General features: G+C 44.7%; 37 protein-coding genes and 1 pseudogene (1 of these 38 running past the window's edge). 25 read left to right on the top strand and 13 right to left on the bottom strand.

Annotated features, from left to right (window positions below):
• The 6 genes from QME03_RS02800 to QME03_RS02775 all read right to left on the bottom strand — a co-directional run.
• On the bottom strand, positions 1–185 hold the 5' portion of the coding sequence (locus QME03_RS02800) for a hypothetical protein (protein ID WP_025816393.1). Its footprint begins 4 nt before the window's first position; the window shows 185 of its 189 coding nt (coding positions 1–185); its start codon is at positions 183–185; the stop codon falls past the left edge of the window.
• 335 nt (positions 186–520) lie between these two features.
• Positions 521–1093, bottom strand: a complete 573-nt coding sequence (pdxT, locus tag QME03_RS02795; protein ID WP_110370158.1) for a pyridoxal 5'-phosphate synthase glutaminase subunit PdxT — start codon at positions 1091–1093, stop codon at positions 521–523.
• A 4-nt stretch (positions 1094–1097) separates the two neighbouring features.
• A complete protein-coding gene (gene pdxS / locus QME03_RS02790; protein WP_025816395.1) occupies positions 1098–1973 on the bottom strand; it encodes a pyridoxal 5'-phosphate synthase lyase subunit PdxS in 876 nt (291 codons plus the stop codon).
• A 1-nt stretch (position 1974) separates the two neighbouring features.
• A complete protein-coding gene (locus QME03_RS02785; RefSeq protein ID WP_273264146.1) occupies positions 1975–3081 on the bottom strand; it encodes a hydroxymethylpyrimidine/phosphomethylpyrimidine kinase in 1107 nt (368 codons plus the stop codon).
• 1380 nt (positions 3082–4461) lie between these two features.
• Entirely contained in the window at positions 4462–6108 is a 1647-nt protein-coding gene (locus QME03_RS02780; protein WP_274946566.1) for a RagB/SusD family nutrient uptake outer membrane protein, read from the bottom strand.
• 7 nt (positions 6109–6115) lie between these two features.
• The gene (locus QME03_RS02775; RefSeq protein ID WP_281723418.1) at positions 6116–9235 is read right to left on the bottom strand and encodes a SusC/RagA family TonB-linked outer membrane protein; all 3120 of its coding nucleotides are present in this window, start codon (positions 9233–9235) and stop codon (positions 6116–6118) included.
• 685 nt (positions 9236–9920) lie between these two features.
• On the opposite strand from QME03_RS02775, the gene nusB reads away from it, so the two are divergent.
• The 7 genes from nusB to QME03_RS02740 all read left to right on the top strand — a co-directional run bounded on the left by nusB (position 9921) and on the right by QME03_RS02740 (position 15505).
• On the top strand, positions 9921–10997 hold the full coding sequence (nusB, locus tag QME03_RS02770) for a transcription antitermination factor NusB (protein ID WP_281723387.1): 1077 nt from the start codon (positions 9921–9923) through the stop codon (positions 10995–10997).
• A gap of 89 nt (positions 10998–11086) precedes the next feature.
• Complete coding sequence (gene yajC / locus QME03_RS02765; protein ID WP_110370161.1) at positions 11087–11416, top strand: preprotein translocase subunit YajC; 330 nt, start codon at positions 11087–11089, stop codon at positions 11414–11416.
• A 3-nt stretch (positions 11417–11419) separates the two neighbouring features.
• Positions 11420–12406 (top strand): CdaR family protein, encoded by a 987-nt coding sequence (locus tag QME03_RS02760; RefSeq protein WP_281723386.1) that lies wholly within the window; start codon positions 11420–11422, stop codon positions 12404–12406.
• A gap of 8 nt (positions 12407–12414) precedes the next feature.
• Positions 12415–13008, top strand: coding sequence for a dephospho-CoA kinase (gene coaE / locus QME03_RS02755; protein ID WP_273148156.1), 594 nt, complete (start codon positions 12415–12417; stop codon positions 13006–13008).
• A 12-nt stretch (positions 13009–13020) separates the two neighbouring features.
• Complete coding sequence (locus QME03_RS02750; protein WP_025816405.1) at positions 13021–13470, top strand: DUF5606 family protein; 450 nt, start codon at positions 13021–13023, stop codon at positions 13468–13470.
• Between the two features lie 270 nt (positions 13471–13740).
• A complete protein-coding gene (locus QME03_RS02745; protein WP_273113731.1) occupies positions 13741–14721 on the top strand; it encodes a calcium/sodium antiporter in 981 nt (326 codons plus the stop codon).
• Between the two features lie 100 nt (positions 14722–14821).
• Positions 14822–15505: a hypothetical protein gene (locus QME03_RS02740; protein WP_110370162.1), complete on the top strand. Its 684-nt coding sequence runs from the start codon at positions 14822–14824 to the stop codon at positions 15503–15505.
• Between the two features lie 53 nt (positions 15506–15558).
• Here QME03_RS02740 and QME03_RS02735 read toward each other — a convergent pair whose 3' ends face one another.
• The gene (locus tag QME03_RS02735) at positions 15559–15921 is read right to left on the bottom strand and encodes a DUF1304 domain-containing protein (protein WP_281723385.1); all 363 of its coding nucleotides are present in this window, start codon (positions 15919–15921) and stop codon (positions 15559–15561) included.
• Positions 15922–16099: 178 nt separating this feature from the next.
• Entirely contained in the window at positions 16100–17461 is a 1362-nt protein-coding gene (locus QME03_RS02730) for a TrpB-like pyridoxal phosphate-dependent enzyme (RefSeq protein WP_281723384.1), read from the bottom strand.
• Positions 17462–17986: 525 nt separating this feature from the next.
• On the opposite strand from QME03_RS02730, the gene QME03_RS02725 reads away from it, so the two are divergent.
• On the top strand, positions 17987–18463 hold the full coding sequence (locus tag QME03_RS02725) for a hypothetical protein (protein WP_281723383.1): 477 nt from the start codon (positions 17987–17989) through the stop codon (positions 18461–18463).
• 1719 nt (positions 18464–20182) lie between these two features.
• Here the strand turns inward: QME03_RS02725 and QME03_RS02720 are convergent.
• The 5 genes from QME03_RS02720 to QME03_RS02700 are packed head-to-tail and all read right to left on the bottom strand — an operon-like array spanning position 20183 to position 28385.
• Entirely contained in the window at positions 20183–21247 is a 1065-nt protein-coding gene (locus QME03_RS02720) for a BACON domain-containing protein (protein ID WP_281723382.1), read from the bottom strand.
• 8 nt (positions 21248–21255) lie between these two features.
• Positions 21256–22533 carry a DUF4302 domain-containing protein gene (locus QME03_RS02715; protein ID WP_281723381.1) on the bottom strand — a complete coding sequence of 426 codons (1278 nt, stop codon included), beginning with the start codon at positions 22531–22533 and terminating at the stop codon, positions 21256–21258.
• 53 nt (positions 22534–22586) lie between these two features.
• Positions 22587–23474 carry a zinc-binding metallopeptidase gene (locus QME03_RS02710; RefSeq protein WP_273264159.1) on the bottom strand — a complete coding sequence of 296 codons (888 nt, stop codon included), beginning with the start codon at positions 23472–23474 and terminating at the stop codon, positions 22587–22589.
• A gap of 13 nt (positions 23475–23487) precedes the next feature.
• Positions 23488–25065 (bottom strand): RagB/SusD family nutrient uptake outer membrane protein, encoded by a 1578-nt coding sequence (locus tag QME03_RS02705; RefSeq protein ID WP_281723380.1) that lies wholly within the window; start codon positions 25063–25065, stop codon positions 23488–23490.
• 5 nt (positions 25066–25070) lie between these two features.
• Positions 25071–28385: a SusC/RagA family TonB-linked outer membrane protein gene (locus QME03_RS02700; protein WP_281723379.1), complete on the bottom strand. Its 3315-nt coding sequence runs from the start codon at positions 28383–28385 to the stop codon at positions 25071–25073.
• A gap of 1223 nt (positions 28386–29608) precedes the next feature.
• On the opposite strand from QME03_RS02700, the gene QME03_RS02695 reads away from it, so the two are divergent.
• From QME03_RS02695 to QME03_RS02615, 17 genes and pseudogenes are all read left to right on the top strand, one after another.
• On the top strand, positions 29609–32197 hold the full coding sequence (locus tag QME03_RS02695; RefSeq protein ID WP_410521750.1) for a zinc-dependent metalloprotease: 2589 nt from the start codon (positions 29609–29611) through the stop codon (positions 32195–32197).
• 278 nt (positions 32198–32475) lie between these two features.
• Positions 32476–35733, top strand: coding sequence for a SusC/RagA family TonB-linked outer membrane protein (locus tag QME03_RS02690; RefSeq protein WP_281723378.1), 3258 nt, complete (start codon positions 32476–32478; stop codon positions 35731–35733).
• A gap of 104 nt (positions 35734–35837) precedes the next feature.
• A complete protein-coding gene (locus QME03_RS02685) occupies positions 35838–37184 on the top strand; it encodes a RagB/SusD family nutrient uptake outer membrane protein (RefSeq protein ID WP_281723377.1) in 1347 nt (448 codons plus the stop codon).
• 234 nt (positions 37185–37418) lie between these two features.
• Complete coding sequence (locus tag QME03_RS02680) at positions 37419–39077, top strand: T9SS type A sorting domain-containing protein (RefSeq protein WP_281723376.1); 1659 nt, start codon at positions 37419–37421, stop codon at positions 39075–39077.
• 1417 nt (positions 39078–40494) lie between these two features.
• A complete protein-coding gene (locus QME03_RS02675) occupies positions 40495–41310 on the top strand; it encodes a PepSY-associated TM helix domain-containing protein (protein WP_281723375.1) in 816 nt (271 codons plus the stop codon).
• 516 nt (positions 41311–41826) lie between these two features.
• Positions 41827–42003, top strand: coding sequence for a hypothetical protein (locus QME03_RS02670; RefSeq protein WP_232227391.1), 177 nt, complete (start codon positions 41827–41829; stop codon positions 42001–42003).
• 48 nt (positions 42004–42051) lie between these two features.
• Positions 42052–44862, top strand: coding sequence for a fimbrillin family protein (locus QME03_RS02665; protein ID WP_281723374.1), 2811 nt, complete (start codon positions 42052–42054; stop codon positions 44860–44862).
• 560 nt (positions 44863–45422) lie between these two features.
• Positions 45423–48776, top strand: a complete 3354-nt coding sequence (locus QME03_RS02660) for a SusC/RagA family TonB-linked outer membrane protein (RefSeq protein WP_281723373.1) — start codon at positions 45423–45425, stop codon at positions 48774–48776.
• A 19-nt stretch (positions 48777–48795) separates the two neighbouring features.
• Positions 48796–50385, top strand: coding sequence for a SusD family outer membrane lipoprotein NanU (nanU, locus tag QME03_RS02655; RefSeq protein WP_110370167.1), 1590 nt, complete (start codon positions 48796–48798; stop codon positions 50383–50385).
• Positions 50386–50672: 287 nt separating this feature from the next.
• A complete protein-coding gene (locus QME03_RS02650; protein ID WP_410521749.1) occupies positions 50673–52088 on the top strand; it encodes a hypothetical protein in 1416 nt (471 codons plus the stop codon).
• Between the two features lie 184 nt (positions 52089–52272).
• Positions 52273–52779: a YfbM family protein gene (locus QME03_RS02645; protein ID WP_281723372.1), complete on the top strand. Its 507-nt coding sequence runs from the start codon at positions 52273–52275 to the stop codon at positions 52777–52779.
• A 75-nt stretch (positions 52780–52854) separates the two neighbouring features.
• A complete protein-coding gene (locus tag QME03_RS02640) occupies positions 52855–53409 on the top strand; it encodes a hypothetical protein (RefSeq protein WP_281723371.1) in 555 nt (184 codons plus the stop codon).
• 268 nt (positions 53410–53677) lie between these two features.
• A complete protein-coding gene (locus QME03_RS02635; RefSeq protein WP_281723370.1) occupies positions 53678–54127 on the top strand; it encodes a hypothetical protein in 450 nt (149 codons plus the stop codon).
• Positions 54128–54160: 33 nt separating this feature from the next.
• A pseudogene (locus tag QME03_RS02630) lies at positions 54161–54430 on the top strand (N-6 DNA methylase); the annotation flags it as partial.
• 1080 nt (positions 54431–55510) lie between these two features.
• On the top strand, positions 55511–56929 hold the full coding sequence (locus QME03_RS02625) for a DUF2130 domain-containing protein (RefSeq protein WP_281723369.1): 1419 nt from the start codon (positions 55511–55513) through the stop codon (positions 56927–56929).
• Positions 56930–56978: 49 nt separating this feature from the next.
• Positions 56979–57170, top strand: coding sequence for an ASCH domain-containing protein (locus QME03_RS02620; RefSeq protein WP_281723368.1), 192 nt, complete (start codon positions 56979–56981; stop codon positions 57168–57170).
• On the top strand, positions 57163–57603 hold the full coding sequence (locus QME03_RS02615; protein ID WP_281723367.1) for a hypothetical protein: 441 nt from the start codon (positions 57163–57165) through the stop codon (positions 57601–57603). The genes QME03_RS02620 and QME03_RS02615 overlap by 8 nt, the downstream gene beginning before the upstream one ends.
• Positions 57604–57671 lie beyond the last annotated feature (68 nt).

Here is a 57671-nt window from a genome sequence, read left to right as displayed (position 1 = left end):
TTATCGTAATCGTCAATTAGGCCCTCTTTTGCACAACCAGAGTTGCAACATCCTCCGTCTTTGTTACCACCAGAGCCTCCAGGTTTAAAATCTTCATTGTCTCCGTCGCCAGGACTACCTGCTAGCAGTTGAAACTCACTTGCTAAATTTGTGCACGCAATGCGTGGAATAACGTACCTTCTCATTGTTGTTAATTGTTTAATTGTTGTATGATTATAAAATAAAACTCCCATTTTGTCTATTTTTTAACCTCGGCTTACCTAATTCTTACCTTGGTTTGTCTAAATCTCTTTCAGGCTTGTTTAATTACTTGTTGTTAATTAAATATATCCTTGAATACAGCCTTTTTAATTCTCGTGTGCAAAGTTAGGCCGAATATGTTTTGGTTGAAATTATATTAAGGTAAAAAAACAAAATACGTTGCAAAAAAACACTAAACAAAAGATTCTTGAACAATAATTCAAGATGTAAAAATGGCTCTAAAACCCGTTAACAAAGGTTTTAGAGCCATGATTGAATTTTATTTGCTTTCGGCCATCTTCACAAACATGCGATGGATGGAAAGGTCGTCGTTAAGTTCGGGATGGAATGCCGTTACCAGTTGATTACCTTGTTTGGCGGCAACGATGTGCCCGTTAACCTCTGCCAGTATTTCCACTTCGCTGCCCACCTTATCTATATAGGGCGCACGTATAAAGGTCATTGGCACGGCATGGTCTATGCCTTTAAGATTGCTTTCAACAAAGAAGCTGCCCAGTTGACGTCCGTAAGCATTACGACACACGGTGGTGTCCATCGTAGAAATGCGTTGCTTGTCGTCGCCTTCCACATGTTTGGCCAGTAAGATAAGTCCTGCGCAAGTGCCAAATACGGGCAATCCGTCTTCAATGGCTTGCTTGATGGGTTGGAGCAAATCAAGTTCGCGTAACAGTTTGAGCATCGTGGTGCTTTCTCCGCCAGGTATAATCAGCGCATCTTTGGGTAGTTCCCAATCGGCTGCTTGCCTTACTTCGAAACTCTCCACGCCGAGTTGCGCAAGCATCTTTTGATGTTCGATGAATGCGCCTTGCAGTGCTAGAATGGCAATACGCATCTGTTTATTTCCCCCTCTCTGCCATGAGCAGCGCTATTTCTTGCTCGTTGATACCCACCATGGCCTCACCAAGGTCTTCAGATAGTTCGGCAAGCATTTTGGCATCGTTGTAGTTGGTTACAGCTTTCACGATGGCAGCGGCACGTTTTGCGGGGTCGCCCGACTTGAATATGCCCGAACCAACGAACACACCCTCGGCACCCAGTTGCATCATTAGGGCAGCATCGGCAGGTGTAGCCACACCACCAGCGGCGAAGTTCACCACGGGCAGTTTACCGTTTTCGTGTACGTAGCGCACTAGTTCGTAAGGGGCTTGCATGGCTTTAGCAGCTTCGTACAGTTCGTCTTCGCTCATCGAGGTGAGTCTGCGAATTTCGCTTTGCATCATACGCAAGTGGCGCACGGCCTGAATAACGTCGCCCGTTCCGGGTTCGCCCTTTGTGCGAATCATTGTTGCGCCCTCTGCAATACGGCGAAGTGCCTCGTTAAGGTTCTTAGCACCACAAACGAAAGGCACTTCGAACTTGTTTTTGTCGATATGGTAAACGTCGTCGGCGGGTGAAAGCACCTCGCTCTCGTCGATATAGTCTATTTCGATGGCTTGCAAAATTTGTGCTTCGGCAAAGTGGCCGATGCGGCATTTGGCCATAACGGGGATTGAAACAGCCTCTTGGATACCCTTAATCATCTTGGGGTCGCTCATGCGCGACACGCCACCAGCGGCGCGAATGTCGGCAGGAATGCGTTCCAATGCCATAACGGCACATGCACCTGCAGCTTCGGCAATGCGAGCTTGTTCGGGAGTTGTTACGTCCATGATAACACCGCCTTTAAGCATTTGTGCCAAGTTGCGGTTAAGTTCTTGTCTGTTCTCTTTCATTTTATTGTTTATTTAAATGTATTTCTTTTCTATATTCGCTGGGTGCAAGCCCATTGATGTTCTTAAAAAATTTGGCCAAGTGTGCCTGCGAGCGAAAGCCGTAGGCATAGGCAATCTCTTGAACTGTTTTTTGTGTGAAAGCCAACTGCTGTTCTATTTCGCGCGTAATATATTCGTCGATGATGGCTTTAGGTGCCTTTCCTGTTATTCGGCGTGTCACTTGGGCCAGGTATCTTGCGCTAACATTCAGTTTGTCGGCATAAAATTTCACGTCGCTATTGGTGCGATGGTGTTGGGTTATGTCGTGGCTGAACTCGTTAAACAATTCGCCACTTCGCCCAATTATGCCCGTATGCTGTGGTTGAAGTTGGGCTATATAGTTGCGTGCATTAACCACGGCTTCGAAAAGTGTATTGCCTCCGTTTACGAATTTGGCAATGGCGGCCGACATACTGCCACTAAGTCCGTGGCGGGTGTTGCCTTCGCCTTCGCCGAAAAGCGAGGGGAGAAATGTGGGTTCGCCATCGTTGGCCGTGGCAAACACGTCGGCCACATTTTGCGGTGGCGTATGACTGCCTTGCAATAGCACTGCTTTACAGCCTTCGGCAAGCACACTTTTCACAGCTCTATTTAAGTCGGCAGCCGTGTTGATGGCTGTATGGGTGAGCAGTTCGGCATCAGCGCGCTTCATGAGAACGAGCGAACAAAGGGGCAGCAGGCTGTGTCTAACCTCGTCGACCACCTCTTGTGCCATGAGCATTTCGCCTTGCGACGACACGATAACGGGGTCGTAGATGATGTGTTTGGGCTTGTGTTGCTTTAGCAATCGGGCTATTTGCGCCACGGTGTCGGCCCTTCTTATCATGCCCACTTTTACCACAGCGGGTTGCATGTCGTTGACAATGGCCTCAATTTGACCTTCAACAGTGGTGGCGGGTAGGTCGAAAAACTCTTGAATGCCCAATGTGTTTTGGGCGGTTATTGAGGTTATGGCCGAAAGTACACGACCTCCTAAGGCCGAAATCGTTTTGATGTCTGCCTGTATGCCAGCCCCGCCAGTGCCGTCGGACCCGTTGATGGTGAGTATGGGTGTGACCTGCTGTTCCAATGTCTGGGTTGTTGTCTGCTCCTTTCTGTGGTTTAAAGTCTTTAGTTCTCGGTATGCAAAGTAAACAAAAAAATAGGAACTAAAGAAATATAGTTCCTTTTTTTATAACGATTGTGTCGAAATGTATAAGCACGAGGGCCTCTTTGGTAGTGTTGAGGTATTGTGTGGCTTGTATTTGTGGGCTAAGGGATTGGTTTTTGGTGTTTGTTGTTTAGTTCTTGCTTGTTAATTGGTGGGCAATGTGTTCGTTTTGAATTGTCCTTCTACTGGTTTTTCATTATGCTATTGTTGTGTTAGCACATAAATAAGGTATTATATCATACCTAATTTTGGGGTTACTGCTCATATGTGATGGGGCTTTTCTGTTTAACCACTCCAACAGGTTGCCCGGTAGAAGCCTACCAAGGTTTGTTGGAATGTAAAATATTTGTACTAAATCTTAACATTGTGAGTGGCCTCTTTGCAAAATTTCTGGGCGTTGGTTGCATTTTCTTTGGTATTTTTAAAGTTTGTAATTGTCTGATATTCTGGTATTTACGATAAAAATAAACTTAAAACGTGCTATTTAGCACGAAATTGGAGACTTTAATGACCCAACTTCATGGCCTTAGGTAGCCAAGCAAAGTTTTCTTCAAAAATGATCTAAATACTAATAAAGATGGTTTAAAACATCACTTTTTCGACTTTCTGCTGCGTTTTGCTGCATTTAGTCTCGCGTTTTGCACCACTTTGCATTGCGTTTTGCTACAGATAGCACTGTGTTTTGCTGCATATTGCGAGGCGTTTTGCTGCATATTGCGTGGCGTTTTGCTGCAAAAAGCGTTTCAAATCCTTGCTGTTATAGTATGTTTCCTTGACATTTTACAGGTTAAAAATGGGAGTGCTTTTATCAAAAGAGAAATGCAAAACCATAGTAATTGGCAAATAAAGGTGGCCAAAAGTGCGTAGCCGTTTTTCAAATTTCGTCGTTTTGGTGCATTTTATACCCTTTTTGGGTGGTGATTTTCACTAGAATGATTTGTTTAATAAGGTGTAGTTTGTAAAATATATTTACTTAAATTACCATGTCGCTCTTGCTCGTTTGGTACGATGTGTAGTCGATACGAAGTTTTTTTGTGGCTAAAGGCGATAAGGTTAAGCATAGGGTGCAATGATGTGAACTGTATAAGATGCTAAGGCTAGCCCATTGCGGTGAGAACCCTGTCTCCGGGCTATTAGGTGTAATATATATATATGGTGGATAGGCACACAAGTGACAATGGTAGCAATGTGGCTGTGCGTTTACAAGGCAAAGAAAGAAAATCGATGTGTTGCTTTAGGCTTAATAACCTATGGCAACACACCGACTATCTTGTGATAACGCTTTGCGCGGGTTAGTGATTACTCTTCGCGCAGGTTGGGATTAATGTTTTGTTCGCTTAGTGGTATGGGCCACGTATAGTCTTGTGGGTTTCTAAAGTCGCGTCTTCCCACATACCATCGGCAATGCCCCGTGGGGTCTATTTGCTTCGTTGTTTGTGCGTAGCCAGCCGAGTTAGGGTAGGGTGCGCCCCAAATAGGCCCGGTAAGCACTTCATGGGCAATTCTCCATCTCAGCAAATCCCAATAGCGAATGCCCTCGTAAGCCAGTTCAATGCGGCGTTCGTGGCGCAGAATTTCGCGTAGTTTGTCAACATTGGTTTCTGTAATGGGTGGCATGTTTACATCACCTCGCCCTCTGATGGCATTGATGGTTTGGTCTAAAAGTGCTTGTGTGATGGGCTGTCCGCTTTCCAATTGGCATTCCAAATAGCTCAGTAGCACTTCGGCATATCTAATGATAGGTGTCACGGCACTATAACTAGTGATGTCTTCTATGCGTTCTTCGTTGAAGTATTTGCGCCATAGAAATCCCGTTTTAGATGCTTCGGTGGCATAATCCAGTCGTTGCTTTTTAGCCGCCGACGAGTCGGGCGAGATGATATAAGTGGTTCCTTTGAATGTTGCACCATTATAATAAATGGTGTAATCCAGTCGTGGGTCGCGGTTTTCGCCAAGGTTATTGGGGTTGTAACGTGGGTCGTCGTAGCTAAACGGCGTACCATCAGTAAACTCATAAGCTTCGAACAAGCCTCCCGAGGCGTTAGAACTACTCCATCCGTTGTCTTTGGCCGACATGAGATGTTGTGGCATTCCGCATCCAAAATAGTTGGCCATGTAGGCGATGTAGAAGATATTCTCCTTATTATCAGTACCAGTTTTGGGCCAGAACAGTTCGCGGTAGTGGGGATGTATGGCGTTTTCGCCCAGGTTGATAATTTGTTTATAAGTGTCGGCGCCATTAGTCCACTGTTGCATAAGCATGTAAGTGCGTCCCAAGAAGGCCAGGGCGGCTTGTTTGCAGGCCCTTCCCTTGTCGCTTGCGCTCATGTTTCCGAACGTAGGAAGGTCGTTTGCTGCAGCCTTGAACTCATCGGCGCAAAACTTCAGAATGTCGGCTTGTGTCGTTTTCTTCACGTTGTTCGATTGCTCGTTGGTAAGCACCGTTGTTACTAGGGGCACATCTTTGAAGTAGCTAGCCAAGTAATGATATTGCGTAGCCCTAAGAAACCTAGCCTCGGCCGTCATGCGTTTCACCTCGTCTGTTTGATTAGCAGAAGCGATGTCTTTAAGAAAGCGGTTGCAGTTTTCGATGCGGTGGTAAGCAGCTCGCCAATAAATTCTAATCATATTATTGTTGTTGAGGAGCTTTCCGCTTGAAATTTGGAAGTAGGGTGCATTTTCTCCGCGGCGGTCGAAGCCATTATCGCTAATGTGTTCGGTGTATAAGAAGCCACCATACGACCAGAAATCGCTAGGCGAAAACTCCACGCCGTTGGTTATTTCTCCACGATAAAGTGCGGTAAGAGCCATCGAAGCTCTATTGGGATTGTTCCAAAACTCGTTGTCGGCGATGTTAGACAGCGGCGTTCTTTCTAGACTGCACGCCCCCATGAACGATGCAAATAAAGAGGCGGCGATGATATATTGAAATTTAAAAAGTTTCATAATGTGGTTATAGGCTAAGTGTTAAACCAAAAGAATAGGTGGCCATAGTGGGGTAATAGTATCCGCTAGAGTTGGTGGTTTCGGGGTCCCATCCTTTATAATAATGGTGAAGGGTGAGGGGATTATCGAGCGACACAAACATGCGAAGGGCTGCGATGCCGATGTTCTTGGCTGTGTTTTTAGGCAAGGTGTAGCCCAATTGCACGTTGCGCACTTTGAGATACGAGGCATCGAGCAACCAATAGTCGGATGTGAGGGTGTTCTTGCCACCAGCGTTGCTTGTGGTTTCCAAGCGTGGATATTTGGCATAACGGTTGTGTTTCTGCACGTTCCATGTTTCTTCCATCTGCCATTTTTGTATGTTTCCCTCTTGGTTGAAGGCCCATCCTGCATATCTGCTAAGCAAGCCCTTAACTTTGGCTACGCCCTGCAGCAGCATAGAGAAGTCGAACTGCTTGTAATTGCAAGCCAAGTTAAGCCCAAAGGTGTATTTAGGAATGCGCGAACCTAGATAAACACGGTCGTCGGGCGTAACCTTATTGTCGCCCGTTACGTCTAGATAGCGAATATCTCCCGCCTTCGAACCGCTGGCAATAGCTTTTTGGTCTACCCAAGAGCTCACCTCGCTGTCGTCTAGGAACAGGCCATCTGTTTTATACCCGTAGAACATTTCCATGGGATAGCCAATGAAAAGGTCTGAACCATTTCCCACCATTCCGTTTCTTTGTTGCACGTTTCCAAGTCCCAGTGTAAGCACCTTGTTGTTGATGATAGAGAAATTACCATTGATGCGATAATTGAAGTCGCCTAGATGGTTGGCATATCCCACTTCAAATTCCCAGCCTTTGTTTTCAAGTGCGCCTGTGTTCACCTTCGAAAGTTTCAGTCCAAAGATGTCAGATACACTTGCAGCAGGAGTGTAAAGCACGTCGGTGGTTTTGCGATAGAAGTAGGTTGCGTTAAAGGTGAGACTGTTGTTAAAGAATGCAGCCTCGAAACCCACGTCAGAAGTGCGGGTGCGTTCCCATTTAAGATTGGGGTCGGTGTAAGTGGTGATGGCCGCACCTTGAGTGTAAGTGCCACCGAACACATAATTGTGTTTTGAACTTAGTTCGTAAACCGTTTGGTAGGGATAGTTACCAATGTTGTTGTTACCCAGTACGCCGTAGCTTGCTTTGAACTTAAGGTTGGTTACGAAGTCAAGTGCAGGCGTGTCTTTCCAAAACTTCTCTTCGGTGATGCGCCATCCAGCCGACACCGAAGGGAACAAAGCATACTTGCTATTTGTGGGGAAGCGCGACGAGCCATCGTATCTCATGTTTAGTTCGAAAAGATAACGCTGGGCGTAATTGTAGCTAAGACGTCCGATAACCGATTGCAAAGCCCAGTCGTATCCGTCGCCACTGTTGGTTTGTCCGTTGGCATCGCCCATGCTTAAGAAGGGTTTATCGTCTGAAGCAACCTTGTTGCGCGAGCCGCTAACAAAGCGTTGGCTTTCGTCTTCCCAGGTGTATCCAGCTAGCAACGACACATCATGTTGTTTGATTTTGAGGTTGTAGTTGGCTATAAATTGGAATGTTTTGTAGGCATTCCAATACATCATGTTGGTAAGTCGCGATGGTCCAACAATTTTTCCATCCGTGAGTTGCAGTTCGTTGCGATAGTGTTTCTCCTCGGTTAGGCCAAAATTGTATCCGCCAATGGCTCTAAGCGATAGCCCTTTTAGTGGCGAGAACGTTAGTTCGGCATTGGCTTTAATACTTTTTTCGCCCTCGTTGAAAAACGAAGAACTGTTTGCCCATGCCACGGGAGTACCTTGTTGCTTTGGTCCCATGCCCAGTTGGCCATTTTGAAGATAAGTGGGCGTAAGGCCAGGGAAGCGCAAAGCCTGCTGAATGATGCTTTGCACGCCATCGAAATCGAGCGGACCAGGGGTAGAAGGCTCATTGCGGTCTTTCACCGCACCAGCCAATCGCACATCAAGTTTTAGTTTATCATTAAATGTCAACCCAATGTTAGCCCTACCCGTGTATTTGTCCATGTAGTTGTTTCTCAGCAACCCATTTTGTCTTAGGTAGCCAGCCGACAATGCATAAGTGATGTTTTGGTTTCCACCATTAACACTAAGTTCGTGTTTAGTTTGGAAAGCGTGTCCGCCAAGCAACTCTTCAATCATGTTTTCATCAGCATAGTTGTCGGGGTCCGAACCATCCCGATATTTTTTGATGGCCTCTTGCGAGAAGTTTTCTTTACCAATGGCCATGTTTAAAAACTCAGCATACTCGTAAGAATGAGCCATTTGTGGCAGTGCAACAGCCTTGCTAAATCCCACGGCACCATTGTATGTAACCCTTGTTTGTCCTGCTTTACCTTTTTTAGTGGTGATAAGCACCACGCCATTGGCCGCTCTCGAACCATAGATGGCCGCCGAAGAAGCGTCTTTAAGCACCGATATGCTCTCGATGTCGGCAGGCATTAGTTCGTAAAAATTGCCAGGCATGCCGTCGATAAGCACCAGTGGGTCGGGTGAAGCACCAAAGGAGCCAACACCGCGCACACGAATTTTACCTGCATCTTGCCCTGGGTTGCCACTGTTTTGCGTGATGGTAACACCCGACATTTGGCCCGTGAGCATGTTAGACACGTCTGCTGCGCCTCGGCTTTCTAGCGATTTGCTGTCGATAGAAGCGATAGAACCAATTACATTCACTTTCTTTTGTGTGCCATAACCCACAACCACCACCTCGTCTAGCTTCTCTATATTGCTTTTTAGAGTGATGTTCAAGTTGGTAGAAGCAGTCACCGTTTGCTCGGCAAAGCCGATATACGACACCACAAGCACACTACCAGGGGGAACGTTAAGCGAAAAATTTCCGTCTAAGTCGGTGATAGTAGCATTTTTCGTGCCTTTTTGCACAACGCTAGCCCCCACAATGGGTTCACCATCTTGGTCGGTAATCCTTCCTTTAGCTAAAAGGTTTCGCCCATCTTGCTTGTTAGCAGCAGTCGAGGCATGCCCATTGGGCAATAGTTTTGCTGTTGATGCGGAAGAAAAAGCACCTGTAGGCTTGCTCGCCACAGTTGTGGCAGCCGTCAAGTTCAGGTTTCCAAGCAGTGCAACAGTCACAGTCAAAAGTTTTGTTTGTTCATTGCTAAGGTTTGTTAAGTTAGGGTATCATGTTTATTTTAAAAAGCAAATTAGGTTTAGCGCATTGTGTGGCAATTGTTGTAGCCTTTAAGCGCGGATATAGGATTCTGGGAGCAGCACATGAAGGCGTGATAAGCCGTTGTTTGCTGTTTTGGGCCAAGTTCTACACTTCATAATGATAGCGGGTTATGGCAGGTTTATGCGTCAATAGGTGATAGGTGGCTGTCTTCTTTGGTAGCAAAAAAGCCTAGGCTTATGGGGTTGCCGCCACTGGTTGTCAAATCAATCAATAAATGTCGTGGGCAAAGTTAATGATAATCGTTGTAAAAACATGCAGAAATGTAAAAATATTTATTCTATATTGGAGAGTAAGAGCACCCCCGTAGCATGGAATTTGTAACATAAGTGGTAAACACTTGAAGAGAAAGATGCTGGATAAGTCCAGATTTGTAACACTTGTTGTAAAACATGTTTTGCATAAAACAACCCCTTTAGACACCCTTTTGCATCGATGAAGCATTTGATATTCAGAGGTTAACAAAATTGTTCTACTTCTCGTATTGTTACTTTTGTAGTTATTAAAAAAAGTAGAAAAAACCCTTTAGGCTTGCATATTCGTGGGAAAGTTCCTAATTTTGCATATCAATAAACGAAAAACAGAACGATGATAAATAGGGAATTAATACGTATAAAGATTGTCCAGTTAACCTATGCATACTACCAGAATGGTAATAGAAATATGGATAATGCAGAGAAAGAGGTGCTTTTCAGTCTTTCTAAAGCATACGACCTATACAATTACCTGCTGGCGTTGATAGTGGCAATCACGCGTGAAGAGAGGCATCGTGTAGATATCGCGACACAACAAGCGCAGCGCGAAGGCACAGAGGTGCCCTCGCAGAAGTTCGCGTTCAATAAGTTTGCTACGCAATTAGAAGAGAACAAACAGCTGAACGACTTCATGGAAACGCTTAAACAGCGCTGGGAAGACGATATCGAAGCGGTGAGGAAGCTGTGCAACCAAATAGAACAGTCGGAAACTTATCGCGAATACATGGCGAGTGGCGACAGTTCGTATGAAGACGACCGTGAATTGTGGCGTAAATTGTATAGACAATTGGTGCAGAACAATGTAGACTTGGATGCACTGCTAGAAGAAAAAAGCTTATATTGGAACGACGATAAGGAAATTGTTGATACCTTTGTACTCAAAACAATTAAGCGATTTGATCCCGAAAATAAGGCAAAACAAGATTTATTGCCCGAATATAAGGACGAAGAAGATAAGGATTTTGCGCGCAAATTGTTTAGGGCCACCATCCTGAATGGCGACCAATATCAGCGTTATATGAGTGAAAACTCGAGAAACTGGGACTTCTCGCGACTCGCTTACATGGATGTGGTTATCATGCAGATTGCTATTGCCGAGATGCTTACGTTCCCCAATATCCCCGTTAGCGTAACCATCAACGAGTATGTTGAACTGGCTAAGCTCTATAGCACGCATCGAAGTGGTGGATACATCAACGGTATGCTCGACACTATCGCCCGCGGACTTATCACGCACGGCCTTATGATGAAGGCAATGCCCGAACCAAGACCAAAGAAACAACCTGATAATGGCCGTAACGGCGAAGAGAAAAAGCATAGCCAACAGCCCGAACAGCAGGTGAACGATAGCGAGAAAGAACACTTAGGCCAAGAAAACGTAGCCACAGACAATGTTGCTAACGATGCCTAAGAACAACCCAAGGACGCTGAAAACAATGGAGGAGAGGTCTAAAACATAAGCTCTCCTTCATCTAAAACCAACAACTCAACAATTAAGATATGATTTCAACAACAGTATTGGCTGCGCAAGCAGCAGGCGGTAACTCTGCCGCGCCCATCTTGATGATGGTGGCAATCTTTGCTATCATGTACTTTTTCATGATTAGACCACAACAAAAGAAGCAGAAAGCCATTCGCAACTTCCAAAATTCTTTGCAAGAAGGAGCGCGCGTGGTAACTAGTGGTGGTGTTTATGGCGAGGTTAAGCGCATCAATTTGGAAAAAAATACACTCGAACTAGAAGTGGCTCGCGGTGTGATTATTACCGTTGACCGCAACTATGTATTTGCCGACCCTGCCTCTTTGCAGTCAGTGAGCAACAATAACTAGGCGATGAGACAGCTTCGCCTCTTAAAGATTTATTCAATAGTCAGGAACTTCGTGTTCAGTGCTGTGAACAAGGAGTTTCTGATTTTTTTGTTTTTTCTCGCACTAAGTGGGGGATTTTGGCTGCTTGCCGCCCTTAACGAGACCTACGAGAAAGAATTTATCGTGCCCGTTCATCTAACAAATTTGCCGAAGAATGTGGTGATAACCTCAAACGACGACGACGTTGTGCGGGTTACTTTAAGAGACAAAGGCTTTATCATCATGGGCTATCTCCGAACCGAGAGATTAAGACCCGTGGTGCTTAACTTCGCCAATTATGCCAATAAGTCGCGCGGAAAGGGTGTTATCCCTGCTGCCGATATCCAGAAACAACTCTATTCTTACCTCTCGGGTTCTACTAAAATCGTGTCGGTTAAGCCCGATAAACTGGAGTTTTTCTTCAATTATGGTGAGAGCAAACGTGTGCCTGTGCGCATCTCGGGCAATGTTCAGCCTGGCGATCAACGATATTTGGCCGGCTATAAATTCTTCCCGGCATACGTTACTGTGTATGCCAACAGCAAAGCATTAGACACAATCAAGATGGTACAGACCGAAGAATTGAACATCGTTAACTTCTCAGATACCATCGTTAAGGTTGTTGACTTACGCCGAATACCTGGTGTTAAGGTGGTGCCTTCTACGGTTAAGCTCGCTCTTTACCCTGATGTGCTCACCGAAGAGAGTATCGAAGTGCCTATAACGGCCGAGAATTTGCCTGCCGATAAGGTGTTGCGCACCTTCCCCTCTAAGGTTAAAGTACACTTCATTACTGGCGTTAGTAATGTGCGAGGCATAAAACCAGACGCCTTTAAGGTAGTGATAAACTTCGCCGAATTGGCCGAAAAGCCAGGCGAGAAGTCTTCGCTCTACCTACAAAAGATACCTGCTGGGGTGAGAAACGCTCGCTTAGAATTTAATCAAGTGGATTATCTTATCGAGCAAAAATAAGTAACGGCATGCATGTTCAGTCCCTTTTGCCCTCTTTGCGTGTTGCCTTAACCGGCGGCATAGGCAGTGGTAAGTCGTTCGTTGCGCAGTTGTTGCGCGCTCGTGGCATCGAAGTGTTCGACTGCGACGCATCGGCCAAACGCCTTTTGCGCAGTTCTGAACCTCTTCAGTACGATTTACAGCAGCTAGTGGGCCATCATCTTTATGTCAATGGGCAGCTGCAAAAGCAAGTATTATCTGCTTTTCTGCTCGCATCTCACACCAACAAGGAGCGTCTTAACGCCTTAATTCATCCGGCCGTGGCTCAAGATTTCGAACGCTCGGGCTGTAGTTGGCTAGAGAGCGCCATCTTCTTTGATAGCGGTTTCGATGCGCGCGTAAAGGTTGATAGGGTGGTGTGCGTAACTGCTCCGCTTGAAGTGCGACTTCAAAGGGTGATGCAACGCGATGCACTTTCTCGCTCTAAGGCAATGGAGTGGATTGAATGCCAATGGCCACAAGAACGTGTACGTGCGCTAAGCGATTATGAAATTCAAAACGATGGCACGCAAGACGTTGGGCAACAATTAAACGAATTATTAACACAACTAATAAAAGCATAACAGTAAAACAACATGTTACAGACTATTCTTTCTATCTCCGGAAAACCCGGATTATACAAACTCGTTTCTAGTGGTAAGGCTTCGCTCATCGTTGAGGCTATCGACGAAACTCATAAGCGTATGCCTGCTTTCGCCACCGACCGCGTTACAAGCCTAGCCGACATTGCTATGTACACCGATTCAGAGGATGTACCCTTGTGGCAAGTGCTTAAAAACTTGGGCGAAAAAGAACAACTCAAACCCTGCTCGCTAAACTATAAGAAGGCTTCGAGTAACGAGTTGCGCGACTATTTTGGTGAGGTGCTACCCGCATTCGACCGCGACCGTGTGCACGATAGCGACATCCGTAAGCTTATTCAATGGTACGACATCCTGGTGAAGAATGGCATTACGGATTTTGAAGCTGTGCTGAAGTCGCCAAATGCTGAAGAAGCAGAAACCGAAACGACTGCTGCTGAATAATTAAGTTATTAATAAATCAACTTTATAACGAACTTTGTTTATGGGTTCTTGGGCTTCAAGGTGTGTTCCTACAGGCTCAAGAACTCATAAACCATTAACGCAAGCATCCGTATTTATTTCTTTGGGCAGACTTTAACCCGCTTTTCCCCCTATGTGTCTGCTCGTTAGTGTGTTTTATATTTATCATCCCTCATGTTCTGTTGTCAAAAGACTTGCGTAATGATTGCCCAACCACACACATCCACCACTTATTATTAATTCCATCGCATCATGTTTCATGTTTTTTGTGCCGCTATGGGCGGTTTTTCGGATAACATTTGGCTCAACGTTTTCTTTGTCTTAGCAGGCGTAGTACTTGTTTTATGGGGAGCCGATCGCCTAACAGAAGGTGCCGTTTCGCTGGCCGAGCGAATGAAAGTGTCGCAAATGGTTATCGGATTAACGATCGTGGCCATGGGCACCTCTATGCCTGAGTTTTGTGTTAGCTTAGTTTCGGCCCTCAAAGGAACACCCGATTTAGCTGTTGGAAACGTTGTTGGTAGCAATATTTTCAACACATTGCTCATTGTAGGAGTGGCTGCTCTAGTGTTGCCCATCACCATTTTGAAAACCACAGTGCGCAAAGACATTCCCTTTGCAGTGCTCGCATCGGCCGCCCTTTTTCTGCTTTGCCTCGATGGCAACATCAGTAGGGTGGATGCAGGCTTTCTTCTCATTCTGTTTTTCTTTTTTATGGGCTACACGCTATTTACCGCTAAGTCGGGTGATGTACCAACAGCCGAGGAGAAAAAGCCCATGAAGCCCCTCGTTGCTGCCATGTGGCTGCTGGTGGGGTTGCTCTGTTTGGTGTTTGGAAGCAACCTCTTTGTTGATGGTGCAACCACTGTTGCCAAGACCATGGGTGTGAGCGATGCCATTATTGGCCTAACTATTGTTGCCGGTGGAACATCACTTCCCGAACTCGCCACTAGCGTTGTGGCAGCTCGTAAAGGCAATAGTGGCATCGCTATTGGCAATGTTCTTGGTTCTAACGTGTTTAACATCTTGTTTATTTTGGGCGTTACTGGCGTTATCTCACCCATGAACATTCAGGGTATTGGCACGGTAGACCTCACTGTTTTGTTTGGTTCGATGGTGTTGATGTGGCTCCTATCCTTCACCAAGTACACCATTTCTCGAATCGAAGGTACGTTAATGGCATCGTGTTATATGGCCTATATGACCTACCTTATCATACAAGTGATGAAATAATACCAAAAAAAAAGTATTTTGTACTTCTTTTTTCTTTACTTTTGATTATCTTTGTGGCGTTAATAACTATCTGTTTAATCTTTTAAAGACAATCAAACGTATGAGAAAAAGTTTATTACTTTCATTACTAATCGTGTTATTGTGTGCCCTCACTGCTTCGGCAAAGAAGGCGAGCACCATTAAATGCGAACTAATTTTAAACGATGGCAAGAAGGTTGAAGGCTGGTTGGTAAAAGACAAGAGCGAAACTTATGGGCCATACATGGTTAAGAATGTAACCGATTTTGTTGTCGCTACTTCGCCTCAAAGCAAAGAAGGAACCAGCTACAATGCCGATGACGTTAAAGAAATTAAGCTTACCAACGAGGTAAGTGGTGAAAGCCTGGAGTATAAGTCGCTTTATGCCGTGAAGTCTTTCACTATGCCCAAGAGCATGACACCCTCGCCTAAGCGCTATTTCTGGTTGGTTGTATACAAGGGAAAGAAGGTTACGGGTTATATCTCTACCGCTTCAAATCGTGTGGTAACGGGTGTTATGAGTAGTTATACCGAACGTTCGTTGCCTTTTAGCTACTCGGTAGATGGCGATGATATTGCCGTTACCTACCATGTTCCGATGGATGGAACGGTGATAGGTAAGCAAGCCGACTTGAAACGTATGTTCGAGCGCTTCCCACAGATGTGTGAATACATCGATAGCAAAGATTTTAGCTTGAAGGCTTTTAAGAAAAATCCACTTATTTTGCTCGAAAAACTCGACGAAATTGTTACATCTGGTAAATAATATAAAAACAAACGCTTGGCTTGGACAGCTAATTTTCCAAGCCAAGCGTTTGTTTATATAAACAGCAGCGTGGCAACACCTGCCAATAAAGCCGGCAAAGCTTGGAAAAAGAAAATCTTACGCGATGCCGTAAGAGCGCCATAGAGACCTGCAACAAACACGCAGGATAAGAAAAACAGTCGCACATTGCAGCTCCATGTGTCATCGTTGATAAAGTAGCTCCACACAAGTCCTGCACTTAAAAAGCCGTTATACAATCCTTGGTTGGCTGCCATGCCCTTTGTTGGGCCAAATAAATGCTCGGGTAGCGATTTAAAGAAACCTTTTCCGCGTGTTTCCCATGCAAACATCTCCATATATAATATATACAAATGTTCGATAGCCACTAGTGCTGTGAGAATATTACTAAGCATCATGTATTTTTGTTTTATGGTTGTTTTTACTTTGTCGCTAAGCCCATTTTAGGTTGTTAGTTAACAGGTCACTTTGTTAACGCGTACATTTATAAAAAGAGAGACTTGTTAAACAAGTAAGTCACGTGGCCCTATTAACAAGGTGGGTGGCTCAATGTTCACAAGTCTCTTATAAGATAGATTAAATCTCGGGCACCACCTTTAGGCTTTGCGCGATGTCTTCTTGCGAAAGTGCGTAGTTATGCAAGTCGCCATTGAGATACTGGTCGTATGCAGTCATGTCCATTAATCCATGTCCCGACAGAGCGAACAGTATAACACGCTTCTCACCGCTTTCCTTACAGCGTTTTGCTTCGCGTATAACGGCAGCGATGGCGTGGTTGCTTTCAGGTGCGGGGATAATACCTTCGGTGCGAGCAAAGAGTGTTCCCGCCTCAAAAGTCTCCAGTTGGGGAATATCTTCGCCACGCATCAGTCCGTCTTTAATGAGTTGCGACACGATAACGCCAGCGCCATGATAGCGCAAACCACCCGCGTGGATGTTCGCTGGTTTAAAATCGTGGCCCAGTGTAAACATCGGTAACAATGGAGTATAGCCAGCTTCGTCGCCAAAGTCGTATCTAAACTCGCCTCGAGTTAGTTTAGGGCAGCTGTCGGGTTCGGCAGCAACAAACTGTGTTTTTCTTCCCTCCAAGATATTATGGCGCATAAAGGGGAAAGCCAAACCACCAAAGTTGCTACCGCCTCCAAAACATCCAATCACCACATCGGGATATTCTTCGGCCAAGGCCATTTGCTTTTCGGCCTCCAATCCTATCACTGTTTGGTGCAGTGTAACATGATTTAGCACCGACCCTAGCGTGTATTTGCAGTTTGGTGTGGTGGTTGCCAGTTCCACAGCCTCACTAATGGCCGTGCCAAGCGAACCTTGGTGCATGGGGTCTCGTGTGATAATGTTTTTACCAGCCCTAGTAGACATCGACGGCGAGCCAGTAACTGCAGCGCCAAACGTGCGCATCACCAACGAACGATAAGGCTTTTGTTGCATCGAAATCTTCACTTGATACACTGCTGCAGATAATCCGTAAACGCTAGCAGCATAACTAAGCGCTGCACCCCATTGGCCTGCGCCCGTCTCAGTGGTGACATTGGTTACGCCTTCTTGCTTGCAATAGTAGCATTGGGGTAAGGCCGAGTTTACTTTATGCGAGCCAAGTGGGTTCACACTCTCATTTTTAAAATATATGTGTGCAGGAGTTTGCAGCGCCTCTTCCAAGGCATAAGCTCTTACAAGCGGTGTAGAACGATAGTATTTGTACTTCTCTTGCACCTCTTCGGGGATGTCTATCCATGCATTCTGGGTGTCAAGTTCTTGTTCAGCACATGCTTTGGCAAAGATGTGAGCAAGGTCGTCTACGCTAACCGGCTTTTTTGTGGCAGGATTTAGTGGAGGCAATGGTTTGTTGGGCATATCTGCCAGAATGTTGTACCATTGCTTGGGCAAGTCGTTTTCTTGCAATATATATCTTTTTTGTTTGCTCATAATTCTATTATCTAGTTGTTGTGGCATCTCACTATCTCTGCCATGAGCGTGTTTACGCTGGCTTTGCCTAGCTTCCGTTGGTCTTTTGTTCTTTTTTATAAGTGCTATGCTGTTCTCTGTGTTGGGCAAAGCGGTATAGCCTAATTTCCTTTTTTGCATTCTGCGGCATCTTTATTCTTAGCCAGATAGTGGCATGATGCCTTGTTTTATTTTGTATCACGCTGAAATTTAACAGTGTAAATACCAAAATGCGTAGCGCTAATGCTTGGCAAACATTCTCTTTAAAGTTGCAAACTTATGAAATATCTTTGAAAACTCCAAAGTGTCAGCACGTTTTTTTATTTCTTTCGCATCACTTAATACCTCCCTTAAATATACATCCAATTGACATTAAAAGGACTCGTTATTCATTATTTTGCAAGATTTACAAACGTTAAAGAATGATAGATTAGCTTATATTTGCTACCATTTTGCTACGAAAACCCTTAGTTTTACTTACCTTTGCATGCAAAAATAATAAATAGGATGATGAAGAATTTCAAATTATTCTCTTTGCTGGCCGTAATGGTTGTTGCATTTAGTGCAATGTTTGTGGCTTGCAGCAGCAAAAACAGTGACGACGAAAACCAACAGCTCAATACAATAACCAATACTTCGGGTACGTTTGAGATTAATAATGCTTTCTTTTCAGATGCTGGTGATAGCTATAAAATAAGCCTTTACACCAATTCTGGAAACAACAACGTTACTTTTGTCTATCCCAAGAGCAAAGTGGGTCAATCTCTTGCTGCATCTGAACTAGGTGCATGGAGTTTCAAAAGCAACGATCTCAGCGTTGATGGCAAATTACAAACCTTGGCTACAGGCAGCTATATCACTGTAAATAGTCTTGCCGATGGCCAAATTAGTTTGGTGTATAATCTGTATCAGACTCGTAAGAGTGGTGATGTACATGTTTATGGAAACTATACAGGAGCGATTAAACAGCTCCCCTTAATATAGATTTCTAAAATATTCCTGCCTTGTCTAAGGTTGTAAGTGTAGGCAGTTGCTAATAGTGTCGTGGCTTTTCTTTTTTCGACTAATGCAATGAGCCTTACTGCAATCAAACCACTAAAACGTGGTGTGACAATGGCGGGAACATAAAGGGGAAAACCCTTATGTTAAACTGCTAATTTATCTTCAAATCTCAACTTTTTCAAACTGCATGAACCTTCATTGATGGCCTTATCCCCTTAAGGATTTGGTTTTGTGATGGTTCTTAACTTTATGTTTAAATAACCATTGGTGTCTGTTGCATCGTGAAGATGCGAGGAATGCCAATGGTTGTTTGTTTTTCCCCCTTGGTAGAGAAGTGCACTAGCTTTAATCTCTTTTGGTTGTTATACCGCTTCTCACCTGTTTTTTATTGTTTTCCTTGCTTCCATTCGCTCTTTCGTTTGTTGGTCGGCCTCTTGCACCTCTTATTCTTGAAGGCCTGTGTACTACGTCTTCAAGTGAAACACAGCCCAGTGCACAACAATCCATAAAAACAAAACGCCACTAACCACGGATTTGGGCTTAATCTTCCTTGTTTGCTGCTTAGCAATGGTTTTAAGCCGATAGCACAGCTTTGTGTTTCACTTTCGTTTGCTTGTTTACCCCTGTTTGTTTCTCCACGGGTTGTTTGAGATTTAATTTGTACTGTATCTGTTTTGTGTAAAATATTTGGTACGAATTTTAACATTGTGAGTGCTTTTTTCTTCAGCAACTTCCCACTCGTTGCCAAATATTCAATTCTCGTGGAAGCTTCTCGCCATCAAAATTGCAGCACTCTTGAATGCTGATGAAATGTATTTTCTTGCAATAAATTGCTGTTTCTACGCTAAAAAGGGGTAATTTGCAGCAAATAGCCTTGCGTTTTGCTGCAAAACGCAGGGTTAACTGCTGCAAAACGCAAGACTAACTGCTGCAAAACGCGGGGCTAACTGCTGCAAAACGCAGTTCAAAACATAGCAAAATACAGGACTGAATGCATCTTTTTGCATGCTAAGTTTGTATATACAGTCTGCCAAGAACCATCAAATTAGGCTTCTTACAGGTGAAAACAAGCTTAAAAAACTAGTTTTTAGCTACTAAATGCAGGTTTTGGGGCAGTGAAAAATTGGGCGAATTTCTCCATCTAGAAACACAAAACGTTGCTAAATGCTGAAATGCGGTCGAAAAATGAAGCGGAAATAAATTGAGAAAGCTGAAAAAGGGGGCAAAATATATGTTTTAGAGCATCTGTTTTTGCTAGAAGGTGAGGTGAGGATGTGTGTGTTTTGTAAAATAATAATACCAAAATTAACAAAACGAGTGCTCAATTGCGTTTCTAAAACAAATGCAAAGACCAAATCACTTGTTAGAGCTGTTTTGATTTTATGTATTGTTGTGCATCTTGCCTGTGTTTTCTTGAAAACGTAATGGGCTATACCGTGAGAATAATACAAGCTAGATACCTATAAACCAATTAGCGATGTACAGGAAAAATGCAAACAATAAACAACATGACATAAACGCTATAACAACCAATTGAGGTTATAAAAACATCCGTCGCCCTCCCCGTGAGCATGTAGCATGCCCCCCTCGACCGATAACGGCACAATAAAAGGCGCGCAAGACAAGTGGCTATATAAACCAGAAACTTGCCATGCGCGCCAACAAAGTTAGGTAGCTGCCAGTGAAAAAGCTAAACAGCCACTAAGGTTTGCGAGTAAGTTTGGGTTGTACAAACACCTCGCCAATGCCACGAAAAGCACCCAAAACAGGTTTCGTGTCCGAGTAACGGTTCCATCCATACGAAGAGAACGTTTGTTCAGAAGCAATTTTCTGCGCCTCTTTAAACACCAGTTCGCCCTTGTCGTTGATGGCCAGTAACACACTTTCTTGTGTTCCGTTAATAGCCGTTTCGTGTCCCTTTCTAAAGTCGTCGGCCACAATCACCGTGATGAGATATTCGAAAACGCCAGTCTGAACCTCATTTTTGCCAACAATCTTACCGTTTTTCATGTCAAAACCTTTGCCAGGCGTGAACGTAACGGGCCAAACATATTGGTTGTCTACGATGAAGTTAGCTGTGGTTTTGCTAGTAGCCACGATTCGCACATCAGAGGTTCTCTCCTCTAAGTTTCTATCGGGCTTTCTCATCATGGCCGTTTGTAGATATTCGCCTTCAACATCAGCCAGCGACGCTTGCACCACTTTGAGTGAGTCGGTAAGGCCAACTGCCTTTGCTATCACCCATCCCACACGTGGTTTACCCGTATTGTTTTCGGCAACTTTAACGGTAATAACCTCGCCTTTTTGTTCAACAGTAATCCAATTACCAGTGGTGCTGTAGTCAACAGCTACATTAGATAAGGCAATGAGCTTTTTCTCGATAGGTTCGTCGCCCGTATAGATATCCTCTCCAGTGGGCAAACCAAAGGAGATGCCCTCTTGTTGCACGTTGATAAGTATGGAGTCGCCTTGTTGATTTTTCACCACCAGCAGGGTGTTTCTTGATTGAGGGTTGGTGTTGGTCTCGGCAGTGAGCAAGATGGTTTCGGCCTTAGTTGTTACTTTAAGCCATGCATCTTGCGCATAAGCCATAGCCGGCTGAGAGGCCATGATTACCTCTTGTGTGCCACCCACCACGCCAAAGGCCGTTTGAGCCCTAACCACATCAAGTCCGCTAGCATATTGGGGCAATTCTTTATCGCTGCTACAAGCCGCAGCAAGGATGATGGCAGTCACCATCATTATCATAGATATGCACTTGTTCATAGTTGTTATCATTTCGTTTTCGTCATGTATTGAATTTTAGGGAGCGTAAAGGCAAAGACATATCCGCCTTCAGCGTTAAGGATGGGTTGCAAGTCTTCGCCGTAAGCAACGCCAAAGAACGAGTCAACGGCGTGTCCCGAAATCTGTCCGCTGTCTTCAGCATCGGCGCGTTCGGTGTCTTCGTTCCAGGTAAAATACATGCTTCCCTTGCCCTCACCAAAGAGTTTGTTCTCTTGTTGCGATGCAGGTATGAGTACAATACCAGCAGGATACTTGTAGGTTGGGTCGATAACGGGCTGTCCGGGCAGTTCAATGCGTCCAGTGGCAGGGTCGTAAGTAAGCTGTAACTCGTAGGTAACGTTGTTTATATGCAGCTTACCATTGAGTGTGTTTTGCGCCGAGCCCTGTTCCAGCGTGAGCGTTATGCGTCTTCTAATGCTCGTTTTGAGTGTCCATTCGCCCACCCAGAAGTCTAGTGATTTATGGCTCTTAGGCACAAATTGCACTAATTTGAGGTTGTTATCGGTAAGCGATTTTTCGTTTTCGTCCCATACAAAGTTACTGTATTGCTTGTTGCCGATGGTGATGGGTTGGCCCAAAACGATGCCTGTGGCAGTGGTGCAATAGGGAACATCCCATGTGGTTTGTCCCAGTTTTAGGGTAAGTCGCCTAATTGAAGGGTCGAAAGAGGCTTGTGTAAGGGTGTCGTTTCCTTGTATCACGTTGTAGGTTGTAACCTCCATACCAGCCTTAACATTGATAATTCCCAACATATATTCCTCCCAACTAGCCTCTTTAGGCATGGGCGTAAGCACCATTTTGTTTTTCCATTTGCGGCCTTGCAGCACCACACTATCGGCGTTAGCGCTAAGAATAGAAAACTCGTAGTCGCCTTGAACGCCGTCGGGATTTCCCAACCAAGGTTCAGCAAGAGGGTGAATAACTTTGTTGTAGACGTTGAACGAGAGCATCGGTCCTTGGTCTTTTACCACGGCATATTCAGATGTTGCTTGTTCTTCGGGGTCTAAAACGTCGCCCATTGCAGTTACATGTCCGTTTTTAAACTTTAACAACAGCGTGTATCCGCCATAGCTATAGTTTTTACCTGCATAGTATTGCAGCACCCATCCGTTGTCGGCCGACTCAAGAATTTGGGTGTAATCCTCAACACTTTTGTCTATTCGTTGTGCAGCAGGCAAGTCGAAAGTGGTGTCGTTGTCGTGCAAACACGATTGCATGGCCAGCGCCATCACCACAGCGAAGAATAGGAAATATGCTTTTTTCATTTGCTTATTCATTTACTTCATTAATGTTGTTAATGTGCATCAGTGCGCGTTTGTTATTCAAAGCTCTCAAGGTTGAGTGTTTCGATTTTGCCTCCCCTTCGTAGAATGTCGTTGCGTAGCAAGTCGATATCGGCATCCCAGGCCGTTTTCATGTAATCGCGCACCATTTTGAGCTTTCTGTTGATGATGCTTTTTCCCTTTGTTCCAGCAACGGTAAGGATGTCGTTCCATTCTTGTGGCGTTCTCGTAACATACTTGGCGTACATTTCGGCAAAGTCTTCGGCAGGGTTTTCCATTGAATATGCCGAAACGAATCCCTGCTTTTGCGCCTGCCTATCAGACCAGCTGGTCCAGTTACCGCTGAGATAATCTGCACGCGAAATATTGTCGTACGACTCGTCGTAGGGTTTCTTTTGGTTCAAGATGTGCATAAACTCGTGGTGCATGGTGTGAAAATAGAAGGTGGTCATGCTGCTATAATCTTTCAGCACATCGGCAGTAAGAGCGTTAACCTTGGTAAGTGTCACCTTATATCCACCTTCGGCACTACCCAGCACCTCGCTATTATGTCGGGTATAACCCGGAATGCCCACGGTGATAATGATGCGTGGAGCATTTTCTTTAATAAAGTCGAGGCCAACGATTTGGGCATAGGGGTCGAACCACATAAACTTGGTGATGATAGCCAGCTTAGCAGCCTTAGCCGAATCGGCAGGAACGAAGTTATACGATTTATCGGTCTCTTCAGTTTTGAGGCGATATTGAAAGTCGACATTGTATGGCATGGTGTAGTTTTTGTACAGCCATTGGTCGAAAGGATTTCGTTTTTGCTCCTTTGTAGTAAATATGGAGTCGCCGGTTAGTTTGTCATCGTTGCACGAAGACACGAGTGCGCCACTGCAAGCAAGGGCGATAACGGCCAGATATAAATACTTTTTCATGAGTTTATGCTGTTTATTTGTTACGTGGATTGGGCGTTACTCCAGCCGATATAACGTCTTGAGGCAGTTGTATGGCCAATCGTGGGTCGCCAGTTTTCATCGAGTCGGTAACGGCAGTAACATTCGATTGCACGTCTACCTGTCTGCGATACATGGTAATGCCATATCGTTTCACGTCTTGCAATCGAAAACCTTCGTGCATAGTAAGCAGTCGACGCAGCTGCAAGATGCATTGCAATAGCGGTTCTTGCGTGGTTTTTTCGATAGTGAAGAGCGGGTTTAGCGCTTTTTTAGGCGTGGGTTTTGTGGGTGTGTAATAAGCCAGTGACCCATAGAAGTCAACAATTTCGTCGCGTGTTAATTGCGTTTTTTTCTTGGTAAACACCGACAGTTCGGCATTGATGTCGTTCACGGCCTTATCGTATTGGCCAGAAAGGGCGTAGGCTTCGGCACGTTCAAGCAGCGTGGCATCGGTGTTAAACACAGCAAACTCGCTGTAAGGGATGCCAATACCAGCCGACACATCTAGCACACGTGGCACATAAGGAATTTTGCGCAGCGCGTATTTAGACACGCCGTTGTTGTAAGTAACACTATAAAGCATTTCGTTTCCGCTGTCGCCCCAGGGGCCAGCAGCCTGCAAAGTTTCTGTTTTGCTAAGCAGTTGTCCGTGTGCATACTTACTACCCATAAGTGTGGGTATGCTAATTACGCCCCATTCGGAGGGTACGGGCAGTAACAGGATGTTGGCATTGTTGCTAGCCATTACAAAAGCATTGGGCTGAACGTTTCCGCTTGGGCCAAGACGGTTCCATTCGGTCCAGTTTCTTAGCACGTCGGTGGGTTGTTCGCCCAGCACCAAGTCGGCGTATTTCACCGCCTTATCATATTGTTGTGCATAGAGATAGAAGCGTGTTGCGAAGGCATAGGCAGCCTGTTTGGTGAAATGGAACTTAGGTCGAGCGTACTTAGTGCCAACCAATTCGAGCCCTTGCAGCAAGTCTTTTTCGATGTTGTTGTAGAGTTGTGCCAGGGTGCCACGTTCAATGAGTCGTCCCACCACCTTCTCGGGTTCAGTGGGGTAGGCCAGTCCCAAGTTGTTTTGTGCTGTAGTTTTGTCGTAGGCTTGGCAAAAAACGGTAGACAATTGGAACATGGCGAAGGCCCTACAAAGGAGAGCTTCGCCCAGTTGAGCGTCGTAATCGTGCGCGTTGTTCACGCTATTGATGTGCGCGATAGCCTCGTTGGCGGTAGCCACCGCCGTGTAATGTGCCTCCCATAGTTGGTAAGGCGTTTCGGCATTGCGCACCTCGTCGATGTCTTTCCATTGATAAGCCTGCTCCTGAAACCTGTCGAACGCGCTCCAAGTGCTGTGCATTTGTTCGTCGGTGTTGTCAGAATACATCTCGGTTAGGTAAGCAGGGTGTGCCGCGGGATAAGCGCTAACCAGTAATTGGCTAACCTCAGAAGAGGTTTTTAGGTCCATGCGACTATCAGGATACTTGTTTAAGAAGTCGTTGCACGAAGCCAAAGCAAGCGAAGCCACAGCCAGTGGCAGGGCAGCTATATATTTATTGCGAATTATATTCATAGCTTTTAAAGTCCGAGTTTAACTGTAAGTGTGAATTGTTTGGGCATAGGCGAGGCCACACCACCAACGTTATAAAATTCGGGGTCTTGGCCATTAAGTCGCTTATCGGCATAAAGCAAGAAGAGATTGGTGGCTTGCAGCTTGAGCGACATGTTTTTTACTACGGCCTTTTGGAACCATTTAGCGGGCATATCATAGCCCAACGACACCTCTTTAAGGCGTACGAAGTCGCCTTTAGCTATACGCAGGCTGGTGTAGTTGTAGGCGTTATAGCCCAGTCTGAGGCTAGTGTTGGCCATATATTGTGCCTTTGAGAGTATGCCAGGGACGTTCGTTTGGGTTTCTTCTCCGGCTTTTGTCCATCTATTTTTAAAGGTGTTGGTCATCGAAACCAGGTCGTTATAGCGTGCACGGAACTTAGGATCGAGGCGTACAACATTGCCGAAGGCGTAAGTAACAAACACATTGAGTCTGAAACCGCGGTAAGTGAATACGTTACCGATAGAGCCTGTGTGGAGAGGATCGGTTGAACCTTCGTATTTTAGGAAGTCGGTGAGCGTTCTTTCTTGGAAATTGATGTCGTCGGAGGTTATCATTCCCTTTTCGTTGAGCACCATGGGTATTCCCTCGTTGTTGATTCCAATAAAGGGGATAGAGAACAACGAGCGAGCGGGATAGCCCTTTTTGGCAAATCCACTGCCGCTAACCAGACTCATAACATTGCCTTGATTGAAGAGTTTTGTAATATTGGTGTTGGCGTAGGCATAGATAAAGTTTGTTGTCCACGAAAAGTTTTTGGTTTTCGTATTTACCGAGGAGATGCTCAATTCCACACCATTCGAGTTCATTTCGGCCACGTTGGCAGCGCGTATGATTTGTCCGCCCAGTCCAGGAGACACCATCGGACCAATCTCATCGAAGTTTCTACGGGTGTAATAATCGAAGGTAATGCCCAGTCGGTTGTTCCAAAGCGATGCATCGAAGCCCAAGTTCAGTTCGTTTTTCTTTTCGTAGGTGAGGTTGGCATTAGCCAATTCGTAGATTTCGAGTTGGGGCTCTTGGTCTTCGGCAAACAGTCTGAAGGGGTTAGACGCCTTGATGATGGCCGTGGAATTGGCGTAAGACGCATCGGGAGGCGTACCCGTAAGGCTGTACGAAGCGCGCAAGGTGAGCCGTGAAAGAGGCGAAAGGCGGTTGAACCATTCCTCTTCGTGCATGTTCCAAGCGCCCGATACGTTCCATGTGGGCATCCAACGGGCGTTAGAGTCGCGCCCCATCTGGTTAGAACCTTCATATCTCAGCGTGCCATTAAAAACGTAACGGCCCTTATAACTATAAGTGGCGTTGCCGTAGAAGGCCACACTTCTAGAGTTGGTAGGCGTAATCATATAATAGGTGTTGCCTGCTTCTACCGCTTGTTTAAAATATTGGTAGATGTAGAAAGGCACTTGTCCGGCATCGTAACGCAGTCCTGTGCCCTCGAAAGTGTTGCGCTGACGTTCGATACTCTTAATTTCCATACCTGCAAAGAGGTTCATGATGTGCTTCTCTGCAAAGGTATGATTATAGTTTGCTGTGGTGCGGATGTCGAAATCAGTCATCCTATTATCGCCTTTATGGTACAATCCGCCATAGGGAAGCACCGGCATGGGTAGCACATAGGGATTAGAGGGGTCGGTATAAAGGTACTTATTGGCTTCGCGAATGATGCCGTTAGACATGGCACGATAGGCAAGAGCTTGATTAGAATTGTCCTTTACATTGTGCTCTTGCGTAGAAGTCATGTACTTAAATGCACCCAAAGCCGATAGTTCCAGTCCCTTTATGGGTTTGTATTTCAGTTCTAATTGAAACTTAGCATCAATTACATTCAAGTCGATATAGTTGTTGTTTAATTCGTTGAAGATGTTAAACGGGGCGAAGTTTGCCAAGTAATATTCGTTGGGATCGAGCACTCTAGAAGTGTTACTTGCATAAGAATAGGGGTTGATGTCGAAGTCGCGCTTCACCTCTCCGCCCACAACGTCAACGTCTTGACCTAGCGTTCCGGGTGCGCGCTGCTTGCGATAGGCTGCGCCACCAATAAGGTTAAGCGAGAGATTATCGGTTAGATGCTGTGTTAGGTTTAGGTTAATGGTGTAGCGGTTAACGTTACTTTGTTTGTACCACCCTGGATCAATCATCGCACTTAGCGAGGCATAGTAATTAGAAGTTTGTGTTCCGCCGCTCAAACTAATAGAGTGGTTTTGCATGATGTTCGACGAAAACAGTTGGTCGAACCAGTTAGTATTTCTAAATTCGGCGGCTTGCAAGTAGCGGTTTTTAGCTTCAGTGGTGTTGTCTAGTGCAAACCTACCGGTGGTTTTGTTGTACTTATTAAGTAGTTCGTACATTTTTCCGTACACACCATATTCGCTTCCGTTAAGCACTTCCGAGAAGTTGAGCCAACCTTTATCGGCCAATTCCCTGTAAATACCCATTTGTTCTTTAGAGTCAAGGATGTCGAAGTTGCTGTAAGAAGGCACCAAGCGAGAGGTGAACTCCCCCGTATAGCTTAGGTGTGCTTGTCCTTGCTTACCTTTTTTGGTAGTAACCACGATAACGCCAGCCATAGCTCGCGCGCCATATATAGAGGTGGCCGAACCATCTTTCAGTATTTGGAAACTCTCGATGTCGTCGGCATTAAGTCCGGCGATGGCCGATGAGATGAGCGTTTCAGGGTTTCCCGAAGCCAAATCGTCGGCACCCACGTTGGCAGCATCTTCCATAATCACACCATCTACCACCCAAAGAGGTTTGCTACTACCGTAAATGGAGGTAGCTCCACGAACGCGAATTTTGGGAGCAGTACCAAATGTGCCGCTAACATTTTGTACCGACACGCCCGCAGCTTGCCCTTCGAGCGACCTACTGATGTCGGCCACACCGCTAAGTCGGGCTTTCTCGGCATCCACCTTGTCGGTAGCACCAGTAAAAAGGCGTCGGTCTGTTCGTGTAAGACCCGTTACCACCACTTCGTTAAGAACCTGCGCATTGGCCTTGAGTTCCACTTTCATGTTGGTAGAAGCCTTTAAAGTTTGGGTCACCATACCAATATAACTCACCGTAATTTGCGGATTGTGTACGTCGGTGGTAAGAGAGAAGTGTCCGTCAATGTCGGTAACGGTTGCCGTCTTAGTGCCCACCACTGTGATAGTAGCACCAATAACGGGTTCGTTGTCGCCAAACGACACCACCGTTCCCGTGATTCTGGTTTGCGCCACAGCCACACTTACGCACAGCAAGAGTGTGAGCAAACACATAAGTAGTTTTTTGTTCATAAGCATTACATCGAAATTGATTTTATCTATTTAAAGGGTTGCAATAGTTTTCAGTAAAACGCTGTTGTGTTAAGGCGTCTTTCTGCTTGTTTTATATTTATGTATTAAACGCCAAGGCTTTATTGTTTCAGCGCAATGGCGAATGTTTCAATTGTCGTAGAGCCATAATCGGCGGTTGGCAAGCCGTGTTCTGTAGGCGCATCGTATAGTTTGTGCATCGCTGAGGCGCATCTTTTAGGGAGTTATTACAATGTGTGTGGCAAGTTTTTATTGGGCACACGCATTTTGTTTGTTAGAAGTCTCGTTTACTTGTTTCGCAGTTAACTCAGTTATTCGTAATAGACGCTGTTAATATGTTTGCTTGTCTACTTGTCAGGTCGTTGTTTGTTCACTCGTTCACTTATAGCTCGTTCACTTGTTCACTGGTAACTCGTCTTCTCTTTCTTCCTATTTGGTCAATTTTTTCAGATAATTTACTATCTTGGATTAGTAATGAGCAAATGTAGTTATTTTGTATCTATATTAAAAGAAGCTTGCTCTGAAGCATTGATTATTTAACAATAATTGTCTGTTATGGTTGGTTTATTATACCTTGTGTAAGGTGTTTTCTTGTTTAAATTTAATTAAGATGTAAAATAAAGGAGATTATGTGTGATACGTTTTTCATGATTTTTATTTAACTTTGCCGAGTGTGCAATTCTCACTAAAAAGCATTGGGATAGTTGTTGCAGTGAGTTGGTAGGGTAAAGTTGATAATTTGACTGAGCTTTTCTAGCTAATGTGGTCAAGATTTGCTGTAAGCACCATCTTCCATGCTAGTGTATACATGCTTCAATGCATGTTGACCTGTGTAGCGTGAGGCTCATGTGTGGCTCAATCCATTAGAATCAAGGCAGTGCGAGTTAGATAAAGTTTCGCCAATAGTCAGCTTTTAAGGTGTTGTTTGCTTCACCTGTTTCTGTTTTCGGTTCGCTTTTTGTCTATAATTGCATACAGCAACCGGCGTGTGCTGTTGTCGTACTAGCCTTTACAAAAACAAATAGCTAGTTCTTAATGCGCATTTGTGTTACTAGAAGTTACAAAATTTCGGCTAAAACCTTACTTTTGCGAGGTTTGTTGTTATTTTTTGCTAACTTTTTATTACTTTTGCACCTTATGAATTAACGTTTCTGCCAGTTTGTTTGGCAGCTATCGTAAGAACAGCAATAACTGTTATTATAAAAATGAAGAATAAAGTAGCGCTTTTATTTGCATTTATGGCAGTAGGCTTTTCCTTTCCAGCCTTGTCGAGCACGTTCAATTTATACGAACAATCGTGGTTTTCGCGCAAGAAAAAGAAAGAAGTTCCGCCTCCTTCTGCTTATCAACAGCTCACCCAACGCGACACCCTAGCATTGTGTGGGGTGATGAACGTTTTGAAAAAAGACAAAGATTATTACCTCGAAATACCCAAACAACTGTTGGGTAGACAAGTGTTGGTATCTAATAAGCTGTTGCAAGTTCCTGCAGAACTCAATGAAGCTGGTGTAAATAAAGGCATAAATTACGAGAATAAGACCATCGTGTTTGAGTGGGAACGCCAACTTGGGCGTATCCTCATTCGCGAACAACGCGCCACTCCCGAAGTGTTAGCTGGTCATGCCATGGCACTTTCGGTGCAAGAAAACTACATCAATCCCCTTATTGCCAGTCTAAAAGTAGAGGCAGTGAGTAAAGATTCGGCATCGGTGGTGGTAAAAGTAACCGACCTTTTCAATGGTCGAGACAATAGTTTGAATGATGTTTTCAACCTCATTAATCTCGGAACGAGCGCCAATAGCGAACTCTCGCGCATCCTCGAGATGAGATCTTACGATGGAAATGTGGCCGCAACGTCCGAGCTAACCACCGTGGTGCACGAGGGAAAAAGTAAAACCAACATCACCGTTGTGGTGAGTTCGTCGCTTATTTTGCTACCCGAAAAGGCCATGCCTGGTAGAGTTGAGAGCCAACGAGTGGGATATTTCACCACGCCTCGCCTGCAATATGGCGACTATCAGCCCGAAGTGACAACACGAAACTACATTACGCGCTGGCGATTAGAACCCAAAGACACCGCCGCTTATATGCGTGGCCAATTGGTTGAGCCGATAAAACCTATCACTTTTTATATAGACCGCACCGTTCCGCGTAATCTACGACCCTATATCGAACGAGGAATACTAGATTGGAACAAGGCTTTCGAACGGGCTGGATTTAAGAATGCCGTTCGTGTTGAGACCTATACCGACAGCATGGCAGCCGAAGGCGACGATGCAAAGTATTCGGTTGTTACCTACGATGCATCCGAAAAAGCCAACGCAATGGGCCCTTCGGTTATCGACCCACGCACAGGAGAAATCCTTAAAGCCGATGTAATATGGTGGCATAATGTGCGTTCGCTGCTCAAAGAGTGGCTAATGGTGCAGACTTCGGCCTACGATGCTGCAGCCCGTCAGCCCGTTATGCCCGATAGTCTTATTGGTGCTGCTGCACGTTTTGTGGCTTGTCACGAAGTGGGACACTCGCTCGGACTGCGCCATAACATGCGCGCTTCAGACGCTTATCCAACCGACTCGCTGCGTTCGCCACATTTCACCAGTAGGATGGGGGGCACTTCGGCTTCTATAATGGACTATGCCCGCTTTAATTATGTGGCTCAACCAGGTGATGGTGTAAGGGTTACCACGCCAGCCATTGGTCCTTACGACCTTATGGCTGTCGAATGGGGCTATCGCTGGTTCCCCAATGAACGACAAGCAGAACAACAACTCTTCGACTTTTTACAGAAACATCAAGGCAAAGAGTATTGTTATAGCGAGGCACAAAACCAACGCACAGCCATCGATCCTCGTGCTTTGAGCGAGGATTTGGGCGACGATGCCATGAAATCGGCTAGCTATGGCATCGCCAACTTAAAGAGAATTGTACCCAATATCGTGAAATGGACCACCACAGGCCAACCAGGACAAACCTACGAAGATGCTTCGCGCTTTTATGCTGGTATCATTTTTCAATGGAGTCTTTACGCTTATCACGTGTTGGCCAATGTAGGTGGCATGTATTTGGAGAACACTTTCGTGGGCGATGGCAAACGAACATTCAGCTTTGTGCCACGCGAACGCCAACAACGAGCCGTGCAATTTTTGCTCGACGAGGTGTTAAGTCCGCAACCTTGGCTTTTCTCCACGCCCCTTACACAATACACTTATATCAATCGTCGCACACCAGTGGGCGTGCAAGAGATGTCGCCCACCTATTCGCTCACCAACCAGCAAAGCTACGTTCTTTGGGATTTGCTAGACAACGAACGACTGGTGCGAATGCTCGAAAACGAGAAACAAAACGGCTCTACACGCACATTCACTGCTATCGACCTGATTGATAAACTGCACAACCACATCTTTAGTACCACCATTGCTGGGCGTAACCCCGATATTGCCGAACGAAGCTTGCAGAAAAACTTTGTAGACGCACTGATAACGGCTGCTGCCGAGCAAGAAGGAGTGAAGATTAATAAGAAACTTAACAACCGCACACAACGCTATATCAATGCCACAAGCGAGACTTGCTCAATGGGGTGCCCACAACATCTAAGTAGTGCACCGCGCATTATCGAGTTAACAGGCAGTCAGGCCACACGTGTGAGCGATGCCATCAGTGTTAAACGTGGCGAATTGTTGCGTATTCTTAAGTTGATGAAAGCACGAATGGGTTCGGCCAATACTGCTGCTCGCCTGCATTACGAAGATGTTGCGTTGCGCATACAAACAGCATTGGGCCTATCTAAATAAACCACGAGGGAAGTGGGCTGCGCGTGTAAAACTAAGCAAATACAATGTTTCATTGTGGGTTATGCCCAGCCTTTAGCGCATTAGAGTGCAGCTTAAGTGGGTATGGGCCCTTGGTTTAACTCCCAAAACGAATTTTTAGTTCGTGCAAAAGCATCATTTGGTTTCCATGCATTCATCGTATTGGCTACAATGCCATGCAGAATGCCATCCCAAAGCGTGCTAAGCAAGGGATTATTTCTCCATCCTAACACCTTATATAAATAAATTTCATAAACGATATGAGACAACTAATCATCCTTCTGCTTCTTGTTCTTGCGCCTTGCGCTTGGGCACAGCGCGTCATAACGGGCGTGGTGGTAGAAGCCGATTCGAATAACGACCCACTGCCTGGTGCAACTGTGTCTGTGTCTGTGCCTGGTTCGAAGGCACAAGCAGGAGCAGTAACCGACTATGAAGGGCGTTTCAAACTGGAAGTGGGTGCTAAAGTCACCAGTTTTACCGTGCGTTATCTGGGTTATCAAACCGAGGAAGTGCGCCTGGTTGATGGACAAACCCATTATAACATACAACTAAAACCCAATGCTCGAACGGTAAACGAGGTGGTGGTGACGGGTTATCAGAAGATAGACCGCCGCAAACTCACTGCCGCTGTTACCAAGGTAGACATCTCAACCGAGAAGGTTGGTGCCGTGAAAAGCATCGACCAAGCTTTATCGGGACAGATTGCCGGACTCGCAGCAGTGGCTTCTTCGGGCGCACCTGGTGCTCCGGTGAAGATTAGAATCCGTGGAACGGCTTCGCTAAACGGTTCGCAAGAACCTCTTTGGGTGCTCGATGGCATGCCTCTTGAAGGCACTGACATACCCAGTATGGACGACCTAAAAGACATCGATAATATTTATCAAACCTCAATTGCGGGCATCAACCCTGCCGACATCGACAATATCACAGTGCTCAAAGATGCCGCTGCAACGGCTATCTATGGCGCTCGCGCAGCTAATGGTGTGATTGTTATCACCACTAAGCGCGGACGAGAAGGACAACCTGCCGTTACCTATTCGGCTAAACTCACTTATTCGCCTCGCACCAACCTGTCTAGACTCAATATGTTAACGGCAGACGAAAAGGTAAACCTTGAACTCGAACTGTTGAAAGGCAACTATACTTATCGCGAAGGAAAGGGTGGGGTGGCACAAATTCTCAATGCTTTGGGCGAAACTGCTGCATACAAAGCTGGCGGATTTAGCGCACTTAGCGCTGATGCTCAAAACCAAATCAACGCCCTTCGCAACATCAATACCAATTGGAACGAAATTCTTTTCCGACCCGTTATCAATCAAGAGCACAACATTAGCCTAGCTGGTGGTAGCGAACGCGCCGACTATTACACCTCGTTGGGCTACTACGACGAGATGGGAACGGTGCGCGGAGTGAACAACTCTAGATTTAACGTTACGCTTAAAACCAACTATCGCGTAAACAAAATGCTCAAACTGGGAGCCTCGATGTTTGCCAATCGTCGCAAACAACGTAGCTATCTCACCGATACCAACGGATTTACCAACCCCGTTTACTACTCGCGCCTAGCCAATCCCTATTTCGAACCCTTCGCCACTGATGGTAGCTATCGTTACGACACCAATATTCAAGGACGCGAAGACTCGTCGCTCGACTTCAATATCTTTGAAGAACGAGCCAACACTTCTAACAACCGCACCGACCATTCGTTGATGCTCATCCTCGATGCCGAACTAAAACTCAGCAGCAGTCTTAAGCTTACCACACAGTTTGGCTACCAACAAGACGGCTATTCGCTCGACCGTTATGCTGGCGAAAACACCTACGCCATGCGCAAAGAAAAACTCTTTGCCACCTATACTTATCCTGATGGCAAGCGAACATTCTTGCCTACGGGAGGTATGCACAAACAAACCGAGGCGCACAGCAGTCAATGGACCTGGAAGGCAATGGCCGAATACGCACACCGTTTTAATAAAGTGCACGACCTTGAGGTGATGGCAGGAACCGAAGTACGCCGACTTAAAAGCTCTTCGCTTTACTCTGCGGCCTATGGTTACGATGCTAGAACACTCACCACTCAACCAGTTCTTTTCCCCACCGAAGACCTCGGACGCCAATATCCCTTACATCGCGAAACCTTCCAAGAAAATGCTTACGTGTCTTGGTTTGCCACTGGGTCGTACACTTTGATGGCTCGCTACACCCTAGGTGCCAGTGTTCGTTGGGATGGTTCGGATGTTTTTGGTGTTGCAAAGAAGTATCGCTTCTTGCCTCTCTACTCTGTAAGTGGGCTCTGGCGTGTGTCTAACGAACCATTCTTGCGCAATTCTAGTGCAGCTAAATGGATGGACAACCTTGCATTGCGCCTCTCTTATGGCTTGCAGGGTAATATTGATAAGAACACTTCGCCTTATCTCATCGGCACTTTTAATCGCACCACCGTGCTACCTGGCAATGTTGAGACCGTTATTACGGCCGAAACAGCCCCCAATCCTAACTTGCGTTGGGAGAAAACCAGCAATGTGAACCTTGGTCTCGACTTGAGTTTGCTAGACAATGCCATTAATGTCTCGGCCGATTACTACTATCGCAAGAGCACCGACCTCATCGGCACACGCATGCTTCCACTTGAAACGGGCTTCTCTTCAACCATTATCAACTGGGCCAGCATGCAGAACGAGGGTCTTGAAGTGGCACTTACTACACGCAACATCCGCACCAAACATTTCACTTGGCATACAAACCTGAACTTAGGTTTCAACTCTAACCGCGTGTTGCGCGAGACAGTGGCCGAAAATTCCACCTATCCCGGACGCGAAGGCTATCCCGTTGGCGCTATCTTTGCTTACCGCACGGCTGGTCTCGACAGCGATGGATACCCGCTTTTCCTTACCAACGACGGACAAAAGGTTACCGCCCAACAATTGCTCAAACTCAATTCGCACGGCGCTAGCACGCTAACCGCCGAACAACAACGTGCACAATATCAGTATATGGGCACCATCGACCCCAAAGTGTCGGGTGGATTTATTAACACCTTCGACTATAAAGATTGGCAACTTGGTGTTAACTTCATTTTCAATCTGGGCATGAAGGTGCGTGTACAACCCAGCTATTCGCCAGCCAACTACGACCGCGGACTGAACACCAATCGCGACATTCTGCAACGATGGACCACCAGCAACACCAGTGGAGCTTTCGCAACGCTGATGACAAGCGGAACAAGAGCACCCGAATATATTCGTTATTCGGAGTTCAACCTCTACAGCATGCTCGATACCTGGGTGCGCAACAACAGCTATTGCCGCCTGCAAAGCCTACGCCTGGCCTACAAGTTGCCTAAAACGTGGCTTTCAAAGGTGGGCATTCGCACCGCATCGCTATCGGCCGAAGCGCGCAATCTCTTTGTTGTGGCTAGCAATTACGACAATTATCTGGACCCAGAGACAATGGGAAACCCCTTTGCGCAGCCTTTGGCAAAGAGCTTTGTCTTTGGTTTGAACGTGCAGTTCTAGCTCGTCTTACAGTTTGATAGTTCTCTGTCAACGCTCATCATGGTGCGCTAAAAGAAAGTTATCAAGCCCCAAAACATTCAAAATCGACAATTATCAAATAAAATATGAAAGATATCCGATTAGCCCTTCTCCTTTGTCTGGTGGCTGTTTTCACCTCGTGCGACAAATTTCTCGACATCCGTCCCACGGGCAAAGTAATTGCCGAAACAGGCGATGAGTATCGGGCATTGCTCACTTCAGAGTATAAAAACTTTCCCGAAGACCGCGGGTTGGCAAGCTTTCGCAGCGACGAAATCACTTTTGATGCCTCTACCACGAGCAGCGAAGACTACGACTCGTTCTTTGATATCTGGACATGGAACGATCAATCGCCCCAGGCCACAACTGCTTCGTTGGGCTGGCGACGTTATTATCATGCCATTTATATTGCCAATACCATCATTGCCAATCGCAATAGCATCACCGAAATATCTACAGCCGACCGCAATCAGCTTGTGGGCGAGGCTTATATGATGCGTGCTTACTGCCATTTTTTATTGGCTAATCTCTACGCAAAACCCTACACCACAGTGCAACCCGACACCACAAGGGCTGTGCCTTTGATGCTAACGGCCGATGTAAACCTCGTGCCTCAAAGCAAATCTTTGGCTGCTGTCTATGCTCAAGTTGAAAACGATGTGGACAGTGCTGCATTGTTGATGAACAAAACCACCTGGGATAAGGGCTTCAATTATCGCTTTAACACCACCTCGGCCTATGCGCTCAAGTCGCGTTTGGCGCTTTATAAGGGAGATTGGGCTGCTGCTTTGGCTGCTGCCAAGCAGGTTATTGCGGCACATCCCGCATTGGAAGACCTCACCTCTTCGTCGGCTGTGCTGCCCAATAGTTATAAGTCGGCCGAAAACATCGTTGCCTTGGAACAGGTGATGACGCCAACCTACGCCCGAGCAGGCCGAGTCTCGGATGAGTTGTTGGCCTTGTATAAGTCGGGCGACAAGCGCAAAGCGCACTATTTCAACGAAATATCGTCTACCACAACACTTATTAGCAAAGGCGGTGGTGGCGACTTGCGTTGCTCTTTCCGTTCGGCCGAGTTCTATCTCATCGCGGCAGAGTCTGCTGCCGAGTTGGGCAACGTGGCCGAAGCGCTAACTTATCTCAAGGCATTAATGGCTAAACGCTATTCCACAGCGTTCTATAATTTTCATGCAGCAAACGTAGACACTCTGTCGCAAGCCGAACTTATCAGCTATATCTATGACGAACGCGCGCGCGAACTGGCTTTCGAGGGCCATCGTTGGTTCGACCTTCGTCGCACCGCACGGCCTCAGTTGCAGAAAACCTACGACAGCAATACCTACACATTGCAGCAAAACGACTCGCGTTACACGCTTCGTTTCCCCTTGGAGGCTGTAGAAGCCAACCCAGGAATTGAAAAAATGGAACGCTAACAACACCTCTTTCAGGGTTCGTAAACCGTGGCACATGCTGCTAGATATGCTCAATGTGTGCTGATAACGCTGCAACAATGCCTGCCAGCTTAAACTTAAGACACTAGCTCCAGGCTCTTTACCAGCTTTCGAACCCTGAAACACCCCTCGTATATCCCTCGTTGCACGACTGCACACCAGCCCTGCAGCACATCATAATATTAAGAAAATATTTAATTTTAGGAGGAACAGTTTATGAAGAAAATCTTACTCACTGTAAGTCTTGCCTTAACGGCATACACCATGCAAGCCACTTCGTTTGGAACAACCAAATGGACGCAAAATATTGATGCGTTCTCTTTGCCCGATAAGGCAGTACGCGTAGCCCCTATGGCGGTGGCAAGCGATGGCACCACTTATGTTGCAGGTGCCTATAACACCGATGTGGTAATCGGAACAAGCATGTTCCAGAACACCGCCACCAGTGCATTCGTAGCTAAGTACGATACTAACGGCGATGTTTCTTGGGCGGTTGCCCTCAAAGGAGCGGCTCGCGTAACGTCAATAACCACCGACAACAGCGGAAATGTATATGTAGTAGGTACGTTTGCTAAAGCCGTTGAGCTAATTGACCCAACAGGTAACACCGTTGAAACCATCAACGGTAAGGCAAACGACGACAGCCGCAGTTCGTTTTTTATTCTGAAATACGATAATAATGGAACGTTGAAAGCACACAAAACAGTGATACCCGCTGTGAAAAGTGATGTGGCTAGCTCAGGAATGTACATTGATGAGGCCGACGCCACTTATTTTCAGTCTAACAAAGTGATGTGGGCAAACAATCGTCTTTACTTCTCGGCCACTTACACAGGCGTTAGCACGTTGGATGGTAAAACGCTTTCGGGCAACTATTTCTTGTATGCAGGCTTTATGTATGTAAACATTGCACGCATGGGTGTTTACTCTGTCGACCCCTCCAACCTGGGAAATCTAAAAGAAGAGGTGGCGCTTACCTTCGACAATGATGGTGCAGAAAACCAAACACGCCCCGAAAGTGTTAACTTCACTGTGGCAGATGGCAAGGTATATGCAGCCTTTGTGGCAACAGGAAAGGTGAAACTAAGCACGCCAAACAAAACCGAAACTTTCAACTTTACAGAAGGTGGCGGTAAACGCGAACATGGTTTTATTCTCTCAGAAGTTAGCGCTAGCACCACCAACAATGTTACTTATCGTTCGGATGTTACGGATGTAGAAACCAACTACAACCTGTTGGAGGCTATGACATTCGACAACAACAACTTGTATGTAGCAGGAACGTTTAACCAACCTGCTGTGTTTGGCGTGGAAAAAACGTTTAAAGGTGGTTCGGATGCATTTGTTGCAGCCATCAATCGCAGCAACCGCAGAGTTAGTTGGGTGGCAACCAGTGGATACAACGAAGGCGAAGCCAAACAAAAACGCGAAGTGGTTACAGGTTTGGTAGTGGTAGATGGCAAAATACTTCTTGCCTCTTATGCCGAAGAAATTAAAGACCGCAAGCCCGTTGAAGCTTTGGTTTATGGCGTGAAGAGCAATGGAACGATGAATAAGGGCAACGACTCTTACGTTTACGGTGTGGCTAACAACAGCAATCAAATCGTTACTTCTACGGTAGATGGCGTGTCGATTACCTACACAGCTTACCAAGTTGACGAAACCACCGATGTACGTTCGCTTTCTGCTCAGCCCTCTATTGTGCGCAATGGCGATGTGTTTAGCTTTGCCAATGTGCAGGATGTGCAGGTTTACAATTTGCAAGGCGCCTTGTTGCTCAATGCAAAAGCAGTTCGCAGCATTTCGGTTGCCTCGCTTCCTAAAGGCGTTTATATGCTAAAAGCTGGCTTGGCTAAGCAGAAATTTGTGAAGTAATCATCTCCGAAGATACACCCTCTGGTGTATGCCTCATGATTTTAAAGCGGTGTGTTCCTTGCTTTATGCAGGGTCACACCGCTTTTGTTTTTGCTAGAGCCTTAATGGGTCGGTTGATAAGCATATAAAACCGCGTTTTGCTACTTGTTGTAAGGTGAAATGTGCTCTGAAAAACACAGGCATTAATGCCCTTTGAACGCAGACTATGCACATGAAACAACATCAAGCGTATAGGCGTGTTAACAGAAATGTAGCCCTTCTTTCCTTACTTTGTAAAAATAAACGTTAGGATTTTAACAAAAAAACAGCCCCTTTTGGTCACCACGCCTTGGTAAGTGCCCAAATATCGCCGTATTTTTAAAGTTTGTAAAGTGTTGATACATAGGTGTTTGTTGCGTTTTAGGGCTAAAATTACCCTTGGTAAGCATGTTTTAGCGTTATCTTTGCATAAAAATACTATTAGAAACGAATAAAAGTTAGTGAATCATGCGTTGTTGTTAAACAGATCAAAATAAAAGGTAAAACCACCATTTTTTGCCTTATTATCATGCTATTTGGTGCTAAATACATGGCTAACTCCAGCATTTTACCTTGTAAAACGCAACAAATAGCCGTGCTATCTCTAGCATTTAGCAAGGTAAACTCATGCATATTGCAAGGCAAATTCATACGTTTTGCACCCATTTAGGAGTGTTTTTCTAGCTGAATTATTATTAAAAATAGGTGGAATTGTGTCATTTCACGGAGTTAAATTTTTGAGTTTTTCGAGCATCTAGCACGCCAAAATGTATATAGTTTGCTCAAAGCAGTAGTATTTTTGGTTCGCTTCACCTCAATTTGTATCCCCAAAAGGGGACAAAATAGTGCTTTTTAGCCTTGCATCCGCGCTAGATTGGTTGCCCGTGCGATGTGCATTTGTAAAAAAAAGATTACAAAATTAACATTTATGGTTAACTCAAAGGGTGGGGCTAAACTTCGATATTAGGTGCAACAAGCATGGCCTATGCTCACCAAAGCATCAGCAGTGTAAGGTTGGAAAGCAGGTAAGAGGGCTATGTAACCAGGTAAATGCAGGCCTATGTGTGGGTGGTTTGATGTGGGTATTGTCCCGAATGAATACCCGCAAAAGCATAAAGAAAATGCAAAACATTTCTAGGGCAATTAAACTTTTTGGGATTAAGCGAGTCTTATGTTATTGAAGTGTTGTCAATACGCTTGGTGCTAAAAATCTATAGCGCATCATGAAACCATTTTTTGTGCGCCAATAGCAAGCTAAGAGTAGGGAGGCTATATCGAGTAATCAGTAAACCAGTGAGGAAGATACCTAGAACGCCTCGCTAATCTAGCAACGCGCTTGCACAACACAAAGCAGAAACGCATATAAATAAAGTAAGTAACACGATAAACCAACAAAGAAATGAAAAAAAATTGTTTAAAACTGCATAAGTGGTTGGCCTTACCTTTAGGCGCTTTTATGGCCATACTGTGTTTCACAGGGTTTCTTTTGCTTGTGATTAAAGATATTTCTCCCCTTTTGGGATTAGATACTCAAGAGATGCCATTTTATACTTGGGTGAAGCAATTGCACCGTTGGCTGTTTATGGTGCCCGAAAACCCACGTGGTGGATTATCTGTTGGAAGAGTTATCATGGCCCTTTCGTCTATGTGCATGGTGCTGGTGCTGCTCACAGGTGTGGTGATTTGGTGGCCCAAGAGCAAAAAGATGCTTAAAAGCCGACTAAAGGTGAGTACGGATAAAGGCTTTCGAAGGTTTGTTTACGACACCCATGTGTCGCTCGGTATCTATGCTTTTGTATTTCTTTTCCTCATGGCCTTAACGGGGCCGGTGTTTTCTTTTGGCTGGTATAGACAGGCCATGTCTAAATTGTTTGGACAAAAAATGCCCCCTAAAGAAATGAAGGCAACAGCCCAGAAGGGCGAAGCGCAACATCCCACAAAAACAAATGCTTTTGATAAGGCCAATAACAGCCAAGCTAAAGCGGATGAACCAGCACACAGCGGCGCACCAAAAGACATGAAGGCAGGCCTCGATGGAAAGAAAAAGGGTGGCCCAAAACTCTTTAAACAATTGCATACAGGCACTTGGGGTGGCTGGTTTACACGCGTGCTTTATGCTCTTGCAGCCTTGATTGGAGGTTTCTTGCCCCTCAGTGGATATTATCTGTGGTGGCAAAAGCGCCAAGCAAAGAAGCTACATAAAGCAAAAGGTTAAGGCAAGGCTTTGTATCTAGATGGGTGCTAACCATCAGTTGCAATAGAATATGCGCTCAACGTCCAGCAAAGTGAAACAAAAGCTGCTTTGCCGTGCGTTGGGCGCATTGCTTTTAGATGAAAATACGAAGGGTGAGGGTAGAAGCAGGGTAAAAAATACAGCTTTGAGCGGTTGTTTTTTACATAAAGTCAGTAGTGTGAAAATTGCTTTTGATTGTTAACTATCTTTCTAAAACTCCGATGTTTTCTAGGTTTCTATCTTGATTTATCTCAAAAATATAAATTATAAACTTGTTAAAACGAACAAATTATTTGCGATATTAGCAAATTTTACATTATCTTTGCAAAATAAAAAATCAGGTTAATAGAGATTGAAATTACCCCTGCGATAGGGGCATGTGACAATTGGAGGTGTGAATAAACACTCAAGTAATGCACTTAATTTTATCTTTTAAACCCCACTCGCCTTGCGGATGGAGCTAGAGACGATTATGTATAAAGGATTATTACAAAAGTTATGGATAGAAAACAAATTTATTTTAAGCCAGTAATCTCAGTGCTTAGTTTTATGGAAGAAAACGCACTTATGGCAGCAAGTCCAGGTGTTAGACCCGGAAAAGGAGGTCAAGGCAATATCAAAGTTATCGAATTGATAAATGATGTTGACGAAGAAAACGATTATCTTGAAGGATAAAAGCGAGTAGACAACTAGGAAAACGAGTTAACATAGAAGAAAGATATAATGAAGAAACAGATTTTTTATCATGCGCTGTCGGCCTTGTTTGTCGGTGGCTTTGCGCTTTCGGCCCTGTCGTGTGCCGAAGACACAATGGATAATAGCACAAGCGATGGCGACAAAGAAGCCATTGTGAGGTTTGATGTGAGCGATGCACAGGATGAAGCGCTCAGCAATGCGCCTGCCTTAACACGTGGTTTGCTTACATCGGGACTTACCGATGCCGACCTTGCCGACAGGGTGTTGCCTATAGAGAGCAACGATAACCTAGACGCTTGTGTGGTGGAATCGACCATCGAGGGTGTTAACCCCACCAAAGCAGATGCAGCAACGCGTGCCAACATCATTAATATCCAATCGCTTGGCGAATTTTCGTCGGCTGGTATGCGCGGTGAGTCTGATGATAAGATTCAAGAATCGTGGTTTAGCAACGAGCTTACCAAGAGCGATGGCCAATTGGTGAAGAGAATACCTTGGTCGTGGGAAAAGCGTCATGGTATTTTCTACGCCGTATATCCTAAAGTAGACGACCATAAGCAGAACATAAAAATAACGGCTCCAACCAGTAATACCGCACCCACTGTTGATTTTACGGTTTACCAAGACGTAAAGAAGCAAGTTGACTTGATGACGGCTTGCACGGGTAAAGTGCTTTATGCCACACGCCATCAGGCCCCTTCAACCAGCTTGAATTTCCGTCATGCCCTTACAGCCATTCGCTTTGCTGTGGGCCCCAACCTTTCGTTTAACAAGTCCATCAGGTATATTTCAATTCACAAAGCACTACTTCGTGGTACCTATAAGATGTCTAACGACCTTAACGGTGAGGGTACTTGGGTTGCTGGTAGCCTAAAAGAGCCAGGCACTGTAACGCTTAGTGGTTTGAATTATAGCACCACCGAGTATCCCAACAGTATTATTAGAGATACCCAACTGGATAACGATAAGTACAAGAACGAGACGGACGTGAAAAAGATTGAAGACAACTACACGTTCTATATGATTCCGCAAGAGCTAGACAATAAGGATGTTGAGCTCGAAGTTGCTTTCACCGACAATACTTATATTAAAGTAAAACTTGCTGGAAAATGGAAAGCAGGAACAACCCGTACATACAAAATTAGTCAGAAGCAATCTAACTGGGATTATAAACTAGATTGTACACCAAGCGTAGAAGTGCCTTATAATGGCACAGAAGCCACCATTCGCGTAAAGAGTTATCGCAAAGTGGCTAACAATCCCTCGCAGTCTGTGGCATGGAAAGTGGTGGGTTACGACGCCAATGGCGACGGAACATACACGATGACCGAGAAACCAGCATGGCTTAAAGGTTTTACCAAAGACAACGGAACAGGTGGCGAGGCTGACGAAGTGATTAAAGCCAACCTTGCAACAGATGTTGTAGACTATCTTGCAGAACGTAATAGAGGTTTGCAAAACGCTACACCTGTAGGTTCGTCAGCACAACCCTACAACCTCTCTAATAGCAACGGTGCTGCTAATGTAGAAAATACAGCCAACTGCTATGTAATCTCTGGTCCTGGTTATTACATGATACCATTGGTTTATGGTAATGCAATTAAGAATGGAGCAACAAATGAGGATGCGTATAAGAGTAAGGCACCTTCTTATTCTCCAACTTTTGGAAGCCCGGCCCGAGCAACGGATATCGTTCTTCGTGAAATGAGAGATCACGCTGGAAATGTAATTAACTCACCTTGGATTGAGGAAACAGGCAATAGAAAGAACAATGGCGTGAATGGTGCCCAAGTAGTTTGGGCAGACGAGTCTAACCTTGTTAAGCAGGGTTCGTTGAGTATTGTACGTTTTGGCGGTAAAGCTTACGTAAAGTTTGAAGTAACAAGAGCCGACATAAAGAGCGGAAACGCAGTGGTTGCTGTTAAGAAAGGCAACACAATAGTGTGGTCGTGGCATCTGTGGTTTGCTCCAAAAAATGTGCTAGACAAAATAACTGTTACCAACAACCAAGGCAAACAATACCATTTTACCAACGAAACCTTGGGATGGAAGCCCACTAAATGGATGGCAACACCTTATGAAGATCAACGTACGGTGAAGGTGAAGGTGGAGCAAACTGTTGGAAACAATGGTGTGAAGCAGGCAAGTATTATCGAAATCAAGCAGAATGCTTATATCGAAAGAGCTGGTATTGCTACCATGTATCAATGGGGACGTACTGAAGCTATGCCTGGAACGGATGCCATTCGCGAAGGAAGTTTCAATAAAAACGGTAACGACCAAATACATATTGCCAACAAGATACAGTTCCCTAATGTTTTCTTTAGAACCTTCCTAGATAATAGAGGAATGATTAAGCAGGGTGATGGATTGACGAAATATCATTATTTCTATAACCTCTGGTCAATACATAACAATTTGAGAGGCGACGAGAATGCACCGAATACAGTGCCTGTTACGAAGAGTGTTTATGATCCATGTCCTGTAGGATTCAGCGTTCCAACCAACGGAGCCTTTAGTGGATTCACCGCAAATGGTAGGAATAGAGGAACAATGAATGTAAAGGGAACGAACAATGCGGCAACATTCAATGCCAATATGGGTCATTTGTTCTGGACAAACAGTGCTAAAAATGCCACGATTTATTTCCCTGCACTGGGTTATAGAAGTTCGCTTAATGGCAATATCGAGCATGCTGCAATGTACGGCGATTATTGGTCGGCCGACCCAAAGGATTGGAATAATGCTTGTTGTATGGGCTTTGATGTAAACGACGTTTATCCGTTGTATGTAAATATGCGTACTTACGCTTATCCTGTTCGACCAGTTTCTGAGTAATTATATCTAAACGCTCCATTATGGGGGCTGTTTTAAGAAGAACGTTTGTTGCAAATAAGATGGCACAACACAGTGCCAACCATTGCAACAACAAAGAAGCACACCGCGTGTGTGTAGGCGTTCGACTTGAAGCAGCCCCTGTTTTGTACCCTCATTTTTATATTTAAACACTAACCTATAACGAGCATGCTAAGCTTAATAACACACCATGCCCTTGCCCAAAGACTGCCAAACTATTAGTTTTTGCCAACATATTGTTCGCGATTGTTGTTTGTTAATCGTAAATGAACGCTTTTATCATAAAATATTTTAATAAGTTGTGCTGTTTAAGAAAATAATCATACTTTTGCCATAGACTATCTAAACAGAGTGTAATATACGTTATCAAGGAGGCCAATAAAGACAACAAGCCCTCTTTTACTTAACTAAGCAACAACAGTGTGAATTAAATAAGCATTTCAGTAAATAAATTTAGCCCCTCAACGCAAGCATACAGCACCCTTTGTTGTGCATTTGCGAAGAAACTAAACAATCTCAATTTATTAAATAGTAAGACATTTATGACTTTACGCATCAAGCCAATTGGCATTACGTTATGTGTGGGTGTATCTTTCTTCATGCCAACGCAAGCATTGGCAGCTCCCGAGCTGTTGGTACAAAACGTTCAGCAAGCAGGAAAATGCACAGGTGTTATCGTAGATGAACATGGAGAGCCCGTTGTTGGCGCCACCATTCTGGTGAAAGGAGTGGGGAATGGCGGTACAACCGACTTAGATGGGCGATTCAATTTGCCCAACATCAAACCGGGAAGTGTTCTTGTTATCTCTTATATCGGTATGGATACAAAGGAGGTAAAGTGGGACGGACAAGAACTAAAGGTTGTGATGAAAGAAGAGCAACATGCCCTAAACGAAGTGGTGGTGACGGGTTATGGTGGTCAACAAAAACGTGCAACTCTTACAACGGCCATCTCTAAGATGGATAACAAGGTGCTAGATGCTGCCGCTTTTGCCAATGTGGGTAATGCATTGCAGGGAAGTGTAACTGGACTTCAGGTGGTTAGTAGTTCAGGACAACCTGGTGCTGCGCCTTCAATCACTTTGCGTGGTGGTGCTTCAATCACAGGAAGTGCCCCCACTTTGATTATTGTCGATGGTGTGGAGCGTGCCCTTTCAGAGGTTAACCCCTCGGACATCGAGTCGATGGAAGTGCTCAAAGATGCCGCCTCTACAGCCATTTATGGTGCTAGAGCCAACGGCGGTGTAATCCTTATCACCACCAAACGCGCCAAAACAGGCACATCGAGCATCAATTATCGCGCTAAGTTGGGTGTGAACTTTAGGCGCAACGACTACGATTTTATGAATGCTCGCGATTACATTTACTACAACCGTATGGGCTTTAAGCGTTACACCGATGCGATGGAAGGCCACGGTAGAGCAGCAAATGTGGATGCTCAGAATGGTTATTCGGGTAGAGGATACACCGATTATTCGCCTCGCACCGATGTGATGTATTACGACGACACCAATGCAGAGCATAAAAGACTACTCGCAGAAGAAGGTTGGCAAATCATGGACGACCCCTATTACGGGACTACTAATGGTGCTCGACTCATATTCAAAGACTATGGTAGAACGCTCGAGGATGCCATTTACCACAACCAGACGCTCACACAAGACCACTATGTGAGCTTCAGTGGCGGTAACAACATGGGTTCGTTTGTGGCTTCTTTGGGTTATTACAACGAGAATGGTGTGGTGCGTAACACCGCTTATAAGCGTTTTACAGGAAGTGTAAAGGGCGATTATCAAATTAAACCATGGCTTAAGGCTCGCGCTGGGGCACAATACTCATGGCATACCACGCCTAGCACCTATCTAGATTCGTGGTATCAGTTGTTTTATCGCACACGTTCGCAACGCCCCACATGGAATCCTTACCTCGAAGATGGCTCGCCTGCACCAGGATGGAGCAACTCTGATGGTAACTATCAGTATTGGAGCGATAAGCTTACATCAAGCAACAGCTCGCGTTCAGAAACCTTTAACGCAGGATTAGATTTTACATTGATACCCAAGCATCTTATTTTGAAAACCAATGCTTCGGTTTATCATGTGCTTAATCAAAACGAAAGCTTTAATAAGGCCTTCTATACACAAAGTAATCCTACCAGCATTAACACCACCAGACGTGCTTACGGCTACTTGTTTAAGGATACTCAAATTCAGCTTAACGCCACATTGAACTACTTCAACACGTTTAACGAACACCACAATGTGGACCTTATGCTCGGTGCCGAATACTACGACTATAACTATTACTCTCTAAAAGCGTCGACAAAAAATTCGCCAACCGATGATATTCCAACCCTTAACGCCGGAGCCGACAAGGATAGCAATCCCGAATCGCTGAAATCGCGCAACCGCATTGAGTCGCTTTTCGGACGTTTCAACTACGATTACAAGCAAAAATACTTGCTAACGTTTACCTTCCGTTACGATGGCAACTCTAAACTCAAAGATAATCGTTGGGGCTTCTTCCCTGGGGTGTCGTTTGGATGGAACATGATGGAAGAGAATTTCTGGAAAAACTCTTCGCTATCTAAGGTTGTGAGCAACATCAAACCACGTATTAGCTATGGTAGCAATGGTAATGTGAGCGGTATTGGCGACTTCTATATCTATGGTATCTACGACCAACAAACCAATTATCGCGGTAACACGGCCTTCTACGACCGCTCGCTGGTGAATACAGCCTTGAAATGGGAACAGAGTCATACGTTTGAAGCGGGTCTTGATTTGGGCTTCTTCAAAAATAGATTGTCGTTCATTCTCGATTATTATGTGCGCAACACCAGCAACTTGCTGCAAAGCGTCAACCTTCCCTCTTATTTGGGATTCTCTTCTATACAAACCAACTTGGGTAAACTGCGCAACCAAGGTTTTGAAATGGAAGTGAAAGCCACTCCCGTACACCTTAGAAATGGTTTCCGTTGGGACCTTTCGCTCAACCTTTCAACGGTTAAAAACACCATTATTAAGCTGCCAAAGAGCGACCGTCCATTTAATCAGCTCGAAGGTGTTGAGGTGGCAGCAGGTAAAGTGGATGCAAATGGCAAAACGCCCACGAAGTGGATTGGCGGTTATCGCGAGGGTGGAACCCTTGACGACCTATATGGATACAGCCAAAACCATATCTTTAAAGACTGGGACGACGTGAAAGCTCATGCCAATATGCGTATAGATAACGTGGCAAAACTTTACGGACCAGGATTGGCCGACCAAGTAAACCCCGAAACAGGTGTGCTTTATAAAAACTCAACAGGCTGGAAAGCCATTGAGCCAGGCGACGTTTGTTGGGAGGATATAAACGAAGACGGTATCATTAATACACTCGACCGCAAAGTGCTTGGTAATGCCCGACCCACTGTAACAGGTGGATGGACCACGACACTAAGCTATCAGAATCTTTCGCTTTATGCGCGTTTTGACTACGCTTTGGGTCATACCATCTACAACGACCTTAAAGCTCGCTCGATGGGTCAGTTCCAAGGACAGTTTAATCTCATTGAAAACGTAAAGGATATGTGGACCGAAAACAATCCTAACGCAGCCTATCCAGCATTTAGTTACGCCGACCAACTGAACAAACACAACATCTGGCGCGTGGGTTCTAAGTTCTTTGAGAAGGCCAGCTACATGGCTTTACGCGAAATAACACTTAGCTATAACTTGCCTAAGAAGTGGATTAACGCACTGAAAATGGCCAATGCTAGTGTTTATCTAACGGGACAAAATCTTTTCTACCTCACGTCGTATGATGGCGCTTCGCCCGAACCAGCAGGTGGATATGATTATGGTCGTTATCCCACTCCTCGCACTCTTATCTTTGGATTAAACGTTTCATTTTAACTAATCAATTTTCAGAGCAATGAAAAAGTTAGTATCATATATTGCAGCTGGTATCTTTGGCTTGTCGCTAACGGGCTGTATGGACTTAGAACCAACAAGTACCATTACCGATGCAAACTATTGGAAAAATGCTGATCAGGTGCAAGCCTTCAACCAAGGTCTTAATTCTTGGATGAGAAGTTATGCCGATAAGTACATTGTTTGGGGCGAAATGCGCGCCAATATATATAGCGGTAGTTCTTTTAGTGGTGAGGCTTCGCAAGGTTATGAACGCCTATGGAACAACACACTTGAGAAAACAAATGCCGTGATTAACAACTATGGAGGTGTTTACACGGGCATTAATCAGATTAATTTGATGATCGATAAGGTGAACGAAGCTGGTTATCTAAGCGACACACAAAAGAAAGCTTATCTTGGAAGTGCTCATGGCATGCGCGCTTACTTGTATTTCCAGCTACTTCGTACCTATGGCGACGTTATTTTATATTTACAACACACAGAGGGAAAGACTGTAGACCTCAATAATGTTGCACGCAAACAGAGTTCGGCTGCCGAGGTGATGGCCCAAATTAAGGCCGATATTAAAACCTCTGAAGAGGCTTATAACAACAATTATCAGTTCGCCAGCGGCCGCAATTACTGGTCGCTTTCGGCTACAAAGATGCTTAAAGGCGAGGTGTATTTGTGGAGTGGCAAACAGATGGGTGGCGGAAATGCCGACTATCAAACGGCTTTAACGGCTTACCAAGATGTGGAAAGCAATGCCGATGTGGCTCTGCTTGATAAGTTTGGTGATGTGTTTGCCTACGACAAAAAAGAGAACAAAGAGATTATCTACGCGCTACATAACCGCGAAAACGAAACTTCTTTGTGGAATGGGCTCTATACTTCGCTCGTGATGAACAAGCAAAACGTGGGCGCTTATCGCCTACATAACGCTGCTGGACAGGCCATACAGTTTAGTGAATCCGAATATCTTAACTTGCGTTTGGGTAGTGGTGTGATGCGTTTCTCGCTTGATAAACAGCTGTGGACAATGCTTTATTCTAACGATAACGATACACGTAAGAAGGCTACTTTGGCCGATGTGTACCGCGCTTCGGATGGAACGTATGTAGGAAACATATGTAATAAGTTTCATGGAACGCTTCTTACGGGTGGTTCGGCCACATCGTGGTACGACGATCAGCCCATTTATCGCTTTGCCGAATGTCTTTTGGGCATTGCCGAAGCTAAGGTGTTGTTGGGTCAAGACCCAAGAACAGAGATTAATAAGGTGCGTTTACGCGCTTATGGTGCCACCTATTTCAACGCTCATCCCGAGGTGCAATATCCCAATGATGTTAGCAATGGCAGCATAGCAGCCTTAACAACATTCTACACCAACAACCCCTTTGTGGGCGGAGACGAAGACGCCACCGAGGCTATTTTGAAAGAACGCCTACGCGAATTTATGTTCGAAGGCAAACGTTGGCACGATATTCGCCTCTTCGACAAGGCCACTAAGTACTCTACAGCCAACGCTAATCGCTTGTTGTGGCCAATAGACGAGACCACCATGTCTACCAATGCCGAATTGGTTCAGACGCCTGGATATAGCGATTAAGTCGCTTTAAAGTGGACTTCATTTAAAAAATAATGAAGCTGTGTATCAATCTTCACCCGTTGATTTGATACACAGCTTCTTTTTTATCAACTACTTGGGCGTTTTTAAATTCAAAAACACTACTCAAGTTGCTCAAAAATCATTAATTTTGCAACATTGCTAAGGTTCAGGTTTGTAATGTGCCAATGGTTGCGTGCTGTTGCTTACCAACGATTTGGCTCTACACAGAACCTTAAATGTAAGGGCTAACACAACGTGTGCCCTCTAAACAGTCAAAACAAAAACTTATGATGCGCTTAAAACCCATGTCTATTGCCACAGCTGTGGCCCTTTCGCTGTGTGTAACACCTAACGTTGCGCTTTCGCAATCGCAAAATCTCAAAGCGAAGGTACAAAAATATTTCTTGCAGACGCTTCAAACTAAGCAGGCCGACGAACTGAAAAATCGGGACAACTTTATGCGAAACACCACTTATTCTGCTCCTTTGCAAGTGCAGATAAAGGTGAAAGATGTGGCCCAAAGTCAAAAAATGGTGTGGGATGCATGGTGTGCAGCCAATAACGAATTGCAAGAACAAAAGCTTTTACAACCTCAAAGCTTGAAGCAGGGTGGGCATTCAACATGGAATTTGCCTGCATCGCTCGAGCCCAATGCTGTTTTGCCTTATTATTATGGTAGCAAGGGAGTGGCTCAAGGCAAGCTACCGCTGTTTTTATACCTTCATGGGTCGGGGCCTAAAGAGCAGGAATGGCAAACGGGATTGGCGCTAGGCAACTTGTTTCAAGATGCACCCTCGCTCTATTTCATTCCGCAAATACCCAACGAAGGCGAATATTATAGATGGTGGCAACTGGCCAAACAGTTTGCTTGGGAGAAGTTGTTGCGCCAGGCTTTGATTGATAATAATGTTGATGCCAATCGTCTTTATGTGTTCGGAATATCCGAAGGAGGCTACGGCAGTCAGCGTTTAGCCTCGTTTTATGCCGATTATTGGGCTGCAGCAGGACCGATGGCGGGTGGCGAACCCTTGAAAAATGCCCCCGTGGAGAACTGTGCCAATATGGGATTTTCGTTCTTAACGGGTGCCGACGACACTGGTTTTTATCGCAATATCTTAACGTATTACACCCAAGTGGCCTTCGATTCGGCCCAACTGTCGCGCCCGCTATCGGTGGATAAACGCCCTCTTTTTGTTCATCGCATCAACTTGTTGCCGGGCATGCAGCACAGAATTGATTACCGATTAACAACACCTTGGCTCAAAAACTTTGTGCGAAACGCTTATCCCAAAACGGTGCTTTGGGAGGATTTTGAAATGGACGGCCGACGTCGCAATGGGTTTTACAACTTGCAAGTGATGGCACGGCCTTCTGAAAATCGCACTTATTACGAGATGGAAATAAACAACAACGTGGTGAAAATCAATGTTAGCGATGTGAAATACACGTGTGTGGAACAAGAAAAGCAATGGGGCATCGAGATGAAATTTAGTCGTTCGTATGCTCAAGCTAAGGGTGGCAGGCTGCGTGTGTATCTAAACCAACAGCTTGTTGACCTTAATAAGCCAGTGACCGTGATTGTTAACGGACGTCAGGTGTATCGCAAAATTGTGCAACCCTCGTTGCAGGATATGGTTAACAGCTGCGTTACCTATTTCGATCCCTACCGTGTTTACCCCGCATCTGTGGAAGTTAGTTATTAACTTGATGCACAACACGCCACGCCAGCAGGCATACATGGAGACCCTATGAGCTTACCATTGGCGCCTTGCATAGAAATTAAACGCGGAAAAGGCGATACTAATCAATCAAGGATAAAGCAACGTACAATAATGTATAATCAATAGCAGCCTATTTATGGCTTGCTAAGCAAAAAAACAAAACAATATGGGAATGATAGCCAACTATCAGTTTATGACTGATGAACAATTAAACGCACTAAAGAACTTTAAAAACAACAGCGAGGCATTGCTTGAAGAGGCGGAAGAGTGGGGCGAACAAACCGAAATCTTTTTGGATATAGACAAGATGTGGGACGTGCTGCATTTTGTTCTTACTGGCGTTGATAGCAGTAACCCAATTCCAAACAATCCTTTAAGCGAAGCTGTTGTGGGGGTTCAAGCGATTGAAAACATTAGCGAGTTTGTTGCTTACACCGAAAAGGCGAGAATTGCCGACGTGCTTTCGGCTTTAGAGGCTTTTGATATGGACCAAGCTTTATCTCATTTCAGTATGGAAGCATGCAAAAAAGCCGAACTTTATCCCGATATATGGGACTACGACGATGAGAAGGATGAAATAATAGAAGAAATAGCCGATTACTTCGAAAGCATGAAAGACTTCTATCGCGAGGTGTTGGCAGCTAAGGGGAGTGTTATGGTTACGATTTGTTAGTAGTTGGATGGGCTAATGTTGGTAACGCAAAACCTTCTGTTGCTGATTTTTTTACACCTTTTGCAATCACTTAATATGAACGATTTAAAAGCACTTTGGCAAAAACATAACGATGGCGAACTAGAAACAAGCCTTGTAAACATGTCTGATGAGATATGGCAAGGGGGTACGCTAGAGGAAATAAAAGCAAAGGTAAGTAACGAAATGTTTACCTTTCATGTTGCCTTAAACATGATTGGCAATTGGAAAGGCGATGGTTGGCATTATCTTTTTTGTGAAGGAAGGGAGTTTTTGCCCTACATTCCTGATGTACTAGATAAGTTAGGGCTGGAAGAAATGAAACAGATGTTTGATAAAACATTATCTGTTTTCCCCGATTTTGCACAAGGTTGTGATGATAAAACCTACATAGATGTTGTGAACTTTCTGAGCAATCCGCGCTTTAAAGTGTCCGACGAGCGCCTAAATGCCATCCCCAAGGCCGAGAGAGTGGCTCTGTGCAATGCATTCAGCGAGTGTGTTGAACAGTTAGACAACCTTTCTATGCCTTTGTGGGCCTTTAATGCCGAAGCTGGGGGCTGGAAAAACGTGTTGGATTATCTCTACTCGTGCATGGATAATCAGAACTAGATTGCTCTGCAGCAGGTGGAGTAGGGAGGTGTAAGGGCAAAATGTGCTATTAAGGGGCATTGATATAGGAAAGATTTTGCAACGATAAGCGAGAAAATATGCGGTGATGAAACTGAATGTAGAACTATTAGAAACGCTTAAATGCGAGTTGTGCAATTGGAAATCGTTTGACGAGGCTCAATTGCAACACAAAATGCGAGCCTTTGAGAAGTTTCCACGAGCTGAGTATTCCACCTTTTATAAGCCAATACTTACCAACGAATGTTTGATGAACAGCTTGGTTGAGCTTGGTGAGGCCTTTTTTGCCAATTCTAATCTTCTTTGTGATGTGGTTTCCAGTATGGGATATATCATTCGTAGATATGGTTATGTTCCCTCTACCACTGTTTTTTGCTTGTTTACACGAGCGGCAACAAACAAAAAAGCCCGTTACTATGTGTCTTTACACCTATCTTCTTTTCCACAATTTTCCACCTGGGCATACCGTTGGGACTATCTTCTCTCAATGCCAAAGATTGCTCCAAGAAAGCAGTCGATAACAAATTTTCATGGCGAAGTAAAACGATTGCTTCATACAAAAGCCCAAATTCCCGCGGAAGTTGTTCAGCATATTGCAGACCTTCTCAATGCATATGTGGCTAAAGCTGCATTAAGTGATTATAGCAAAACGGATTATTTAAATACCATTTGCTTATTGAAAAGGTATTTACTCCATTAAAATTGCTTTACCCATCATTAATATTACGCGCAAGAGCTAAAAGAAAACACCTACAACCTCACACGCATGAATCTCGTGATGCGTGATATTGCTCCTAGCAACATCAATACGCGCTGTGCCGACTCGCTAGACCAAGACTGGCCCCTGCAAACCACGGGTGTCGACTTCTACAAACCGCTCTACGTCGATGCTGTGGTGAGCAATCCGCCTTACTCGCAGCATTGGAATCCCACGGATATGGAGATGGATGCACGATTTAAAAACTATAGCGTGGGCCTAAAAGCAAAGCTTAAAAAGTTATAACTTGCCCCCTAATGTTGGGGCTGATTATAGCTTGGCGGCCGAAGATAGGCCCCCACGCTAAGGCTTTACTTGCATGCGTGTGGCTCGTGGGAGGTGGGTGTTGCTGGTGTTTCAACCTGCCGCACTGGCCTCCCACAATTGCTATTTGCTTGTAAAGGCTTGCGCCTTGCATGCAATATGTGGGGCAATGGGGGTGTATGTGTTTGTTAAATCGGTAAACAAACTTTACAAAATGCACCCTTGTGACCACACTATTCTAGACGAACTAACCTGCTAAATAACATCAAAAACACGCCTTTAGGGTGAAAAGTGGGGTACGCTTTGCACAATTTTCACCTTGATTTTTGCCATTTTCTATGTTTTTGGCTTTCTATTTCAAGAAAATAAAGCCAAAGTTTGAACCCCAAAATGCACGAAATAAATGGAAGAACACCACGAGCTGAATTGCGTTTTGCACCAAAATGCATCGCAATATGCACCAAAACGCAGTGCTATCTCCTACAAAACGCAGTGCTAAATGGTGCTAAACGCAGTGCTAACTCCTACAAAACGCAAGGCTAAATGGTGCAAAATGCATAGAAAAGACCTAAAAACTGGTGTTTTAAGCCTTGTTTGTGGGTGTTTGGGCTATTTTAGGCGAAAGCCATTTTGTGGTTCTCGCCACGGCAGCGGACTATGTTTTATGTCACTATTTTGTGTTATACAGCAGTTAATTTTGCTTTTTCTGGCGTAAATATCAGTCAATCAGCTTGTTATAAACTTCGAAAATACGCGCTTAAATTCGGTCTACGCCCCGATTTTTTTGAGCGAAGGCACTCATAATGTTAAAAAGTGGTACAAATATTTTACATCTCGTTTGCGCCCCTTCGGCATATAGCTACTGGCAACAGCCAAAGCGCAGCAGCCTAGCAGTTGTTTGTTTGTCTCATCGTGGTTTTATCAGTTCGTCATCATGTAATATGCCACTTTTGGGAGCAAAAATGCACCTTTTTTATTCAAACAGCAAAGAATAATTCTTCTATGCAGAAAGACTGCACTTTTATGTCTTAACTTTGCACTCATAATTAAAAATATCAATTTATGAACGAATTAAAATGCCCCAAGTGTGGCAATGTTTTCAAAGTGGATGAGGCCGATTACGGCTATATCGTAAATCAAGTAAAGAACCATGAGTTTGAAGCTGAAGTGTGCAAACGATTGGCCGAAATAAACGAGCGCGCCAAAACCGAACAGGCATTGGCAAATGCCCGTAAAGAACAGTCGTTTCAAACAAAATTAGCCGAAATAGAAAAACGACTAAATGAAAAAGATGCCGAGATACAACGATTGAAGGGTGAGAAAGAAAACGCCCTTTCGCTGCAAAAAGCTGAAATGAACACCGCCATTGCCAACCTTAAACAAACGATGGAGGGCATGGAGACCCAAAAAAGAAACGAAATGGCTATTGCCTTGGCACAGAAAGAAGAGACTATCAATAAACTGAAACACGAAATTAGCCAAAACGACAATAAGCTGAAGTTGGCCCTCATGGAACAACGCATCAATGCAGAGAAAGAGGCGCAGGAGAAAGAACACCAAATTGTGAAACTGCAAAGCGAAATAGAACAAGAGAAGAGTAGGGCGCAACTGAATCAAGCCGACCTGAAAAAGCAATTTGATAACGAATTGCGCCTAAAACAAGAACAAATTGACTATTACCGCGACCTGAAAACCAAAATGTCTACCAAAATGGTGGGCGAAACGCTCGAACAGCATTGCAATATTGAGTACGAACGTTATCTACGACCTATGTTGCCCAATGCTTTCTTTGGTAAAGACAACGATGCCAGCGATGGTACTAAAGGCGACTTTGTGTTTCGAGATAGCGAAGATGGAACAGAATACCTCTCTATCATGTTTGAAATGAAAAACGAGATGGACACCACGGCCACTAAACATAAGAACGACGACTTTTTGAAAAAGCTGGACGAAGACAGAAAAAAGAAAGGTTGCGAATATGCGGTGCTGGTTAGTTTGCTCGAAGCCGACAACGAACTATATAATAATGGTATTGTGAACAAGAGCCACATCTATCCTAAAATGTATGTTATACGCCCGCAATTCTTTGTAACGTTTATCACGTTGTTGGTTCAGGCTTCAAAACAAGCCTTGGAATATAAAAAACAACTGGTGCTGGCACAACAAAAAGAGGTGGATGTAACTAACTTTGAAGCAAAGATAGAAGACTTTAGACTAAAGTTTGTGAGGCATTACGAATTGTATTCTAATAAGTTTAAGGATGCAATTAAACACATCGACGACACCATTATTAAACTGCAAAAAGTGCGCGACGAACTTATTAGCAGCGAAAACAATCTGCGCCTTGCCACACAAGACACCGAAGCACTAACCATTCGTAAACTAACTTACAATAATCCTACGATGAAAGCTAAGTTTGATGAGGCTAGAAAAGCCAATGATGTAGAAGAAATAAAGGATATTGAAGGGCTGGACGAATAACAAGCCTAGAAATTTCTTGTGAATTATTAATTATAAAACAATCAGAACAATGAAGACTTTATCTGTTAGACAACCGTGGGCTTCGCTATTGGTGAGCGGCCTGAAAGACATTGAAAACCGAACATGGGCACCAAACTTCAAGGCATGCATTATGATACATGCTTCGTTGGCTAAAGTGCCTAAACGCTTTGCAGAAATGAATGTGTTTGAAGTGAATAATCATAATAAAGGTAATGAATAGGAAAGTAACGTTTATTATATGTTCTTTATTATTATGCAGCTGTAAGAGAGAAGTTTGTTTTTACTTTAATTTTGGCTCTCAATCCTTATATGTATATAAGAGTTCTTTCTATAATCTTAGTATTGAGAATGACTCAATTACTCCAGATGGAAAATCATACGAAGGGGCGTTATCCTTATTCTGGACTGATTCAGCAAATTCTCCTCCCCAAAGAATATATTTAGACAGAATCCCCAAGGGCTACTCTGTTTATCGTGGTGGAATAAAATCAAGCGAAAAAAGAATAAGTCTAAAAGGAAACTCCGTCTATACTATAACATCAACAGGGATAGGTGCTGTGGGCTGTAGTATTAAGGTATGGACTAATCATCGAGGCGAAGTGATAAAAGCAATTCAAATGCCACAATTGGGGAATGACAATGGAGATTCCTAAAGAAATTATGAATATTCCAGAATCCTCCTTGTCTGTTATCAGATAATGGACCATGTTATATTGCTTCC

The sequence above is a fragment of the Hoylesella shahii genome (assembly GCF_937990675.1).
GTDB lineage: Bacteria > Bacteroidota > Bacteroidia > Bacteroidales > Bacteroidaceae > Prevotella > Prevotella shahii.
Note: the sequence above shows the minus strand (reverse complement) of the source record. Positions and strands in the feature narration are given on the sequence as shown.

What these genes read in the sequence shown, in the direction of transcription:
- pdxT (WP_110370158.1), bottom strand. Translation starts at nt 1,093, where the DNA reads ATGCGTATTGCCATTCTAGCACTGCAAGGCGCATTCATCGAACATCAA.
- pdxS (WP_025816395.1), bottom strand. Translation starts at nt 1,973, where the DNA reads ATGAAAGAGAACAGACAAGAACTTAACCGCAACTTGGCACAAATGCTT.
- QME03_RS02780 (WP_274946566.1), bottom strand. Translation starts at nt 6,108, where the DNA reads ATGAAACTTTTTAAATTTCAATATATCATCGCCGCCTCTTTATTTGCA.
- nusB (WP_281723387.1), top strand. Translation starts at nt 9,921, where the DNA reads ATGATAAATAGGGAATTAATACGTATAAAGATTGTCCAGTTAACCTAT.
- yajC (WP_110370161.1), top strand. Translation starts at nt 11,087, where the DNA reads ATGATTTCAACAACAGTATTGGCTGCGCAAGCAGCAGGCGGTAACTCT.
- QME03_RS02760 (WP_281723386.1), top strand. Translation starts at nt 11,420, where the DNA reads ATGAGACAGCTTCGCCTCTTAAAGATTTATTCAATAGTCAGGAACTTC.
- coaE (WP_273148156.1), top strand. Translation starts at nt 12,415, where the DNA reads ATGCATGTTCAGTCCCTTTTGCCCTCTTTGCGTGTTGCCTTAACCGGC.
- QME03_RS02750 (WP_025816405.1), top strand. Translation starts at nt 13,021, where the DNA reads ATGTTACAGACTATTCTTTCTATCTCCGGAAAACCCGGATTATACAAA.
- QME03_RS02745 (WP_273113731.1), top strand. Translation starts at nt 13,741, where the DNA reads ATGTTTCATGTTTTTTGTGCCGCTATGGGCGGTTTTTCGGATAACATT.
- QME03_RS02740 (WP_110370162.1), top strand. Translation starts at nt 14,822, where the DNA reads ATGAGAAAAAGTTTATTACTTTCATTACTAATCGTGTTATTGTGTGCC.
- QME03_RS02735 (WP_281723385.1), bottom strand. Translation starts at nt 15,921, where the DNA reads ATGATGCTTAGTAATATTCTCACAGCACTAGTGGCTATCGAACATTTG.
- QME03_RS02730 (WP_281723384.1), bottom strand. Translation starts at nt 17,461, where the DNA reads ATGAGCAAACAAAAAAGATATATATTGCAAGAAAACGACTTGCCCAAG.
- QME03_RS02725 (WP_281723383.1), top strand. Translation starts at nt 17,987, where the DNA reads ATGATGAAGAATTTCAAATTATTCTCTTTGCTGGCCGTAATGGTTGTT.
- QME03_RS02720 (WP_281723382.1), bottom strand. Translation starts at nt 21,247, where the DNA reads ATGAACAAGTGCATATCTATGATAATGATGGTGACTGCCATCATCCTT.
- QME03_RS02715 (WP_281723381.1), bottom strand. Translation starts at nt 22,533, where the DNA reads ATGAAAAAAGCATATTTCCTATTCTTCGCTGTGGTGATGGCGCTGGCC.
- QME03_RS02710 (WP_273264159.1), bottom strand. Translation starts at nt 23,474, where the DNA reads ATGAAAAAGTATTTATATCTGGCCGTTATCGCCCTTGCTTGCAGTGGC.
- QME03_RS02705 (WP_281723380.1), bottom strand. Translation starts at nt 25,065, where the DNA reads ATGAATATAATTCGCAATAAATATATAGCTGCCCTGCCACTGGCTGTG.
- QME03_RS02700 (WP_281723379.1), bottom strand. Translation starts at nt 28,385, where the DNA reads ATGAACAAAAAACTACTTATGTGTTTGCTCACACTCTTGCTGTGCGTA.
- QME03_RS02695 (WP_410521750.1), top strand. Translation starts at nt 29,609, where the DNA reads ATGAAGAATAAAGTAGCGCTTTTATTTGCATTTATGGCAGTAGGCTTT.
- QME03_RS02690 (WP_281723378.1), top strand. Translation starts at nt 32,476, where the DNA reads ATGAGACAACTAATCATCCTTCTGCTTCTTGTTCTTGCGCCTTGCGCT.
- QME03_RS02685 (WP_281723377.1), top strand. Translation starts at nt 35,838, where the DNA reads ATGAAAGATATCCGATTAGCCCTTCTCCTTTGTCTGGTGGCTGTTTTC.
- QME03_RS02680 (WP_281723376.1), top strand. Translation starts at nt 37,419, where the DNA reads ATGAAGAAAATCTTACTCACTGTAAGTCTTGCCTTAACGGCATACACC.
- QME03_RS02675 (WP_281723375.1), top strand. Translation starts at nt 40,495, where the DNA reads ATGAAAAAAAATTGTTTAAAACTGCATAAGTGGTTGGCCTTACCTTTA.
- QME03_RS02670 (WP_232227391.1), top strand. Translation starts at nt 41,827, where the DNA reads ATGGATAGAAAACAAATTTATTTTAAGCCAGTAATCTCAGTGCTTAGT.
- QME03_RS02665 (WP_281723374.1), top strand. Translation starts at nt 42,052, where the DNA reads ATGAAGAAACAGATTTTTTATCATGCGCTGTCGGCCTTGTTTGTCGGT.
- QME03_RS02660 (WP_281723373.1), top strand. Translation starts at nt 45,423, where the DNA reads ATGACTTTACGCATCAAGCCAATTGGCATTACGTTATGTGTGGGTGTA.
- nanU (WP_110370167.1), top strand. Translation starts at nt 48,796, where the DNA reads ATGAAAAAGTTAGTATCATATATTGCAGCTGGTATCTTTGGCTTGTCG.
- QME03_RS02650 (WP_410521749.1), top strand. Translation starts at nt 50,673, where the DNA reads ATGATGCGCTTAAAACCCATGTCTATTGCCACAGCTGTGGCCCTTTCG.
- QME03_RS02645 (WP_281723372.1), top strand. Translation starts at nt 52,273, where the DNA reads ATGGGAATGATAGCCAACTATCAGTTTATGACTGATGAACAATTAAAC.
- QME03_RS02640 (WP_281723371.1), top strand. Translation starts at nt 52,855, where the DNA reads ATGAACGATTTAAAAGCACTTTGGCAAAAACATAACGATGGCGAACTA.
- QME03_RS02635 (WP_281723370.1), top strand. Translation starts at nt 53,678, where the DNA reads ATGAACAGCTTGGTTGAGCTTGGTGAGGCCTTTTTTGCCAATTCTAAT.
- QME03_RS02625 (WP_281723369.1), top strand. Translation starts at nt 55,511, where the DNA reads ATGAACGAATTAAAATGCCCCAAGTGTGGCAATGTTTTCAAAGTGGAT.
- QME03_RS02620 (WP_281723368.1), top strand. Translation starts at nt 56,979, where the DNA reads ATGAAGACTTTATCTGTTAGACAACCGTGGGCTTCGCTATTGGTGAGC.
- QME03_RS02615 (WP_281723367.1), top strand. Translation starts at nt 57,163, where the DNA reads ATGAATAGGAAAGTAACGTTTATTATATGTTCTTTATTATTATGCAGC.